The sequence below is a fragment of the Streptomyces poriticola genome (assembly GCF_036689765.1).
Taxonomy (GTDB): Bacteria; Actinomycetota; Actinomycetes; order Streptomycetales; family Streptomycetaceae; genus Streptomyces; species Streptomyces poriticola.
In genome coordinates this window covers 1-57,671 of the sequence record NZ_JBAGKH010000024.1, presented here as the reverse complement: position 1 = coordinate 57,671, position 57,671 = coordinate 1, and the positions used below count along the sequence as shown (strand labels likewise).

Below are 57,671 nucleotides of genomic sequence, written 5' to 3'. Positions count from 1 at the left end.
GGGGCGGGCTGCTGGTCGCGCTGTACGTGCTCAGCGACTTCGGAGCCGTGTCGCTGATGCGGTACGACACCTTCACCCGCGGCATCTACACCTCGTACCGGGCCAGCTTCGACCGCACTCCGGCCGCGGCGCTCAGCGCCGTACTGGTGCTGATGACGGTGGCCCTGGTGGCCGCGGAGACCCGCACCCGCGGCCGGGCAGGCCACGCCAGGACCGGCACGGGCACGGCCCGCCCCGCCGAGCCCGCGCCGCTGGGCCGGCTGCGGCTGCCGGCGCTGGGCTGGTGCGGCGCGGTCGTCGCCCTCGCCGTCGGCTTCCCCCTCGCGACGCTCGGCTACTGGCTGGCCGTCGGCAACTCCGCCACCTGGGACCCCGGCTCCCTCGCCGACACCTCCCTGACCACTCTGGGCACAGCCGCTGCGGGCGCGGCGCTCACCACGCTGCTCGCCCTGCCGGTGGGGGTGATCGCCGCCCGCCACCGCGGCCGGGGCGCACGGCTGCTGGAGCAGGCGGCCTACGCCGGACACGCCCTGCCGGGCATCACCGTCGCCCTCGCCCTGGTGTTCTTCGCGGTCCGCTACGCCCGGCCCGTCTACCAGGAACTGCCGCTGCTGGTGTGCGCGTACGCGGTGCTGTTCCTGCCGGTGGCGGCGGCCGCCACCCGGGCCGCGGTCCTCCAGGCACCGCCCGTGCTGGAGGACGTCGCCCGCTCGCTGGGGCGCTCGCCGCTCGCGGTGCTGCGCACGGTCACGGTGCCCCTGGCGGCACCCGGCGTCGCCGCCGGGGCGGCCCTGACGTTCGTGGTGTGCATGAAGGAGCTCCCCGCGACGCTGCTGCTGCGGCCCACCGGCATGGACACCCTCGCCACCCGGCTGTGGACGGAGACCGGAGCGGGTTCGTTCGCCGCCGCGGCCCCCTACGCCGCCGCGCTGATCCTGCTGGCAGCCGTCCCGTCGTACCTCCTCGGAAGGCACAGAACATGACCGACCTTCAGATCAAAGGACTGGTCAAGGCGTACGGCCTCGGGGCCACGGTCCTCGACGGGCTCGACCTGACGGTGCCCGGCGGCGCGCTGGCAGCGGTCCTCGGCCCCTCGGGCTGCGGCAAGACGACCATGCTGCGCATCGTCGCCGGGTTTCTGCGGCCCGACGCGGGCAGCGTCGCCGTCCACGGGCGCATGCTGAGCGGGCCCGGTGCGCATGTCGCCCCGGAGCACCGCCGCGTCGGCATCGTGCCGCAGGAGGGCGCGCTGTTCCCGCATCTGAGTGTGGCCCGCAACGTGGCGTACGGCCTCGGCGGCGTCGACCGGACCGCCCGCCGTGCCCGGGTGGAGAAGATGCTGGAGCTGGTCGGGCTCGCGGGCTACGGCGAGCGCATGCCGCACGAGCTGTCCGGCGGGCAGCAGCAGCGCGTCGCGCTCGCCCGGGCGCTCGCCCCCGAGCCGCAGCTGGTGCTGCTCGACGAGCCGTTCAACGCCCTGGACAGCGCGCTGCGGGCCGGAGTGCGCGACGACGTGCGCGCCGCCCTGCGCGCGACCGGGGCCACGGCCGTGCTGGTCACCCACGACCAGCAGGAGGCGCTGTCCACGGCGGACCTCGTCGCCGTCGTCCGCGACGGCAGGATCGCCCAGTGCGGCACGCCCGAGGACGTCTACCACCGCCCGGCCGACCCCTGGGTGGCGGGCTTCGTGGGCGACGCGGTCCTCGTCTCCGGCACGGCGGACGCCGGGGGCGCGGCCACGGCCGCCACCGCGCTGGGCCGGGTGCCGCTGGCTGCCGTACCCGCCGGTCCGCGCGAGGGTCTGGTGCTGCTGCGCCCGGAGCAGCTCCGGCTGACCGACGCCGCGCCGGGCGAGGCGCGCGGCACCGTGACGGATGTCCGCTTCTACGGCCATGACGCCATGGCCACCGTCACGGTCGAGGGACTCGACGCCCCGGTCGAGGTGCGGGTGCCCGGACGGGTCCCGGTGCGCCCGGGAGGCCGCACAGGCATCCAGGTCACGGGCGAGGCCACCTGGCACCGTGCGGTCGTGCCGCCTCGGGCCGGCGGCTAGGGCCTGCCCGGCGGCCCGTTCGCCGGCAGCGGATCATTGCCTACGGCAGGTGAACCCGGGGAGGGCAGGCAGGCGGCCCCGGACGACCGCGCACGGCTCGGGGCCCGCCGCTCACTCCTCGCGGTGGGTGAGGTTGGCGCCGTTCGCCGGGTCGAAGACGTGCATGCCGGAGGTGTCCACGTACAACTCGGCCTCGCGGCCCTCGCGCACCCTCGCCGCCGTACTGAGCCGGGTGACGATCTGGTGCCCGTCGCCCCCTGCCTCGGCGACACCCGAGTCCGCCGCGAGCTCGCTGAGCTCGGCCGAGACCGCCGGCTCCCAGCCCTCCTCGGTGAAGTGGGCGAAGACGTCCGAGCCGAGCGACTCGACCACGTCCACCGTCGCCGTGAACCGGGCCCCCTCTCGGGCCGGGTCCACCAGCGCGGCGTCCTCGAACGCCTCCGGGCGCAGCCCCACGATCAGGTCGCGGGGTGCGTCCTGCTCCTGGAGGCGCCGCAGCACCTCCGGCTCCAGGGGCAGGTCGCCCACTGCGGTGCGCAGGGTGCCCTCCTCCAGGGTGGCGTGCAGGAAGTTCATCGCGGGGGAGCCGATGAAGCCCGCGACGAACAGGTTGCGCGGTTCGTCGTACAGGTGCTGCGGGGTGCCGACCTGCTGGACCACCCCGCCGCGCATCACCACCACCCGGTCCCCGAGCGTCATGGCCTCCGTCTGGTCGTGCGTCACGTACACGGTGGTCGTGCCCAGCCGCTGCTGGAGACGGGAGATCTGGGTGCGCATCTGCACCCTCAGCTTGGCGTCCAGGTTGGACAGCGGCTCGTCCATCAGGAACGCCTTGGGGCTGCGCACGATCGCCCGGCCCATGGCGACCCGCTGGCGCTGGCCGCCGGAGAGGTTGGCGGGCTTGCGGTCGAGGTGCTCGGTCAGGTCGAGGATCCGCGCGGCCTCCTCGACCTTGCGCGTGACGGTCTCCTTGTCGGTCTTGGCCAGCCGCAGGGCGAATCCCATGTTCTCGCGCACGCTCATGTGCGGGTACAGGGCGTAGCTCTGGAAGACCATGGCGATGTCGCGGTCCTTGGGCGTCCGGTCGTTGACGACCTCGCCGCCGATGCGGAGGGTCCCCTCGGTGATGTCCTCCAGACCGGCGATCATGTTCAGGGTGGTGGACTTCCCGCACCCGGAGGGCCCCACGAGGATGACGAACTCCCCGTCCGCCACGGTGAGGTTGACGTCCTTCACGGCCAGGGCACCGTCGGGGTACCTCTTCGTGATGCCCTCGAGAACGATCTCGGCCACAGTGGGTGCTCCTTGGAGAGAGGGTGCCGTGGGCGGCGGTGGGGCGGAGGCCGCGGCCGGACCGGATGCCGTGCCGGTCAGCCCTTGACGGCTCCGGAGGTCAGTCCGGCGACGATGCGGCGCTGGAACAGCAGGACGAAGAGGATGATCGGCACGGTGATGACGGTGGCGGCTGCGGCGATCGACCCGGTCGGCTGCTGGAACTGGCTGCTGCCGGTGAAGAACGCGATCGCCGCGGGCACCGTGCGCGCCGCCTCCGTGGAGGTCAGCGAGATCGCGAACAGGAAGTCGTTCCAGCAGAAGATGAAGACCAGGATGGCCGTGGTGAACACCCCGGGGGCGGCGAGCGGCGCGATCACCAGGCGGAACGCCTGCGCGGGCGTCGCCCCGTCGACCTTGGCGGCCTTCTCCAGGTCCCAGGGGATCTCCCGGAAGAAGGCCGACAGCGTGTAGATCGCCAGCGGCAGCGAGAACGTCATGTAGGGCAGGATCAGCCCCGGCCAGGTGTCGAAGATCCCCAGCAGCCGCTCGATGTTGAACAGCGGCGAGACCAGCGAGATGGGCGGGAACATCGCGATGAGCAGGGACAGCCCGATGAGCAGCCGCTTGCCGGGGAAGCGCAGCCTGGCCACCGCGTAGGCCGCCATGGTGCCGAGGACGACCGCGATGAACGTCGCGATCAGCGCGATGCCGATCGAGTTGATCAGCGCCCGGGTGAACTCCGAGGTCTGGAAGATCCCCCGGTAGTTCTCCCAGGTCCACTTGGCCGGGATGAAGTTCCCGTCGGTCAGGGTGGAGGGGTCCTTGAAGGACAGGGCCACGATCCACCACACGGGGAACAGCGCGTACGCCACGACGAGGACGTTGACAACGGTCCATCCGGTGAGGTGCCGCTTTCCCGCGCCGGCCATCAGCGGCCCCCCTGCTCTGATCCGGGGGCAGCCGCCCCGAAGAGTCTGACGAAGACGAAGGCGATCACCGCGACGCAGAGGAAGACGAGCACCGAGATCGCCGATCCGATCCCCAGGTTCAGCGCGGTGAACAGGTTGTCGTAGCCGAGGATCGACACCGATCCGGTGCCGTGGGCGCCCGCGGTCAGGATGAAGATGGAGTCGAAGACCCGGAAGGCGTCGAGGGTGCGGAAGAGCAGTGCCACCAGGATCGCCGGCTTCATCAGCGGCAGGGTGACCCGCAGGAACCGCTGCCAGGCGCCGGCCCCGTCGACCATCGCGGCACGCAGCGTCTCCTCCGGCACCAGGGCGAGTCCGGCGAGCAGCAGCAGCGCCATGAACGGGGTGGTCTTCCACACCTCGGCCAGGATGATCAGCCCGAGGGCGGGCCACTGCTCGGTCAGCGGAGCGTCCCCCTCCGGCAGCAGTGCGGCGAGGTAGCCGGTGTCGGGCGTCCAGGCGTACTGCCAGGAGAAGGCGGCGACGACCGTGACGATGCCGTACGGCACCAGGATGGCGGTGCGTACCGTCCCGCGGCCGACGACGGTGCGGTGCATCACCAGCGCCAGCGCCATGCCGAGCACCAGCTCGACGGTGACCGAGACGACGGTGATGAACAGGGTGACCCAGAACGCCTCCCACCAGAACGGCGAGGAGAGCACCGCGCCGTAGTTGCTCAGGCCCACGAACTCGGCCTGGCCGGGGAAGCGGAGGTCGTAGCGCTGCAGCGAGAGGTAGACCGCGTAGCCGATCGGATAGGCGGTGACCGCGACCATCACCAGGACCGCGGGTGCGCACAGCAGCCAGCCCAGGCGCCGCTCCTGCCGCGCCCCCTCGGACAGGCGCCCCGCCTCGGCGGGTCTCCCCGCGTCCGCCGGCCCGCCCTCGCCCCCGCCCCCGGCGCCCGGTGCCGTCGCCGTCCGTCTCACGGGACCAGCCCCTTCGACTCGAGGGCATCCTGGATCTGGGTGGACATGGTCTCGACGGAGCTCTCGGGGTCGATCGCCGAGGGCGGGGACAGCGTGTGCGAGATGACGATGGACACGTTCTGGTAGGCGGGCGTCTGCGGCCGGACACTGGCGTTCTCCAGGGACCGGAAGATGGCGTCCGCGAACGGGTAGCTCTCCACGAACTCCTCGTCGAAGTAGAGCTCGCGCAGAGTGGGCGGCAGCCCGCCCTTGACCGCGGCGTTGATCTGGTTCTCCTTGTTGCGCAGGCAGAGTGCCGCCTCGAACGCCAGGTCCGGATGCCGGGAGTAGGCGCCCACGGCCAGGTCGATGCCGCCGATGGTGGGCCTGGCGGGCCGGGAGGCGTCCACGCGCGGGTAGGGCGCCCAGCGGAAGACCTCGGACAGCTCCGGGTTGTTGGCCTGCATCGCCGGATACACGAAGGGGTAGTTCAGCTCGAAGGCAGCGGTGCCGGCCTCCATCGCCAGCCGGTTCTGGTCCTCCATCTGGTTCGGCAGGGAGGGGTCGGCGGCCGGGGAGCGTGCCAGATCGCGCATGACGGCGGCGGCCCGGACGGCCGGCGGCCCGAGTGCGGGAGCCGTGGCGTCGGCGTTGAGGATGGAACCCCCGGCGCTCGCCACCAGTGTGTTGAACCAGACGGTGAGCCCCTCGTACTGCGCACCCTGGATCTCGACGTAGTGGGGCTTGCCCTCGCCGGCGAGGCGGCGTGCCTCGTCGAGCATCTCGGACCAGGTCGCCGGCGCTTCCTCGACGAGGTCGGTGCGATACCACAGCAGCTGCGTGTTGGTGTTGTACGGGACCGCGTAGAGGCGGTCGTTCCAGGTGCCGGTCCGGAGCGGCACCTCCAGGGTGCCCTCCTCGGCCTCCGCGCGGTCGTCGCCGCTCCACGGAAGGATCCAGCCGGCCTCCGCGAACTCCGGCGTCCAGGTGACGTCCAGGCCCATGATGTCGATCGACCGGTCCTCGGCCGCCATCCGGCGCACCAGCTGCTGGCGCTGCCCGTCCGCCGTGCGCGGCAGCTTGTTGTACGCGATCCGGTAGCGGCCGCCGGAGTCGCGCGAGCAGTTCCGCGCCGCCTCGGCCAGGGCGCCGGAGTCGTCGGGGAAGTTGTACCAGTTCAGGGTCGGCGGACCGGCGGATTCCCCCGAGCCGCAGGCCGTCAGCAACGACGCCACGAGCGGCAGGACGATCAGACGGCGCAGCCGCTTCACAACCGCCCTCCACAGATCCGCACCTCGGCCCTCAACCGACATGCCACGACCGTAGGGCTCCGGCCGCGGCCCGGGGGCGGCGCCGGAGGTCCGGGGGCGGCAAGCTCACCCGGGTGGCGCAGAGCACGCTCCGGCGGGGGCTGCAAGAACCCGTCATCGGTCCGGGCGTACAGCCCCCAGCCCCTGGGCTGCTCGTCAAGGCGCGCCACGTACCATGCGGAGTCACTGAGCCCGCTTCCGCCTTTTCCCGTCCTGGAGTCACCATGCTGTTGCCCTGTCCGGAGGTACTGCCCGGGGAGGGCTTCACCCTGCGTCGGCACTGCCGGGCGGACCGGGAGGCGTTCGCGGCCTTCCTCACCGACCCGGAGGCCACTCGCTACATGGCCTTCACAGCCGAGCAGAGGACGACGCAGGGTGCGCAGGACATGCTCGACTACGTGATCTCCGCCTACGGCTCCGATCACGAGGTTCTGTCCCTGACCGTCGCGGACGCGGCGGACGACTCGTACCTGGGCTCGATCGGGGGCAGTGCCACGGAGACGGAAGGGGTGGTGGAGATCTACTACACGGTCGTCCCCGGCGCACAAGGGCGTGGTCTGGCCACCGGGGCCGTGCGGTTGCTGCTCGCGTACCTCTTCTCGCTTCCCGGTGTCACAGCGGTTCGCGCGGACGTCACCACGGAGAACCAGCCGTCGCTGCGCGTCCTGGAGAAGCTGGGCTTCCAGGACCGCGGTCCCGTGGAGCGGAACGCCGGTGGCGGCGAGCTCGCCCACGGCTCCCTCCGCGGGCGCCGGTACGTACTGGACGCTGACGCCTACGAGGCGTGAGCCCGGTCGCCGCTCCGGTTGGGACACGGGCGGTCCCGGGAGCCCGAGGAGGCCGATACCTGGTGAGCCAGGACACCTGGGAGCACGATCTCCCTCGTCTCGCGCGAGGGCACCGACGAGGTCCAGCCGGCACTCTTCCGTGACCACCGGAACAACCTCCCGCTCTACCCGGGCGACACCGAGGACGCGGAAGTGCACCTGCTCGACGAGTACCGGGCGACAGAGCGGACGACGCCACCGTTCCTCCCGGTCGTCGGCGAGAAGTGAGTCCGCTGCCCGTCGTGGACGGCCGGTCGCGCGGACGCTCGGTGGAAGACCGCGTGGTGCAGCGGCCGTTGCCCGAACCCGTCCGGCTCGCCGCGGATCTGCGCCACCGCCGACTTCTTCGGGAGATCGTCTGCCGCGGTGAACTTCGGTGTTCGCACGGACGAGCAGGTGGCGCGGGACGAAGGCGGCACGCCGGGGCGCTCGTGCGGACCTCGGTCAGGAAGGGCCAGGACCTCGGGGCGGCGGGGCCGTGCTCGACGGCGGCGCGTTCGCGGCGGCCCCGGCGACCCTTACGGAAGTCTGACGCGGCGCCCTTTTCCGCGTCGGTCGAGCCGTCGGAGTGGTCTTCTCGGTGGCGGCGCCTACGGCCGACGCCCGCCGCGTCACCTACCGATCCCCGCTCCCGGAGTCCGAGATGACCGAGCAGCTGTCCCTGAACACAGCGATACCGTCACAGGCGCACCGCACCGCCGATACTCCTCTCCGCGGTCGACGTCCCCCCGGCCCGCGAACACGGCGCCCCTCGTGGGATCCGGCCTCGCTCGCCCATCTGCCGAGGGATCAGTGGTGGCTTCTCCACCAATTCGGCCAGGGTCCGGCAGCGGCTCCGTCGCACCCCTGCATCCACCATCCGATCGAGGAGTTCGCCGCGGCCCGGCCCCGCGCGACGGCCGCCGAGCACGAGGGACGGACGCTGACCTACGGCGAGCTGGACGCGCAGGCGAACCGCCTCGCCGCGCTGCTCACCGAGCAGGGTGTCCGCCCCGGCGACCGGGTCGGGCTGTTCCTGCGGCGGTCGCTGCCGCTGCTGGTCGGTGTCGTCGCCATACTCAAGACGGGCGCCGCGTATGTGCCCCAGGACGCGGAGCAGGCCCCCGCGGCCCAGCTGGAGCACGTGATCCGCACCGCCGGGATCACCGTGGTGCTGACCACGTCGGCCTACCGGGACACACTGCCGGTGCCGCCCGGAACCCGGCTGGTGGCCGTGGACAGGATGCTGGAGGAGCCGGCTGCCCCGTACGCCCCCGAGTTCCGGCCGCTGCGTCCCGTCCAGCCCGAGGACGTCTGTTACGTCCTGTTCACGTCCGGGACGACCGGTCGCCCCAACGGGGTCGCCGTCACCCATCGCAACGTCTGCAACCTGCTGCTCACCGCACCGGGGGACCTCGGGATCCGGCCGGGCTGGCGGGTCGGTCAGATCCTCAACATCGCCTTCGACATGGCCGCGTGGGAGATCCTCGGGGCGCTCGCCCACGGCGCGACCCTGGTGGTGCGCGGCACCGAGACGACGGCGGCGGTGCGTGACGCAGACGTGATCATCGCGACGCCCAGCGTGCTGGCGGCGATCGACCCGGGTGACTGCTCACGGGTACGCGTGGTGGCCGTGGCGGGCGAGCCGTGTCCGCGTACGCTGGCGGACACGTGGTCGCGTCGCTGCGCCTTCTACAACGGCTGCGGTCCGACCGAGACGACCATCGTCAACACTCTCCAACGGCACTGCCCCACCGCGCCGTCGCTGACGATCGGCCGGCCCACCCCCAACAACACCGTCTACGTCCTCGACCCGCAGGGGCGGCTCTGTGCCCCGGGGGAGGTCGGCGAGATGTGGGCGGGCGGTGACGGTGTGTCCGCCGGGTACCTCGCCGCCCCGGACCTCAACACCGAGCGCTATGCTCCCGATCCGTTTCTCGGCGGCTCACGGCTGATGTTCCGCACCCGCGACCTGGGACGCTGGACCGCCGAGGGCGAGCTGGAGCACCTGGGACGCACGGACGACCAGGTCAAGGTCCGCGGCTTCCGGGTGGAACTGGACGCGGTGTCCAGCGTGCTGGAGACCGTGCCCGGTTGCCAACGGGCCGTGACCCTCAAGGCCGACGACCGCACCCTGATCTCCTTCGTCACGCCCGCCACGGTGGACGCCGAGGCGGCCCGCGCGGCCGTCGCCGACGCGCTGCCCTACTACTGCGTGCCCGCCGTCGTGCACCCTCTGCCGCACCTGCCGCAGACCGACCGCGGCAAGGTCGACAAGGCGGCGTTGCGCCGGCTCGCACGGGAGGGCGGCACCGCATGAGGTCCTCAGCCTCGCCCGCGCGGGCCCACGGCCGGAAGCACGATCCGGCTCCCGCGGAGTCCGCGGCCGGTCTTCCGAATCCGCTGCCGCCGCTGCGCCGCATGTTCAAGCATCCGCGCCTGATGCACTACAACCGACTGGTCGCGCTGGTCGTACTGGTCAACCTGATCGTCGCGGGAGCCGCCGTGCCCGGCGGCATCGACCCGCGGACCTCCGCCGACGCGGTGCTCGTGAACCTGGCCGTGGCGATCCTGATCCGGCAGCAGTACGTGATCAACGCACTGTTCCGGGTGGCCACCGCAGCGCCCGTCTCCTGGCCCCTGCGGCTGCGCTGGACGCTCGGCAAGGTCTACCACTTCGGTGGCCTGCACGTGGGCGGTGCGCTGTGCGGCACCGCGTGGTTCACGATCCTGCTGGTCCAGCTGGCCATGGCGGGCGCGGGTACGGCCCTGCTGGCCGTCTCCTACGCGCTGGTGGTCCTGCTGGGCCTCCTGGTGGTCACCGCGCTGCCGCCGGTGCGCGGCCGGTTCCACGACGCCTTCGAGCGGATCCACCGCTTCGGCGGGTGGGCGGCTCTCGCGCTGTTCTGGTGGCAGACGCTGCTGCTCGTGCACGGGGACGGCCGCTCCGCACTCGCCGCTCCGCAGACCTGGTTGCTCGCACTGGTGACGTTCAGCGTCGCCCTGCCGTGGCTGCGGCTGCGCAAAGTGCCGGTGTCGGTGGAACGGCCGTCCTCCCATGTGGCGCTGGCACATTTCGACCACGGGCATACCCCGTTCGCCGGCTCGTCGACGGCGATCAGCCGCAGTCCGCTGTGGGAGTGGCATTCGTTCGCGAACGTTCCCGCCCCCGGGCGCAGCGGTTTCCGGCTGACCGTGTCGCGAGCCGGCGACTGGACCGGTTCGTTCATCGACGACGCCCCGGACCACGTCTGGGTCAAGGGCATCACCACGGCCGGCGTCGCGAACATCGAGACGCTGTTCACGAAGGTGGTGTACGTGGCGACCGGCAGCGGGATCGGCCCCTGCCTGCCGCACCTGCTCGCCGGCGAGGTTCCCGCCCGCCTGGTATGGGTCACGCGATCCCCACGGGAGACCTACGGCGACGCCCTGGTCGAGGAGATCCTCACGGCGCAGCCGGACGCCACCGTCTGGGACACCTCCGCCCGCGGCAAGCCGGACATGGTGCGGCTCGCCTGCCAGGCGCGGCAGGAGTGCGGTGCCGAGGCCGTGATCTGCATCTCCAACAGGCACGTGACCTGGAAGGTGGTCCACGGCCTGGAACGCCTGGGCATCCCCGCCTACGGCGCGATCTGGGACTCCTGACCGGTATGGAGGGAAATCACACCGTGAACGAACAGAACCTGCGCCACATCGTCGTCCGGCGGGACCGGGGCGTGGTCACCGTCCGCCTGCACCGCCCGGCCGTCCGCAACGCGTTGAACAGCGCTCTGCTGGACGAACTCCTCGGCACGCTCGCCCCGCTGGACGGGGATCCGGAGGTGGGGTGCTTCGTCGTCACGGGATCCGACGGGGTGTTCGCCGCGGGCGCGGACATCGCGGAGATGGCCGGTCGATCGGCCCCCGAGATGGCGGAGGAGGACTACTTCGCCCGCTGGGAGGAGTTCGCCGCCCTGCGGACGCCGAAGGTCGCCGCGGTGGACGGGTACGCCTTGGGCGGCGGCTGCGAACTGGCGATGATGTGCGACATCGTCGTCGCATCCGACCGGGCCGTGTTCGGGCAGCCCGAGGTCCGGCTCGGGGTCATGCCCGGCATCGGCGGGACCCAGCGGCTGACACGTCTGGTGGGCCGGGCCAAGGCCATGGACCTCGTCCTCACGGGGCGTCGGATGAGTGCCGAGGAGGCCGAACGCGCCGGTCTCGTCTCCCGGGTGGTACCGGCGGCCGACCTCACGAGAGAGGCCGCCGGCATCGCCGCCACCGTCGCCGGTCTCGGCCGGGCCGCGGTGCGTGCGGCGCGCGAGGCCGTGGACCAGTCCCTCGAGGTGGGGCTCAGTCACGGGCTGCGGTTCGAGCGCCGCTCCTTCCACGCCCTGTTCGCGACCGAGGACCAGAAGGAGGGCATGCGGGCCTTCCTCGAGAAGCGCCCGCCCACGTTCACCGGGCGCTGACGGGCCTCCGCGGTGCCCGGTCCGGCCGGGCACCGCGACGGACGCGACGGCCGGGTGGGCTCGGCAAGGAGGTCGACACCCGGTTCCTGCAGGATGCGCCCGCCTCCGTCGCACGCAGACGCCGGTCCGCCGGAGAACCGGCGGGCGCCGGCTCCGTGGCGGACGCGGTGGAGCCGGCGGTCCGCGAGCCGGCGGCGTACCCGGCGACGTCCAGTGCGGCGATCGCCGGGCGGATGGGAGGTCGTTGTAGGCCCTGAAGCGACGGGTGCGGCGGCTGCTACCGGGCTGCCGTGCCGCTGAACCGGTCTGCCGGACGCCCTGTCGGCCCGGCGCGGGCGCGGCGGGCTCCGCGGTTCCGCCCTGGGACGTGCGCCGCCGGGCCTCGGGCACACCGGCCGTCCTCGGTGCCGGTGACCAGGACTCATATGCTCCCGGGTCGTCGCCGTGCGGATGCTGCCGTCGAGGCGGTCGCGTCGCTGAGCTACAGTCTCGGCACCCGTTCCGGGCCGGGCGTGCCGGCTCCGGGGGATTCACGCTGGAGGAAGAGGCACATGCGCCCCGGACACTTCGAGCTACCCGGCTACGACGTCCAGGAGGTCCTGGGGCAGGGCGGGTTCGCCACGGTGTACCGGGCGCGTCAGCTGGTGGTGGACAGGGAGGTCGCGCTCAAGGTGGACAGCAGGAGGCTGTCCACGCACCGCGACCGGCAGCGGTTCATGCGCGAGGTCACCTCGGCCGGGCGGCTGTCCGGGCATCCGCATGTGGTCGCCGTGTACGACGCCGGGGTGCTCGACGACAACCGCCCCTACATCGTGCTGGAGCTGTGTCCCGGCGGTTCGTTGGGCGAGCGGCTGTTCCGGGACGGACCGCTGCCGGTGAAGGAGGCCCGCGACATCGGGGTGGGCATCGCCGACGCGGTGGCAGCCGCCCACGCCGCCGGGGTGCTGCACCGCGACATCAAGCCGGGCAACATCATGGTCAACCAGTACGGCACAGCAGCCCTGACCGACTTCGGACTCGCCGCCGTGCCACGGCCGGATCAGGAACTGTCCGTGACCAGGGAGGCGCTGACTCCGGCGTACGCGCCGCCCGAGGCGTTCCGCATGGCGGAGCCGTCGCCGGCCGGGGACGTGTACTCGCTCGCCGCCACCGTGTACGCCCTGTTGCTGGGGCGCCCACCCCATTTCCCGGAGGACGGCGGCCAGCTCGGCCTCGCCGAACTCATCGTGCGGCACACCTGGCCCTATCCCGCCCTGCCCGCCGTACCGGCAGCCCTCAACGAGGTGCTCGGACAGGCCCTGTCGGCGGACCCGGCACACCGGCCGGCCCACGCCGGGGCGCTGCGGGACGGTCTCGCCGCCGTCGACCTCGACACGGTCGATCTCGGCCGCTTCGGACCGGCACCCCGCATGACCACCGCCGGCGGCCCCGCCCACCAGGGGGATCGGGACGACTCCGCGCCGCCCCGCACCCCGCCCCGGGACAGCGCCCCGTCGACCCGGTCGCCACGGGACCCCCTTCCGGCCGGGACGGCTCCGGGAGACCCGGGCGAGGCACCGGGGACCGGGGTGAGGACGGTCGAAGCGGACGGCCGAGAGCGCAGGAGGTGGCGGCTCCGGCCGATCGCCGTCGTGGCGGCGGTTGCCGTCGTGACCGTCTCCGTCACGGTGCCGATCACTGTGGTGATCTCCCGGAGCGGGCAGTCGAGCAGCGGCGCGGACTCCTCCCCCAACGCCTCGCCCTCGTCGGCGGGCACGACCGCAGCAAGCAGCTCGCCCTCCTCGTCCGGCTTCGGCGGGGCGGCGACCACCACCGAGAACTGCCCCGCCGCGGCCGTTGAGGGTGTGGGCGGCCGGTGTGTGACCACTGCCGAGTGCTGGAGCGGGATCCTCGATGTCTCGGGGATCGTCACCGTCAGCCGTGCGGACTGCCAGGTGAGACACGTGTGGGAGACCTTCGCCATCGCCCCGCTGCCCGCGGACGGCATGACGAACAACGCACGGGATCTCATCAAGCACCCCGATGTCAGGGCGCTGTGCGCCCAGCAGGTCATGGCCGGGACCAGGTCCCCGCAGGGCGCGGATGTCGCCGACGACTGGCAGATCACGGTGATTCCGCCGAGCGCTGCGCAGTGGGACGACGGGCTCCGTGTCTTCCGCTGTGTCGCCGCAGCCGGCACGGAGGACGGGGAGAAGACCGGCAGCCACTTCGGGACCGTTGGCTGAGCGAGCAGCTGCGCCGTCGCCCGCCGGGCCGCTCGTCGCGCCGATGCTGGAGGTGCTCGCCGATGAACCACACCACCGCCATCTCTTCCAGGTCCTCGGTCTGCTCTCGGCATGGGTCCCGCCGCCGCAGCGGCGCTGCCGACCCTGTACCGGCTCTCAGACCAGGACCACACCGTCGTCTCCTACCTCGCCGGGGACCATGCCGGACTCCTCGACGACCGGTTCCGCGCCCGCCATGCGCAACGCCATCGAGGCCATCGAAGGTCCGGCTCGTGTTCGTCTCGCAGGCGTCGACGGCGAAGGCGCTTCACCGGACGGAGGGCGACAGCCCTCCTCGGTACGGGTCCGGCCGCGTCGCCGCCTCGTCGCGGCGGCGGACGTCGACCGGCGTGCAGGGGCGGGCGGACCGCCGGGCCGCCCACGGACCAGCGCAGGGTCCGGACCGTGCACCAGGCCGCCCCTTCCGCCGGCGTTCAGGAGCAGGTGGAGCGCGTCCCCCGGCTCTCCGGCAGCTGGTCACCGAGGTTCCTGACGAGCGACCTCCCAGGTGGTCGAGGCCGACGGGCATCAAGTGGGCGGTGCCAGGGGGCTGTTGACCACGACGGAGCGTCGAACGGGCATCCCGGGCACCGCCATCGGAACCCTGACCGGCAGGTGTTGCAGGGCACATGGTGAGGGGTGCACGCAGGGATCGGCGGCAGCATCTGCCGCGGGGGTACGGGGCGTTCGGCGGGTCGGGCGTGACCCCGGTTTCCAGCCATTGAAGGATCGGGGCCCCACGTGGGCTTCCGGGCCACAGGGGTTCTTCGTATGCTCCTGCGCCGGACGGCATGGTTACCTGCGGTAAGAGGGGGACGGATGGCTGGTTCGGGCACCTCACGACGCACGTTCATGGCCGGGACCGCCGCTGCCGGCGGCGCCGCCGCGCTGGGCACGGCCCGTACCGCGACGGCCGCGGGGCGGACGGCCGCAACCCGCGCCCCGGGATCGGTCGCCGTGCTCGGCGGCGGGGTGGCCGGGCTGACCGCCGCCCACGAACTCGCCGAACGCGGCTTCCGTGTCACCGTCTACGAGCGGCGGGCGCTCGGCGGCAAGGCGCGCAGCATGGGCGTGCCGGGCAGCGCGCGCGGCGGGCGGCGGGAACTACCCGCCGAGCACGGCTTCCGGTTCATCCCCGGGATCTACCACAACCTGCCCGACACGATGCGGCGCATTCCGTTCCCGGGCAATCCCCACGGCGTCTGGGACAACCTCGTCGCCCCCTCCGAGATGTCCTTCGCCCGCACCGGCCGTGAGGACCTGCGGCTCCCCCTCCCCTGGCCCGGCCACCGACCGCCCGACCTCTCGCTCGACGACGTCCGCCGCGCGCTGACCGCCGTCATGGAGACCGCACGCGGGATACCCCCGCACCAGACGGCGTACTTCGTGAACCGCGTCCTGGTCTTCCTCACCAGCTGCGACGAGCGGCGCAACGAGGTCTGGGAGGCCACACCCTGGTGGGACTACATCAGGGCCGGGCGGATGAGCCACGACTACCAGCGCATCCTGGCCGTCGGGGTCACCCGCAACATCGTCGCCACCAAGGCGGAGGAGGCCAGCACGCGCACGGTCGCCAGCCTGCTGGAGGCGTTCCTCTTCAACGGGCTCGGGCGCGGCGCGGACGGCCCGCTCGACCGCATCCTCAACGCGCCCACGAACGAGGCGTGGATCGACCCGTGGATCACCCATCTGACGTCGCTCGGTGTCGAGTTCGAGGTCGGACGGACCGTACGGGAGGTGCTGTACGACGGAGGCAGGGTCACCGGCGCGCGGATCACGGACCGGACCGGCCGGGCGCGGACCGTGACCGCCGACCACTACGTGTGCGCGATGCCCGTCGAGCACGCCCGCCGCACCTGGGGCGCGGCCCTGCGGGCCGCCGATCCCCAGCTCGCGCGCTGCGACGAGCTGGAGACGGACTGGATGACGGGCATCCAGTTCTATCTCACCGAGTCCGCTCCCCTGCTCGACGGGCACCTCAACTGCGTGGACTCGCCCTGGGCGCTGACGGCCATCCAGCAGGCCGGGCACTGGCCGGGCCGGGACTTCTCCCGCGACTACGGCGACGGCGCCGCCGTCGACTGCATCTCCGTCGACATCTCCGAGTGGGACAGGCCCGGTGTGCTGTACGGCAGGACGGCCAAGCAGTGCACCCGGACCGAGGTCGCCAGGGACGTGTGGGCGCAGCTCAAGGCGGCGCTGAACGACACCGGCAAGGCTGTGCTGAGGGACAGCGCGCTGCACTCGTGGTTCCTCGATCCCGGCGTCGACGGCATCGGCACGCCGCATCCGGTCAACGAGGACGAGCTGCTGATCCATCCCGTGGGCACCTTCCACAACCGGCCGACGGCGGCGACGAGGATCCCGAACTTCTTCCTCGCGGGTGACTACGTGTCGGTCGACATCGATCTGGCGACCATGGAGGGCGCCAACGCGTCCGCGCGGGCGGCGGTCAACGCGCTACTGGACCGGGCGGGTTCCGATGAGTCGCACTGCACGATCACGCCGTTGTACCGGGCCCCGGAGCTGGAGCTACTCAAGCGCCACGACCGGACCCGCTACCGCTGGGGCCTGCCGAACGCGCTGGACCTGGGCTAGGCGGACGGACCGTACGGGCGTATCCGCTCCCCGGGCCTCGCGGGGCGGTCTCCGGCGCGGTCTTCGCCCTCTGCGCGGTCCGGGGCGGGCGGGCTCGACCGCCGGGCCGCAGACAGACGGGGGCAGCGGCGGCGGGGACGGAAGGACCGGTCCGGCACCGCTCTGGTTCGGGGTGGCGGAGGAGTACCTGCTGGTCTGCCCAGACTCCCGGCACCCGAGCACGCAGGCCGACCAGGTCGTGGTGCCGGCCCTCGCCGGAGTCGGCGGCCAGGACGCCACCGAACTCACCCGCAGCCGGGCCGAGATCCGCGCCCCCGGCGATCGGGCTGCCGCTGATCGGGGCACGGCCACCTGCCCGTGCCCACATCCCCGGTATCGGCGTCGCTGCCGCCCCGGACGGCAGGAGGACCCGGTCACCGGCTGCGCTGTGGACCGTAGGGCTGGAGGAGCTGGTCGACAGGTGCGTAGTCGTCGGTGAGCGGTCGGGCATCGCCGATCCAGGAGGTGAGGTCGTCGCCGGAGGCGATCTTCCAGCCGGTCCGCCGGGAGTCCAGCACCTCCTGGGTCGCGCTCAGGTCGACTGATCGGTCGGAGGCGAGCACCACCAGATTGCCGCCGTCGGGGGTGGCCGTCGGGTCGAGGCCGAGGTCGCCCGGTTCACCGATGAGGGCGACGTACCGGAAGGTCTCGCCGAGGGTGGCCAGTTCGGCCCGTGCGAAGGCCATGTCACCGTGATCGATGAGGTTGGCGACGTACAGGCCGTCCTCCGTGAGCACCCGCCGCACGTCGGTCATCGCCTCCACCGTGGTGAGGTGCCACGGCACGCTGACGCCCCCGAAGGCGTCGCCGACGACCAGGTCACGGCTGCCGGCGTCCAGCCGCCTCATGCCGAGCCTGCCGTCCTCGACGCGTACGTCGGTACCGGCCCCCGGTCGCAGACCGAGTCGGTCGCGGTCGACCCGCACGACCCCGCCGTCGATCTCGGACACCACGCTGCGCGTCCCGGGCCGCGTGGCCTCGAGGTAGCGGGGAAGGGTGAGACCGCCGCCGCCCAGGTGGTGGGCGGCGAGTGGCTCACCCTCGGGAAAGGCCGCATCGACGACCGAGGCGATGGCGCGCACGTAGGCGAACTTCAGGTAGGTCGGGTCGTCGATGTCGACGTAGGAGTGCCGAAGGCCGTCCAGGACGAGTGTACGGCCGCTCTCCCGGTCGGGGTCCGCGACGACCCGGGCACAGTGGTACTTGGTCTCCACGTCGCAGCCCCTGGGCGTGACCAGGGCGACGAGACCCCCACCGACGACCACGAGTGCCAGGGCAGGGGCGCCGCTCCACCCCCGCGTCCGCCACTCGACCAGGGCCGAGCCGACCACCAGCAGCGCTCCGAGGCCGATCAGGATGCCGCTGACCGGCAGTCGCGACACGAGGACGAAGCCGGTGAGGACGGTGCCGGCGATGGCGCCGACGGTGCCGACGCCGGACAGGCGGCCGACCACCGTTCCGGTCTCGGCGAGGCTGGTCAGACGCAGTTTGGTCACGATCGGCGTCACCGCGGACAACAGTGCGCCCGGCACGAGGATGGTCAGCGACGCGATGAACAGGAGCGCCGGCGGTGCCCACTCCGCCGTGGTGCGCAGCACGGCCGGGGTGAGCGCCACGACCGCTCCCGACGTACCGAGCGAGGGGCCCAGAAGCCGGCGTGGATCGACCTGGTCGGCGAGGCGACCGCCCAGCCAGGATCCGAGGGCGATCGCGGTCAGGGCGATGCCGATCACCATCGTGCTGGTCTCGAGAGTGAGGCCGAGGTAGGGAGCGAGCAGCCGCAAGGCGACGATCTCGACCACCAGGACTGCGGCCGAGGAGCCGAAGACGAGCACGGCCGCGACACGCGGGCCGAGACCCCGGCTGCGCAACGGGCCTTCGGCCGGGGGCGACGGAGACAATCTGGTCACGGCCGACATCCTTGCATGCAACTCGTCCACGGACAGGCGATGGGAGAAGCGCCGCGTACTCCTCCCCCGCAGCCCGGCGGGCGGCCCCGGCCTGGCCCCGGGGGCGCGGGTGTCGACGCCGTGTCCGCGCGCACGCGCTGGTCGCGCAGGGCATGGTCGTGGGTGGCCGGCGGCCCTCCCTTGCACCGGGGAGGCCGACCCGTCGCGCCGTGACCGGGGCTCGGGCGGAACGTGGGGGCGGGCGCCCTCGCGGACGGGATCGGCGCGGTCTACCGGGCGTAGTCCTCGGCGAGGACCCGCTCGATGTTGCGCTCGGCGAGCGCGGTGATCGTGAGGAAGGGATTGACCCCGACGGAGCCCGGCACCAGAGCGCCGTCGGTGACGTACACCCCGGGGGCACCGCGGACCCGGCCGTAGTCGTCGGTGGCCCGGCCCAGCACACAGCCGCCGAGGGGGTGGTACGTGAAGTCGTCGGCGAAGGTCTTGTTGCCGCCGAAGAGGTCGTACCGGTAGATCGTCGCGTTCCTGAGGTTGATGCGGTCGAACAGCTTCCTGGCGGCTTCGACGGACACCCTGCTCTGTGCCGCGGTCCACCGCAGCCGTACCGCGTCGGTTCCGGCGTCGTAGACGAGCGTGCCGCGCTCCGGGTTCCTGGTGATGGCCAGGTACAGGCTGATCCAGTGCTCGAAGCCCATGGGCAGCGGGGCGATCTCGGCGAAGACGGGGTTGGCGGTGTTGGACCAGTCGTCGATGGCCATCACCGGCATCGTCGCCTGGTCGGCGCCGACGGTGTCCCAGAGGTGGTTGGCCCGCGCGGTCATGACGTTGCCGTTGGTGCCCCAGCCCGTGCCGAGGTACTCGCTCAGGTCGGGCAGGGCACCGCAGTCGCGGGCGCGCAGCAGGAGTTCGGTGGAGCCCAGGCTGCCGGCTCCCAGGAAGAGCCGGGTGCAGCCGATCTCGCGGGTGGCGACGACCTTGCCGGCCGTGTCGATGCGGTCGGCGGTGACGACGTAGGTGCCGTCCGGCTGTCTGCTCAGTGCGCGGGCCCGGTGGAGCGTCTCGATCGTGACGTTGCCGGTGCCGAGTGCGGCTGCGAGATAGGTCTTGTCGAGGCTGCGCTTGCCGTGGTTGTTGCCGTAGATGACCTCTCCGGCGAGCGCGGAGCGTACGGCCTGGCCCGCGGCCTCGCGCTGCATGTACCCGAAGTCGTAGACGTTGGGTACGAAGACGGTCCGCAGGCCGGCGTTCGCGGCGTGCTTGCGGGAGATCCGCGAGAAGCGGTACCACGCGGTGGCCTCGAACCACGCCGGGTCCACGGTGTTGACGCCGAGCGCCCGCCGGGCCAGCGGGAAGTACCGGTCGTACATGGCCGCCGCGTCGACGTCCGGCAGCATCTCGGAGAAGTACGCGCGCTGCGGGACGACGGCCATCCCGCCGTTCACCAGCGATCCGCCGCCGACGCCGCGGCCCACGTACACCGACATGCTGTCGAAGTGCACGCGGTCGAGGACGCCGGGGTAGCAGCTGATGTCCTTGTTGACGACGTCGAGCCAGAGGAACTGTGCGAGCGGGGCCTCGGTGCGGGTGCGGAACCACATCGAGCGGTGGTCCGGGGCGCCGGTGCTGCAGAAGATCTTCCCGTCGGGGCCCGGGGAGTCCCAGACCCGGCCCATCTCCAGTACGAGGGTGGGGATTCCGGCCTCGCCGAGGCGCAGGGCTGTGACGGCGGCGCCGTAGCCGGAGCCGATGACGAGGGCGGGTGTGTGGTCGGCGGCTCCGGGTCCGGGAGTCGCCGCGCCGGCCGTGGTCACGGGGCCGATGCGAGTGAGGCCGAGCGCGGCTGCGGTCTGGAGGGCGCCGATTCCAAGAATATGACGGCGCGTCAGTTCTGGTGTCATGTTGCGCAGCATGTGCGGACTTTCCGGTTCCGCCTATCCGCTGCGCAGAACTTTTCGGCAGCGCGCAAGAGGGCGGTTCGCGCCGTGCGGGCGGGACCGTGGCCGGGATCGTGCGGATCCCGGCGCAAGACGCGGTGAACCGGACGCCACCGGGGTGCCGCGCACGGGTGCGGGCGGGCGGCCTCGGAGGAGCGTGACGACGGTGCGGTGCAGCGGCCGTCATCGCCGTCCGGACCGCACTCGCCGTCCTCTCCCAGGTCGTCGCCGACCGCGCCACGGTCGTCCACACCGGCCCGTACCCCGGGATGAGCATCGGTGACGGCCGGTAGCCGCCCCGTGGGGATCGCGGTCCCTGGGCCCGGACCGTGCGGGTGCCCGAACCGCCGACGTGCTGCGGTCTCGGCCGGGGCATCACAGGGGGTCCCCAGGCGGAGCCGCCGTCGGATCGCGGCGACGGTCCCACGAGCCGTGATCGATGTGTCTCGCCGGGTTACCGCCCCGGGCCGGTGGGGCGAAACCCGCGCACACTGGAACTGTGCGTGGAATGATCGTAGGCGGGACGGCGGAGCGCGAGGATCTGCTCACTGCTGCCGTCGTCGAAGCCGCCGAGAGAACCGGCGCGCACGCCGGCAGCGTCTTTCTCCGCTCCCGCGACCGTCGGTCGCTCGTGCTCGCCGCGACGTGCGGGGCGCCGCCCTCTCAGCTCGGCGGCTGGCGCCTCATTCCGGTGAGCAGTCCCATCCCGGTGGCCGCGGCCTACAGCTCCGGGCGCACGGTGCACCTGGCCGACGCCGACGAGACGATGCGCAGGTTTCCGCAGCTCGCAGTGGCTCTGCCGTACTCCTTCGGCTCCTGCTCCGTGCCGGTGGGCACAGGTGAGGAGACCTTCGGGGCGCTGGCGGTCGTCTGGGCGGCGTCACCCGGCGCAGAAGGGCTGTCCCAGGCCCGGCGCCGGCACCTGCGGAGCATCGCCAGACGGCTCGGGGCCTCCCTCGCCGGTCTCCGCGCCCGTACCGGCGATCCGGTCGAGTGCGACCCGCAGACGATTCCCGTGGAGACCCCGGCTCTCTCGGCACCGGCCGTGCGAGCCGGCCTGTTCGACTGGGACCTCGTCTCCGGCACCCTCACCGTGGACGACGAGTTCTGCGCGATCTTCGGTCTCGCTCCCCGTGCCTTCGACGGCCGAGTCGAGACGCTGGTCTCCTGCCTGCACCCCGGCGACCGCGCCGCGCTCCGAGCCGCCGCCCGCACGGCAGCCGCCGAGGGCCGGATCACCGCGCGGCCCCTGCGCATACGGGATCGCGGGAACGGCGGCGAGAGGTACCGCACGGTCGAGTTGTGGGCCCGCGCCATCCAGGCCGACAGCGCTCGGGCACCCGCCCGCATGGTCGGCACGGTCGTCGACGTGCAGACCGGCGGCGCGGCCGCCGCCGCGGTCGAACGGCTGCGGGACGGGGTGTTCTCCCTCGCCCCCGACGGGCGGGTCACCTACGCCAACCACAGCGCCCTGCGGTTGCTGGGCGTGCGCGGCGACGCGTTGCTGGGGCAGTTTCTCTCCGACGCGCTGCCGTGGCTGTCCGATCCCGAGGTCGAGTACCGGCACCGGTCCGCGATGATCTCGCAGGCGCCGGTCTCCTTCCTGGCCTGCCGACCACCCGACCGGTGGCTCGCCTTCTCCCTCCATCCGGAGGCGGACGGGGTGACCGGCCGGGTGGTGCCCTCCAGCCATCCGGCCCCGGGCCCGGCGCCATCGGCCTCCCCGGCCCGGACAGCGACCACTGACACCCCGGCGCGCCTGGGCGTCATGTACCACGTCCTGCAACTGGGCAGCGCGCTGACCGAGGCGGTCACCGCCCGCAGGGTCTGCGAAGTCGTCTCCGACCAGCTCCTGCCGGCCTTCGGAGGCCAGCAGATGGCGGTCTACCTGGTCCGCGACGCAACGATGCATCTGCTCCATCACACAGGCCACCACCAGGACTTCCTCGACTGGCTCGAGGGCGTACCGCTGAACGCCCGCCTGCCCGGGACGGAGACCCTGACCTCCGGCTCGCCGCTCTTCATCGAGTCGCAGCAGGACCTCTTCCGGGGCTACCCCGGCATCCCCACGGGCGAGGTGAGCTCCTGGGCGTATCTGCCGCTGATCGCCTCCAGCCGCCCGGTCGGCATCTGCGTCCTCGGCTTCGACGAGATCCACCGATTCACGGAGAAGGAGCGTGGCGTCCTCACCGCACTGGCCGGACTGATCGCCCAGGCCCTGGAACGCGCACGGCTCTACGACTCGGAGTTCGCCCTCGCGCGCGGCCTGCAGAAGGCGCTCCTGCCGCACCGGCTGCCGGTCGTCCCGGGTATCCGCACCGTCGCGCGCTATCTGCCCGGCACCCGCGGGATGGACATCGGCGGCGACTGGTACGACGTGATCCAGACCGGTAGCGGGGTCTCTCTCGTCATCGGAGACGTGGAGGGGCACAGCATCGCCGCCGCGGCCACCATGGCCCAGCTGCGCAGCGCCGTACGGGCGTTCGCCGCAGTAGGCCATACGCCCTCCGACGTGATGGCGGGCGCCAACCGGACCCTCATCGACCTCGACCCCGGTCTGCTGGCCAGCTGCTGCTACCTCCGCCTCGAGCCCCACGGCCACCACACCGACGCCGTCACCGCCGGCCACCCCCCACCCCTGCTTCGCCGTCCCGATGCGACGACCAACGCCCTTGACCTGGACGTCGGCCCCCTCCTCGGGGTGGATCGCGCGAGCGCCTATCCGGCAACCCGGATCGACCTCCTGCCGGGGTCCGTCCTCGCCCTCTACACCGACGGACTGGTCGAGGAACGCGGCACCGACATACGCGTGGGGATCGACGGCCTGCGAGCATCCCTGGCCCACACCCCGGCGGACTCTCTGGACGAACTCGCCGACCGGCTTCTGCACAACGCCCGGGGCTCCCCGAACCGGGCCGACGACATCGCCCTGCTGCTCGCGGAGTGCGGTTCCGGTCACGGTGCCGAGGGGGACACCTGATCACGGGGTGGTTCTCACGGATTCGGCACGGGCGCCAGGCCGACGCCGACGTCGCCTGCGGCCGTGCCCGGCTCCCGCACAGGGACTGCCGCGCCTCACGGCCTCCGGATGAACGGCTACGCGCTGCCGGAGGAGCTCCGCCACGCCGTGCGTGAGGCCCACGACCGAGGTGCCCGCCCCGCCCCTTCGTGCCGAGGTTCGCCGATCAGCCATTCGGGTCGCGGCAGATCGGGGGGTGCGGCACCGGCCACCGGACCGGGCCGGACGGGGCGAGGCGGGGCGAGGCGGGGCGGGGCGGGGCGGGAAAATCGTTGGCCGTCGTCGCGTCGGTGTCGTTACGGTGGTCGGCGACCACCCACCGCATACCTGGGCCAGTGGCCCGAGGGAGAGTGTCTTGATGCCCCGACCCGCGCCGAGCGCGCCTCGCCGCACCGCGTAGCCGTCCCTCCGCCGCACTTCCGCGCGGCGAGGCGGACGCCTGCTCCGGTGTCCCGTATCGCCAGCAGCGCCCTGCCCTCCCGAAGGGGGCACCGTGGTGCGTGGCCTCCCTGTCGAGGAACGCTCGGCCGGCTCTTGCTGTCATCTCAGTTCTTCTCAGCAAGGAGCATCCCGGGTGTCCAGCAACCCGCACAACACTCTGAAGATCGACACCTTCACCTGCACGTGGTGCGGCCTCACCGTCACCGCTTCCGCCGCCGACGGCACACGCCGTGAGCACTGCCCCTCGTGCCTGCACTCCCGGCACATCACCGACCACGTCGAGGGCGGCCCGAGTCACTGCCACGGGCGGATGACCCCGATCGCCATCGCCGTCCTGCGCACCGGTGACTGGATGGTCATACACCGCTGTGTGCGCTGCGACGAGCTCACCTCCAGCCCCGTCTGCTCGGACGACAACCAGCTCATCCTCATGCGCATGGCCGTCCGCCCGCTCGCACAGCCGCCGTTCCCTCTCGAAGCGCTCGGCAGCCTGTGACGGGGCCCGGGAGAGGAGAGCCGAGCATGCCACGGCGCAAGCGTTCACGCGGGCGGGCCCGGGGGGCCCGCCGCCCCCAGCGGCACAAGGACGTCCTGCACGGACACGGAGGCCACCGAGCCGGCGACTTCCGGTGCGTCCACTGCCGCCTGGAGGTGTCCCTCACCGCTCCGGGCACGGTCCACCGCAACCACTGCCCGAACTGTCTGACCAGTCTCCACGTCGACCGCCGCATTCCCGGCGACCGCTCGTCCGACTGCCGCGGACGCATGGAGGCACTGGCCATGTTCACGCGCCCCGACGGCGAATGGATGATCGTCCACCAGTGCCTGACCTGCGGCGAACTCAGCGCCAACCGCATCGCGGGCGACGACAACGCCCTCGCCCTCGTGCGGCTGGCGCTCAGACCGCTCCAGGACACCACCATGGCCGGCCGCACGATGCTGGTCCTGTAGAACCCCGGGGCGAGGAAAGGGCCCGGGCCGGAGGACCGCGCGCACCGCGCGGTCCTCCGGCGCTGAGGCACCCGCTCAGGCTCTGCCGTGCGCCTTCTGGGTCTGTCGCACCAGGGAGTCGATGACCACGGCGGCGAGCAGCACCCCTCCGGTGATCATGAACTGTACGGCGGCCTGGATGCCCAGCAGGGCCATGCCGGAGGCGATCGACTGGATGACCAGGATGCCCAGGAACGCGGACCAGGTCGTGCCGTGTCCGCCGAACAGGCTGGCACCGCCGATGACGGCCGCGGCGATGGCGTTCAGCAGCAGGAGGCCGGTGCCCGAGGTCTGGCTGGCCGACGTGATGCGCGAGGCCAGGAACAGCCCGCCGACCACGGCCATCGACGCGGAGACCATGAACACCGAGATGCGCACCCGCACGACGTTCACGCCGGCCCGGCGGGCCGCCTCGGCACCGCCGCCGACGGCGTAGACCCGTCGTCCGTACGATGTGCGGCGCAGCACGAAATCCAGCCCCGAGACGACGACCAGGAAGATCAGCAGGGCTAGCGGCAGGCCCCGGAACTCGTTGAGAACGTAGGCGGCCGCGAACGCGACCACCCCCACCACGCCCGTGCGCACCCCGATCTCGCCCAGGCGACGGTACGGCATCCCGGTGACCCTGCGGTGCCGTCTCTCCCGGTACGAGGCGAGGAAGAACACGGCCGTGACGAGCGCAGCCACCCCGTACGCAACGGCCACGTCGCTGAAGTAGTGGCTGGTCAGCATGGCGACCAGGCCCTCGTCGTCGAGGTTGACCGCGCCGCTGGTCCCCAGCACGTACAGCATCAGGCCGCTCCAGCCCAGCAGCCCCGCCAGGGTCACCACGAACGCGGGCACGCCGACCCTGGCGAAGAAGAACCCCTGCACCAGTCCGATCGCCGCGCCGCAGAGCACCGCCACGATCACGGCGAGCCACTCCGCCATGCCCTTCTGCACGTTCAGTACGGCGAACATGACCGCCCCGAAACCGCTGACGGAACCGACCGACAGGTCGATCTCGCCGATCAGCAGCACGAAGACGATGCCGACCGCGATCATCCCGGTGCCGACGATGTCCACACTCAGGTTGGACAGGTTGCGCGGCGAGAGGAAGTTGCTGTTGAGACTCTGGAAGATCACCCAGATCAGGACCAGCCCCAGGACGACCGGGACCGAGCCGAACTCGCCGTTGCCCAGCCGGTACCGAAGGATCTCGGCGTAGCCCTTGAGTCCGGCGCGGCGCTCGCTCACCACTCCCCCTGACCCGGGGGCTGGGTGCGGCGGGTCACGGCGTCCCCCGTGGCGCCGGTGATGGAGGCGATGATCTGCTCATGGGACGTGGTGGTCACATCGAAGAAGCCGTTGTTGCGGCCCAGGCGGAGCACGGCGGCCAGGTCGGCCACGGCCTTGACGTCGCCCATGTTGTGGCTGATGAGGAGCACGCCCAAGCCGTGATCGCGCAGCCGCTCGACCAGGTCGAGGACCTGGGCGGTCTGCTGGACACCGAGGGAGGCGGTCGGCTCGTCCAGAAGCACGACCTTGGGGTCGCCGAGGAGCGAGCGGGCGATGGCGACCGCCTGCCGCTGGCCGCCGGAGAGGGCGGCCACGGGAACGCGCACGTTGGGGATGCGGATGGCCAGGGTGCTCAGCAGTTCACGGGTGCGGCGCTCCATCTCCACCTCGTTGAGGACGCCGAGCCGCCGGATCTCGCGTCCGAGGAAGAGGTTGCCGACGACGTCGAGGTTGTCGCACAGGGCGAGGTCCTGGTAGACGGTGGCGATGCCCAGGTGCGTGGCGTCGCGCGGGCGCCTGACCTGCACGGGCTCGCCCTGCCACTCGATGACGCCCCGGTCGGCCAGGCCGACTCCCGCGATCACCTTGACGAGGGTCGACTTGCCAGCGCCGTTGTCGCCCAGCAGGGCGACCACCTCACCGGCGCGGATCGTCAGATCGACGTCCGCCAGGGCCTGGACGGCGCCGAAGTGCTTGGAGACGCCACGCAGGGCCAGGAGGGGAGGGACTGCCACGGATACCCACCTCCTTCCCGCCCGATTACGTCGTGAGTCCGGCCCTCTCGCAAGCCGAGGCGTACTTCGGGGTGCAGATCTGGTCGATCGTGTACATACCATCCTTGACCAGGGTGTCCACGATGTTGTCGACGGTCACGGCTATTGGGGTGAGCAGGACGGCCGGGATGTCCTCGTCGGTCGTGTTGTCGATCTCGTCCTCCGCGATGGCTTCGGCGGGCTCGCCGCGGCCCAGCGCCACGGCTATCGCGGCGGCGGCCTCGGCCTGCGGTTCGAAGGGCTTGTAGACGGTCATGGTCTGCTCGCCCTCGACGATGCGCTGCACGGCGGCGAGCTCGGCGTCCTGGCCGGTGACGGGGGGCAGCGGGCTGATGTGGTTGGCCTTGAGGGCGGATATGACACCGAACGCGAGGGCGTCGTTGGCCGCGTACACGCCGTCGATGCTGTCCGGCCCGAGGGCGGCGATGGCACCGGCCATGTTGACGTGGGCGACGTCCGACCGCCAGCCGACGGTGTCGTACGACTTGCCGATCTTCACCTTCCCCTCCAGGACGGACCGCGCGCCCTCCTCGAACCAGTCCGAGTTGGGGTCCGCCGGGTCCCCGTTCATCATGACGATCTGCCCGCCGTCCGCCTTGCCGCCCATCGCCTCGAGCAGCACCTCGCCCTGGAGCCTGCCGACCTCCGCGCCGTCGAAGGAGACGTAGGCCGCTATCGGGCCCTCGGCGAGCCGGTCGTACGCCACGACCGGCACATTCACCTCAGTGGCGTTCCGGACCGAGTTCTGCAGCGCCTTCGGGTCGACGGCATCGAGGATCAGCACGTCCACCCCCTGAGTGATCATGGTTTCCATCTGCCGCTGCTGGGTGGCCACGTTGCCCTGGGCGTTGGCGTACTCCACGGTGCAGTCGGGGCAGAGCTCGGCGATCCGGTTCTCGATCAGAGGCCGGTCGAAGTTCTCCCAGCGGGCGGTGATGGTGTCGGGCAGGAGCAGGCCGATCTTCACGGACTCCCCCGCCACGTCGCCCTGGTCCGGAGCGGCGCCCGAGTCCGCCGCCTGTCCGCAGGCGGTCAGTCCCACGGCCAGCGTGAGCGTGGCCACGAAGACGGCCGTCCTGCCCGGGCGGCTCTGCACGTCAGGGGTGCGCACGCGAACCATCTCCTCAATCGGTCCGGCTATCCCGCCGCGGCTCCGCCTTCCGGGTGGCTCGACTCCTCCGGCGGTAGGACGATCTCGCTCCACACCTGCTTGCCTCCGCTGACCGGCACCGAGCCCCAGGCCGCCGACATCGCCTCGACGAGGAGGATGCCGCGCCCCCCGGTCGCCTCCCAGTCCACGATCACCGGCTTGGCGGGCGCCCGCGGCGACGAGTCGGCCACCGCGACCCGCAGCCGGCCCCCGGCACGGGTGAGCTCCAGGCGCACCGCACCGTGGGTGTGCACCAGGGCGTTGGTGACCAGTTCCGACACGACCAGCAGGACGGCATCGGCGTCCTGCGTCACGTTCCACGAGCGCAGCGTGCGCGCGGTGAAGCGGCGGGCGTGCATGACGGCGTCCGGCAGCCGCCATACCGTCCAGCCGGCCCGGATCGGGCGGACCTTCATCCCGTCGTAGCGCAGAATCAGCAGCGCCACGTCGTCGTCGCGCCGGCCGGGGCCGCCGAGCAGCGCGTCGGCCACCCGGCCGGCGTCGGACGGGTCGGTGGCGGCGAGCGCATTGCACACCCGGCGGGTGCCCTCGTCCAGATCGAGGCTCGCGGACTCGACCAGCCCGTCGGTCATCATGGCCACGACCGTGCCGGGGGCGAGTCCGACCGAGGTGATCGGGAAGTCGGCCTCGCCGAGCACCCCCAGCGGCGGCCCGCCCTCGGCCGCCACCTCCTCGGTGGTGCCGTCCGGATGGCGCAGCAGCGGCTGCAGATGCCCGGCCCGCACGATCCAGGCCTCGCCCTCCTCCATGTCCAGCTCGACATAGCAGCAGGTGGCGAACAGGTCGGTCTCCATGCCGACGAGCAGCCGGTTGGCGTGGGAGACGACCACGTCGGGCGGGTGGCCCTCCACCGCGTAGGCGCGGATCGCCGTGCGCATCTGGCCCATGATCGTCGCAGCTCCGGCGCTGTGCCCCTGTACGTCGCCGATGACCAGGGCCACCCGGCCGTCGGTCAGCGGAATGACGTCGTACCAGTCTCCGCCCACTTCGAGCCCCGTCATCGCGGGCAGATAGCGGGCCACGGCCACCCCGCCCGGGAGCGTCGGGAGCCTGCGCGGAAGCAGGCTGCGCTGCAGCATGGTGGCCAGCTCGTGCTCGGCGTCGTAGGCGTGCGCGCGCATCAGGGCCTGGCCCACCAGACCCGCGGTCGCGGTCAGCAGCGACCGCTCCTCAGGGCTGAACGCGTGATCCCGGTCCCAGCCGACCAGGCACACGCCGACCACCCGGCCCCGGGCGGGCAGCGGCAGGACGGCGAGGCCGCCGGGCCCGACACCCGCGAGCCCGGGCTCCAGGGCGGTACCCGCGGCCCACAGGCTCGGACGGCCCTCGCGCAGCACGGTCTCCAGCGTGGGCAGGGCGCGGGTGGGGGCGTCCGGCCACTCGCCGCGCCATTCGGACCGCCAGGATTCCGGCCAGGCTCTGGGGTCCGCCGGGTCGAGGATGGTGACCACCATCCGGTCGGCCTCGATCTCCGCGAGCGCCATCCGGTCGGCGCCGAGCGGCTCGCGCAGCGCGGCGACCACGGCCCGGCTGACGTCCCGGATGGTCATCGCGTTGGCGAGCGTGGCGGACAGCCACTGCACGCGGGAGACCTCGTCGGCCCGGGGCCGCAGGTGCGAGGCGTCGGCGACCACGCCGAGCACCCGTTCCGGCGTGCCGGTGGCGTCGGCCAGCACCCGGCAGCGCAGCCGCAGCCAGCGCAGCTCACCGGTCGGACGGCGGACGCGGAACTCCAGCTCGCGGCTGCCGGAGGCCATCTGGCCGGGCTCGACGACGGACATCAGGGCGGGCAGGTCGTCCGGGACGGTGTGGGCGAGCAGGGTCGCCACCTGGCCGTCGAACTCGTCCGGGGCGATGTCGACCAGCTCGAGCATCCGTTCGTCTGCATCGATCCGGCCGACGCTCAGGGTCAGGGTGAACGAGCCGACGCTGAGGTGGTTCAGGGCCGACTGCGGTCCGGACGGCGGTGCGGGCCCGAGGACCCCGGTCTCTTCCGGCAGGCCGCCCGGCCGGTCTCCCGGGTGGTCACCCGTTCGCCCGCCCGGCCCGCCGCCCGCCTGGATCCGCGCGGCGACCTGGTCGGCGTACAGCTCCAGGAAGCCGCGGCGGTCGTCGCCGAAGCCGTCGGGTGCGTCGTCCAGGACGACCAGACAGCCCAGCCGCCTGCCGTCCGCGCCCAGCGGCAGCACACCCAGTGAGACGCCGGGCGACAGGGCCTCGGGACCGGTGTCGCCGTAGGCGGCGAGCTCCGTGGAGGCGAGCCACAGCGGCCGGCCCCGCTGGAAGGCCTCGGCGACGGGAGAGCGCCCCGACAGGGCGAACCCCGGCGGCAGCCCGTACCGGGCGACGGGGCCGCCGACGGTCCCCGCCAGCCGCAGCTCGTCTCCCTCGCCCGGCACGTAGACAGCCGCCAGGGCTGCCCCGGCGAAGGCCGGAACCTGCTCGGTCACGGCCTGCTCCGCCGCCCGCGGCCGAGCGGCCCCGGCATCGCGCGGCCCGACCACCAGGCCCGACCGGGGCCTGGGGACGTCGACCCCGGCACCGTCATCACTGGACATCTCGCCATCCCACCTCCAGCCCGTGCCGCGCGTCCTGGCAGGCAAGGGCGTGGAAGGCGCTCACACCTCTCAGAATGGCACAGCCACGGTGACCCGCCAGCGAGCCGGGCAACAGCCGACCCGCCGGTAGCCTTCGGCCCGGGGACGGCCTGCCGGGAGATGCCTCCGGGGGGTCTTCACGGATCGCTCGTCCCGGCGACGGCGCACCGCGGGTGAGCGGACGTTCCCTGTCCTCTCGTGGCGGGGATGTCGCCGTCTCCTTCGGCCGGGGTGGTTGCTCGGCACCGATGCCCAGCAAGCACGGGGCGCTCTTCGGCAGCAGCCCGGGCCGGGCCGTGAGGACGAGGAGAACGCGCTCGTCGTGCGCCGGGTCACCGGCCGGTCGTCACCGGCCGGCGCCTGTCCTGTCCTGTCCTTCGGGGGAACCCGGTGCCCTGCACGCGGTTTCCGGCGGGTCGGCGCGGTCGGCGCGCGATACTGCCGTCATGCGCGTGGTGATCATGACGGCAGGATCTCGTGGCGATGTTGCTCCCTACACCGGGCTGGGCGCCGGGCTGGTGCGTGGCGGGCACGCGGTGACGCTCGTGACCCATGGCTCGTTCGAACCGCTGGTGACCGGTTCCGGGGTGGCGTTCCGGCGGCTGCCGGTCGACCCGTACGCGGTGTCGCATTCGCGACGAGGGCGCGCTCTGCACCGCAGTCCGACCGGGGCGGGGAGGCTGCTGCGGGCGGTGGCGCTGGCGCGTGGTGTCGCGGTGGAGATGACGGACGTGCTGGTCGAGGCCGCCCGCGACGCGGACGTCGTGCTCGCCAGCGGCTCCACCGCGCCGTTGGCGCATGCGATCGCACAGGGGCTGGACGTGCCGAGTCTGGGGCTGTTCCTGCAACCTCAGCATCCGACACGTGAGTTCGGTGCGCCGATGATCGGCGGGCGCTCGCTGGGCTCGGCCGGGAATCTTCTGGGCGGTGCGGCCGTCGCCGCGGCGATCGAGCACGTGTTCACTCCGGCGCTGCGCCGGCTGAGCGTCAGGCACGGGATGACGGTGCGCAGGCCGGTCGCCGGGCGGGCGGCGCGTGAGCGTGAGCGGTGGCGGGTGCTGCACGGATACAGCGAACTGGTCGTGCCCCGCCCACGAGACTGGCGGCCCGGCCTGGACATCGCCGGATACTGGTGGCCCCACGAGACCGGCGGCCTGCCGCAGGCCCTGGAGGACTTCCTGACCGCGGGCCCTCCTCCGGTCTTCGTCGGTCTGGGCAGCGCCACCGTCCCCGACGCCGAGCGCCTCACCGGCCGGATCGTCGGCGCCCTGCGCAAGGCAGGGCTGCGCGGTGTCGTCCAGCAGGGCTGGGCCGGGCTGGCCGCCCGTACGGACGATGTCATCACCGTCGGGGACGTGCCGCACTCCCTGCTGTTCCCCCGTACGGCCGCGGTCGTCCATCATGCCGGGGCGGGAACCACCGGCGCCGTTCTGCGCGCCGGCGTGCCCACCGTCCCGGTGCCGATCCAGTTCGACGCGGCCTTCTGGGCCGCCCGGCTGACCGCGCTCGGCACCGCCCCCTGTGCCGTCCCGTTGCCGAAGCTGACGGCCGACACCCTCGCCACGGCTCTCGTCCGCGCAACAGCCGACCCCGCCTGCCGCCACCGCGCCCGGCACGTCGCGGACCGCCTCGCCCGAGAGGATGCCGTCGCGCCGGTTCTGGCCGCCATCGACCAGGCGGCGGCGTGAAGGACGGCTGCCCGTCCGACGTGCGGGGCCGGCTCAGCCCGCAGGCGCCTCCGTCCGAGGTGGGTGGTGCGCGCAGGACGGCCGGGGTCCATCGGCTCGGGGTCCCGCGGACCTCGACCGGTGGCAGGATCCCCGGCCGGGAGGACGTCCCCCCTGCGCGGGTTGCCGGGCCGGATGCGGCTCGTACAGCGGGGCCGTGTGCGATGTCTGCCGGCGGATTCCGGTGCGGTGCGCGGGCGTGAGCGACTGTGCGCCCCTGCAGACACTCTCCCCGGGACCGCCGGCGCGACGCACGGTCGAACGATGGGGGACACCACATGGGAAATGGAGTGTGCAGGCCGCGGGGACGGCGCAGGATGCCCGTACGGGGCAGTCCTCACGATCGGTGCGGGGATCCCGGAGTACCGGTGCGACGACTGCCGGCACTACTGGGAACTGGACGAGACCGAGCCGGGCAGGCGGACGGGGGCGGACGACGCTCCGACCCGGCCGCTGGGCGACCCGCCGGAGGCCGGGCCGGGCACCGCGGGCCGGCTCACCAGCCCGACGGCACAGCGGTCCCCAGGGCGCGGGTGACGGTGATCTCGATGACGACCCGGTCGGGATTGACCCGCGGGGGCTTGTAGCGCTCGGTGTACCGGCGCTCGGCGTCGGCGACGGACTCGGGATCGTCCTTGATGACGGCGGTGCCTTCGAGGGTGCACCAGCGTCGGCCCTCCACCTGGCTCACCGCGACATGGGCTGCGGTACCGGCGGCCAGTGCGGCCCGGATGTTGCGGACCTTCTTGTTGCCGCCGTCGGTGATGACGCGGGCCGTCCGCGTCTCCGCGTCGTAGGTGACGCCGACCGGCGTGAGGTGGGGGGTGCCATCGGGCCGGAGAGTGGTCAGGAAGCATGTGCGGCGCTCCGCCCAGAAGCCGTCGTCCCCGTCGGCGGGCATGGTCCGGGTCTCCAACGGTCGGTCTCCTCGGTGCTGGTGGTCCGGCAGGGCGCGGTGGCGTGAACGGGGGCGGCGGGCAGTCCGGGCACCGACCCTAGCGTCCGTGGCGCAGGGCCCGAGCATCAGGGGCGCAGGACCCGGCGCCGTGGCGGCGGATGGTGCATGCGGCGCGGCCGCGGCGAGGAACGCGTCGAACGGAGACTCCGTCGGCCTGGACGCCCTTGTCGTCCCCGGCCCCTCCGGCGGCCGGAGGCTGCCGCAGCCCGTGGTGATCAACAGGGTCGCGGAGCACGTAGGCTACTGGCCGGTAATCGGGGGTGCCGTGCAAGGCAGGGCCCCCCGGGGGAGATTCAGGGCCGGGACGCGACGGAGTGACCATCCGGGTGCGCCCTGCCCTCTGACACGGGGCACAGATGTACAACCGCAGCAAACTGAAAACGGTCACCCTGCTGACCGTCCTCAGCATCTTCCTGACGTTCGGGATGGGCGAGGACAGCGCGGTCGCCGCGCAGAGCGTCAGGCTGGCCCAGGTCGAGGCGCGGCTCAAGGCCGCCGAAGCGAGGCTGGAGACCGATCGGCTGGCCGCCGTCGTCCGGGGCACCGCCCGCGTCTCCGGGTGCGACGAGGTGCCGCTGCTGAAGAAGCCCGCCTGTTATCGCGAGTTCGCGCGCAAGGCGCTCAAGGTCGGCGTGGGCGTGGGGATGTTCGCGTACGGCATCCACTACCTGCACAAGGACACCGTCGATCACTTCGGCACCGTGAAGAAGGAGGTCGCGGGGCTCCAGACGCTCAAGGACGCCTTCAAGGAGGATCCGAGCAAGATCGCGGACCCCGAGTACCGCCAGAAGGTCGAGAAGCAGATCCGCGCGGCCGCCGCGGGTGCACAGAAGGACATCGACAAACTGCAGAAGGACGTCCTCGAGACCATCGAGACCATCCTGGTGATGGTCGAGATGACCCTGCTGCTGATCCGGCTCACCCTCGGGCTCGCGCAGCTGGTCGGCGACCCGAAGTTCCAGGCTGCGGTCAACGGGGTCAGGGAGAACCTCGACGGCATCGGCGAGGCGCTCGACGACATCAACGCCGGGTTCGCGCAGATGAACCGCGCGCTCGGGGACATGAACGACGCGGTCGACGACATCAACCGGTCGCTGGGCGGCCTGAACAAGGCCGTCGACAAGGCCAACCGCGGCATGGACCAGCTCGACGAGGGAATCGGCGAGGCCAACAGGGCCGTCGACGACATGAACAAGGTCGTCCCCGGTATCAAGAAGGCCGCCGAGAAGCTCCGTGAGGTCCCGGCGTTCGAGTTCGACTTCTCGCATGTCGGCAAGGACTGGAGCGACGGCGGATCCGGCCTCGACAGCGAGGAGCAGCAGCGCCGGATGTCGGTGCTGCTCGGTCTGCTGCCGGGCATCGGCGACGGCAAGGGCATCGTCGAGGCGGTCACCGGCAAGGACATGGTGACCGGCGAGCACGTCGGCGGGTTCGACCGGGCACTGGGCTCCCTGGCCGTGCTGCGCTGGCTGAAGCTGGGCGGCAAGCTGCTCCCGGACGACATCCGCGGCGTCCGCAAGGCCGATGCCGTCTTCGCGTGCAACAGCTTCCCGGCCGGTACCCGGGTGCGCATGGCGGACGGCACGCACAAGCCGATCGAGGAGGTGCGGGCGGGCGACGAGGTGCTGGCCACCGACCCCGGCGGCGGCTTCGCGGAGCTGACCCGGGCACGGCCGGTGGTGTCGGCCCCGTTCACCTCGGAGTACTCGGACAAGACGTTCGTGCGCCTGTCGGTGGCTCCCGGAACGGACGGTCCGGGCAGTGCGGCCGTCGCTGCGGACGTCACGTCGACCGAGCAGCACCGCTACTGGCTCCCGGAGCGTCGGGCATGGGTCGCCGCCGGCGAGATCCGCGCGGGCGAGCGGCTGCGGACGGCCGACGGTACGGAGGTCACCGTGACCGGGACCGCGCGGTTCGGTGCCGAGCGGCGGGCCACCTACGACCTCGACGTCAGCGGTATCGACAGCTACTACGTGCAGGCCGGCACCCAGGACGTCCTGGTCCACAACTGCACGGACCTGGCGCGCGCCGAGCGGATGTTCCCGGGTGTGGCGCACACCCTGGACGAGCACGTCGACGTGGACCGGCAGCAGATGCAGCGGCTGGCCGCCGCCAAGACCCGCAAGACGGGCAAGCCCACGCCCAACTCCCGCTGGGCAGGTCAGGACCTCGCTCAGAAGGCGGTCGACCAGCTGGTCGACCAGAACAAGGCCCGGATCGCCAAGTGGGTGGCGGATGCCGGCAAGGGCGGCAGCCAGCAGCTCACGCTCACCGGCGTCCACGGGACCGGATCGCTCGGCGACAGCGTGGACCACCTGGGCAACTACAGTGCGACGACGAGCAACCGCTTCAGGGTGACGCTCCAGGTCAAGCAGGGACACAAGCCGGGCGGCTTCTTCGTCCTGACCGCCTACCCGCTGTAAGGAGCCACGAGCAGCATGCACGATCCCGCGGCCCAGCACGACTGGGTGGTGTTCGACTTCGGTGTGACCGGTCTCGGTGCGTCGTTCCACGGCGACTGGGTCCTGTACTCCGGCACCGCGCTGGAGCACGCCCTGACGCATCTCGGCGGCAGCGACCCGGAGCCCGACCCCGAGCGCGTCCTCCTCCTCATCGAGGACGTGCTGCGGCTGCGGGACTCGGGGCTGTCCGGGGAGGACCTCAGCGCCCTGTGGCGGGCCACGGGCACGCCGATGGACGGCCAGCCGGAGATCGGGGGCCGGGAGCACGCCGCGCTGGACCGGCTGCTGGCGATGGCCGTGCCGCTCGCGCGGGCGCGGGGCGCCTCTCGGGAGAGGGTCACGACCTACCCGTCGTGTGTGCCGGACGGCGCCTCGCCGGCGGCGGTCGAGCACCGGCGCCGGACGGCGGACATCGTCTCCCTGGCCGGGCTGCTCGGCCGGGAGGGGCCAGAGGGCGCGGACCTGCGTCCGGCCGCCACCCGGCGCGCGGTCGTGCGGTGCGCCGAGACGGTCTGCGCGGAGCTGGCCTTCCGGTTCCTGCTCTGTGCCGTCGGCAGCTTCGCCGTGCCGCTCTCCCCGGCGTCGTACGCACGGCTGGAGGAGGTCGCCGCAGCCTTCGGGTACGGCCCGCACATCGTGGACGCGGTCGAGTACCTCGTCGCCTGAACCCCCGTCCGGGGCTGTCACCGCCGTGCGCTTTCCGGCCGCAGTGGCCGGCCGCGAAGCCTGTGTCGCACACGTGTTCCAACAAGGAAGCGCTGGTCAGCGGCAGTACGTCGGACGGCTTGACCATTTCGGCGACGGGTGGGGAACGTTGCCCTCCGGGGACCGCGGCTGTCAGCATTCCGGGGTGCGCACGACGCGGCGGCCGGAGCATGGGCCAGACTCCGGCCGAGCCCCCCACCCGTTGGTTCTGCCCGTGGGACGACCAACAAGGAGTGCTCACCTCATGATGCGATCGAAACTGCGGATGCTGCTGCCCGGCGCCGTGGGCGCCTTCGCTCTGCTCGGGGCCGTCGTCGCCCCCTCTTCGGCGGCACCGGCCGACGCCGCGGCCGGTGCCCCGTCCGGGAGCGCCGCTGCCGCCCCCTTCTGGTCCTGCACGGTTCCGTCCGGCTATGTGTACACCAACACCCGCTCCACGCTGAACTGTTCCACCAGCGGTTTCAGAACCCAGTACTACGTGCAGCCGCCCAAGGACGGCCTGTGGGCGTGCAGCACCGCCTCCGGCTTCACCTACACGAACACCCGGTCCACCCTGGACTGCTCCACCAGCAGCGGCTTCCGCACCAAGTACTACCTGAAGACCCCGAAGACGGGTCTGTGGGCCTGTACGGTGCCGTCGGGCTTCACCTACACGAACACCCGGTCCACTCTCGACTGCTCCACCAGCAGCGGCTTCCGCACCAAGTACTACCTGCGGGCGCTGTGACGCCGGTCTGCTGACCACGCACGGGGTGCGGTCCGGGCCGGACACCGGCCGGGGACCGCACCCCGTGTGCGTGGCGCCGGGACGTTCGAGGCACCCCTGAGCCGGCGCTTCACCGGGACCGGGAGGCCGGGTGCACGCGTCAGAACGCCGCCTGCCGCCTCTACAGTTGCCGTCATGGACACGCTTCCAGACATGCTGAGCCGGCTTCTGACGGATCCGAGTGGCCGGGCTCCGGGGCACGCACTGCCCGCAGGGAGGCTGATCGACCAGACGTACCAGGGCACCTGGCCCAGGCCGCTGTTCTGGCTCGCGGACGCGCCCGCCGCCCCGGGGGAATGGACCGCTCACCACGCCGAACGGCGATCCGCCGGCCTCCGTCCCGTGCTGATGGACACGGGCGGCCACCGGGGCGGTCCGGAAGGCTGGGATCTGATGTGCGGGGAGATCTCGTACCCGGAGGACCTGGACGCCGAGGAGTTCCTTGCCCACTTCTGGCGGTCGGTCGGGCCGGGATCGACCGACGCGGGAGATCCTGACGATCCGCCCGCCGGGGCGCGGACCGCCGGACTGCCGGACGAACCGGCGGACCCCGACGAGGTGTTCGCCCCCTTCGGCGCCGAGTGGCCGGGGCTCGCCGGGCCAGGGCGGCCCGTCTCGGACCCGGACGCCCGTGCCGCGGAGCTCGCCGAAGCCCTGACGGGCAGCGGCTCGCGGCTCGAGGAGCCGCACCTCGCGCTGGTCCCTGCTCACCGCAGTGCCGACATCCCCGTGGCCATCGGCTGGTCCGGCTCGCTGAACCACGAGGACGACGCCGGCGTCCTCAGCGCCGTACTCCGCTCCTGGGAGGACCGCTTCGCCGCACGCCTCGTGGCCCTCACCGCCGACCGGCTCGTCCTCTCCGTCGCCGCCCCGCCGGCGACCCGGGCGGCGGCGGAGGCCGTTGCCGCGGAGCACCTGGCCTTCTGCCCGCAGAACCTCACCCGTGGCCGCCACGCCACACTGCGCTCCTACGCCGCCCACGAGGTCCTCTCCCACCGGACCTGGGACTTCCGGTGGGACTGACCCTCGGGACCGGCCTCCGGTCCGACAACCCCCCACGCGTCGCCCGGGATCCGCGCCGAGCGATCACGTGAGGGCCCGGGGCCCCCGGGTCCCACGCACCCGGCCGGTCAGGAGGCGTCGGGAGACGGTGTGTGCCCCGCGCGCGGTCCGCCCCCGGGTTCCTCACCGACCCCGGTCGGCTCCGCTCCCCGCTCCGTCCCCGGCACCGTGGTCGGGTTCCGGGCGAGGCGGTTGCCCGGTCCGTGGGCGCGGCGGTGCGCCGCTCGCCACCGCCCGGATCCGGGCGAGGGTGTCCGGTGCCACGGCGACACCCGCGCCGAAGGGATCGCTGCGGTTGGCGTCGTCGACGAGGGTCACCGCCCAGCCGGCCAGTTCCCGCCCGCCGGCGTCGTCCGGACGGGCGGTCAGCCAGTGGGCGACGCGTTCGGCGATCTCCGCCTTCTGTACGGCGCTCAGCCGCGGGTGGTCCTTGACCAGGCGGACGGCGGTGGGCAGGGAGCCGCGCCCCTCGTTGGGCTTCCCCAGAGGCTCCGCGCCGAGCCAGTCGACCAGGTCGTCCACGATCCGGGTCCGCCAGTCACGGTCCCCGAGCCGCCGTCGCAGATGCTCGTCATGGGCGAACATCGCCTCGGCGAGGTAGGGGGCGGAGGCGAGCCGGTGGTGCTGGTGCCACCAGCCGCGGGCGTGCTCCATCGCGTCCCGCTCCTGCCGGGCGTCCAGATCGTCACGTTCGAGCAGACGCTGCAGGACGCGGCCCGCCTCCCAGTCGTACTGGTGGTCGGCGACGAGCAGCAGGGCCTGCTGGCGGACCCGGTCGCTCTCCCCCGCACCGAGTCCCCGGCAGCACAGCAGACCGCCCAGGATCTGCATGGCACGCCGCCAGGGAGGGTGTTCGGCCAGCAGGCGCAGCGCGAAGGCGACGGCCCGGCCGTCGTCGGGGGGTGCCAGCGGCAGGAGCCGGGCGAGAAGGGGCGCGGCCTTGTCGACGGCGGGCGCGGTGGACAGCAGCCAGGCCGTGCCGGCGTCCACGGCCGCCCGTCCGGTCGCCGGATCGACGTCGTTCCGGTCGAGCAGCAGTCCGGCCAGGCTGCCCGCCTCGGGGTGTCCGGGATGTGCGTCGAGCCAGACACGGGCGGCGGCGCACAGGCGCGCGTGCGCGTCGGACCCGGCGGCGGCCTCCCTGCGCCGGACCAGTCCCTTGAGGGCGAAGCCCGCCTGTTCGGTCCCCGCGGACGCGTCCAGCCAGCCGAGCGCCTCGTCGATCACCTCCGTGACGAAGTCCTCGGGAAGGTCCCGGGGTCCGAGCAGCGACTGGAAGAGCATGCCCCGCTGGCCGCCGAGGTCCTGGTGGTCGAGCAGCCACTTCGCGTGGGTGAGCAGCCGCCCGGTCCGCTCCGGGTCGGGCTGCTGCTCGAGCGCCGCCCGCAGCATCGGCAGGTGCACGTGCAGCGAGACCCTGGTGCTGCCTGCCGCCTTCAGGCGGTCCAACAGGGCGATGACGTGATCGACCGCGGCCGCGAGCTGCCCGGCGGCCGGTGGCTGCCGCTTGAACGCGAGCAGCAGCCACCGGGCGACATGGGTGTCGGTGGTGTGCCGGTCACGGTGACCGTCCAGCCAGGCCAGTGCGTAGGTGTAGGCCGTCCGTGCCTCGTCGCCCCGCAGGTCCTCCAGTTGCAGCAGCTTCTGCAGCACACCGCCGGCGGTCTCCCTCCGGTGGTGGGTGCGCAGCCACTTCAGCGCGGGTCCGACCGTCTCGGCACCCAGCGCGCGGCCGGGACCCGACACGTCGAGCACGGCGATCAGGACGGGGAACGCCTTGGGCTGCCCGGAGTGCTCCTTGGCACGCACCCAGGTGAGCAGGGCACGGGCCAGGGCGGTGCCGGCGGTGGTCCGGTGGGTCAGGCGCAGGACCCGGGCCGCCGTGCTGGGGGTGACGGCCTCCCATGCCCACTGCCTGAGCCAGGGGACCGTCACCGCGGCGAGGCGGGGGCGCAGGTCGTCGGGGAGCAGCGGCTGCCCGGTGCCGTGGATCCGCTCGAACCGTTCGTGGGCCTCCATGAGGTCGGTCAGTACCCAGATGGCCGGTCGCCGCCGCTCGTTGGTCTCCAGCCAGTCCACCGCGAGCGAGGCGGCCTCCCGGAGGCGGGACTCGGTGGAGCGGCGGTCCAGCAGGACACCGGAGAGCACATGGGCGGCGTGCGGGTGGGTGGCGTTCACCGCGAGCCAGGCGTCCGCCGCGGTCATGGCGGCGCGATGGTCGGCGGCCGGCAGCTCGGTGCGCAGCAGCAGCCACTTCAGCACCTCGTTCGAAGTGGGGGCGAGGGGGTTGTGCGCCATGTGGGCCCGGGCCAGTTCCAGGGCCCCCTCCAGGACCCGCTCGTCGATGTCGCGACGGGAGAGCAGGGCCCCCAGCAGCGGGCCGTTGGTCTCGGCCCCGGGTGCCTCGCGCAGTTCGGCCAGGGCCCGTTCGGCGAGGGGGCCGGTCCGCTCCGGGACCTCGGCGTGCTGCACGAGGGCCGCGGCGAGCACGTGGTTCGGCCGCACCTGCGGGTTGGCCTCCAGGAACGTGTCCGCCAGGCGCAGCGCCTGGTCCCGGCGGGCGTCGCGGGTCTCGTGCCGGCGCAGCAGCCAGCGCAGGACTTGGGCGGCAACCGGCTCGCGCGCGTGGCGCTCCAGCCATCCGAGGGCCAGATCGACGATTCTCTCCCGGACCTCGTTGCGGTCCTCGTAGAGCGCGCGGGCCAGCAGCAGGGGGTCGACGCGCGAGGCCTCGGGACGCTGGAACCACGGGCCGGCCAGGGAGCTCCAGTACGTGTACGTGAGCTTGTGCCAGGGGCGGGTGAAGAGGAGGAACTCCAGGACGCTCGCCCCGCCGGGGTCGGCGGTGGTCACTGCCCGGCCCAGCGTGGCGGCGTGCTCGTAGAGCCAGAGCGCGGCCTGCTCGTCGAACCGGTCGCGGGTCTCCCTGGACGCGAGCGGATACCAGCGGGTGACGGACGCGGCCGTGTTGGCGAAGGCACTCATGTCCCGGGCGGCGACGCCCAGGAGGAGTCCGGTTCCGGTGCCCTCGGCGCCGCACCCGGTGGCGTACTCGAGGAAGGCGTCGCAGGCGAGAGGGTGGGACACCACGAGCGTGCCGGGGGTTCCGGCGGGGGTGGGATCGAGGTGCAGCAGGCCGGTCTCGCGCAGACAGCGGATCACGTCCTCGCCGGCGCAGGGTGCGGGTCGCTTCAGGGCCCTGGCCGCTTCGGACAGCGCGGTGTCGGCGACGGTGAGCAGGCGGTCGTACGGCAGCGGGGCCGAGGCGAGAACGGCCGCCGCCGGCAGCAGGACGAGCCGTCCGGCCGTCTCCGGGTCGCCGGGCACGCCCTGGAGCGCCCGGTGAAGGGCCTCGGGCAGTGTCTCCTCCCGGAGTGCGGGGTGGCCGCCGGATCCGGCGGGCCGGGCGCCGGGCCGGGCCGGGCGCCCCGCGGGGGCCGGAGTCGTCGCGGTGGTCCGCGTGGCGCGTTCCAGGACTCCGGACCACATGGCGGCGACGCCCGGCGCCAGGGGCTTCTCCGGATCGTTGCGCAGGGCGGCCAGTACGGCGACGGCGCCCAGGGCCCCCACCGTCCGCGGCGCCGACCTGCGCAGCACCGAGCGCAGCAGCGGACGCCGGTACGCCGGGTCGGACGGGAGGTGCTGCTCGGCCGGCAGCAGTGCAGCGGCTCCCCGGGCCAGCTGCGAGTTCCAGTGTGTGCCGTGCCGGGAGGTCGCCAGGACGGCCACCGGTCGGCCCTGGTACGCGAGCTCGACGAGGGCGTCGTGCAGCCCGGGCAGATCGAGCCCGGGGAAGCGGTCGAGGCCGTCGATCACCAGCAGGGCCGTACGTGCTGCGGGTGTCCCTGCGAGTGCGTCCGCCAGTTCGGTGACGAGTTCCTCGGTCGACAGCGGCAGCGGCTCGGCGGAACCGCCGTCGATGCCGCCCAGGAAGCGCACCGGCGAGCCGGCCTCCTCGGCACGCGCCGCCGCCTCCAGACACCATCGCGACTTCCCCGCACCCGCGGCCCCCAGCAGGGCGACACCGGACGGGAGCCGGTCGCCCCGCACGGGCGGGACCAGCGCGTCCGGGGTACGGGCGGGTGCTTTGCTGAAGAACGGCAGCTCGTCCGGGACGAGCGACCTCCCCCGTACGGAGGCAACGACCTCGTCCCGGGTGCGCAGCGCCCGGCGCGGAGCCCGGCGGGCCGCCGCCGTCCGCGGCCCCACCAGGGGTATCGCCCCGGCCACCGGCTCGAGCGGCGGGTCCGTGCCGGCGGGGGCCCGCCGCCGCGCCTCGTCGAGGGCCGCGCGCGCGGCGTGGGCGGCGAGCCGGGAGCACCACCAGCGGACCCGCTCCCCGGTCGCCTCGTACGAGGTGTGCACCAGGGCCTCGGCCACGACGGACCACAGGTACTGGGCGCGCCACACCTCCCGGTCCCCGGGCAGGGCGGCTCGGCACGCATCGTCCACGGCCCGTATCGCATCGACCACGCCGGCTCCGATGCCGGGCCCGGCCGTGCCGGAGGGGTCGACGACGGCGTCGATGAGGGCACGCGCCTCGCCGGACGCGCCGGCCGGCAGGTCGGCGACGCGCCGGCGCACCAGCGCCAGCACCAGGGCGGCGATGTCACGGCTCAACGGGACGCCGTCCGCGTAGTGGGCCAGGTCGATCAGCCAGTGCCGGCCGGCCACGGGCCTGCCGTCGCGGTGCTCGACCAGGACGTTCTCGAGGTGCAGGTCGCCGTGGGCACTGCCGGCGAAGTGGTCGAGCGGGAGCTCGCCGATCGGGTGGCCCGGCTCGGTGATCCGGGCCGGGTTCGGCAGGATCACGCCCGGTTCGTCCTCGTCCCGGATCCACCGGCCGGTCTCCGCGTCGGTGGGGTCGGCCACGTCGGTCATGAGGATCTCCCGCGCCCAGGCGCGGGCCGAGCGCCCCGGTTCCAGGGCCGAGCGCAGTTCGGTGGCCAGGTACCTCCCCACGGTGGTGGGCAGCAGGCTGCGCCCGGGATTCCAGCCGTCGAGGAGGGACGCGGCCAACCGGGCGCATGGTGCGGCGAGTTCGCCGTTGAGCGCGGCGCCCAGTGGCATCACCTCCCCGGTGGCCGGCGGCAGCTTCTGGTACATGGCCCGCCGGCGGCCGGGCAGGTCGTGCGGCGGGTGGGCCTGTGCCACCACATGTGCGGCCGTGAAATCCGGTGCGGCGGCGACCGCCCGGTGGTGCCGGTCGGTCTCGCGGGTGTCCGGTCCTGCGGGCAGCACCTTGACGACGACACGCTCGTCCGGGCGGTCCGGGTGGCCGAGCACGACCAGGCCGAGCCGGGCCCCGCTGTGGCCCGAGCGTCGCCACGGCTCGGCCTGGGCCCGTACGGTGAGACCCCGCTCGGCCCAGTGGGCGCGCAGCGTGGCCGCGGCCTCGGCGTCGAACAGGGCGTCGAGCCCGTCGTCCGCGGTGTCTCGCCCGTCGTCCCGTGCGTCGGGCCCGTCGTCAGCGTGCGTACCGTCCGCGAGCCCAGCATGCTCTCCGGGACGGCGGGGGCCGCCGGGGTCGGCGTCGCGGGGGCTCATCGGTGGTCCTCCTGCCCCGCATGTCCGCCGCGGCGCGTCCGTCGTCGGGCGCGGTCCTCGTCGGCGGCCCGGCTGTCCCGCCATTCGGCCAGCACCCCGGCCACGGCCCGGGTGTCGGGGTGTTCTTCGCCCGAGGCGGCGCACCGGCGGGCGTGCAGTTCCGCCAGGTGTCCGACGGCGGCGGCGAACTCGCCCGCGTCGTGCTCGGCGTAGGCCAGCGTACGGAGCGCGGCGAGGGTCTCGGGGTGCTTCCGGCCCCACCGTCGCTCCCGGCGGTGCACGGTTTCCCGGAGGACCGCGAGAGAGCCCGCGACGTCCGCGTCGGCCTGCAGGGTGAAGGCCAGGCTGCGCCGGGCGGCCTCCGCCTCCGGGTTGTCGGGACCGTGTGCGGCGGTCCAGGCGTCGAGGCCCGCGCGCAGGGTCTCGGCCGCTTCCGCGGCCCGGCCGGCCGCCACGAGGACGGCGGCCAGCCGGCGGTCGAGGGCCATGACCGCGGCGGAGTTGGCGCCCTTCACGCGTCCGGTCGCCTCGATGAGGACGCGGTACTCCGCCGCCGCGGCGGCCGGGTCACCGGCGTGCATCCGGATGTCGGCCAGCCGCGCGCGCAGCGCCAGGACGAGGGGATGGGACGGGTCGGAGTGCGCCAGCTGCGTGTCGAGCGCGGCCGTGACGGTCGCGGCGGCGGCCCGGTAGTCGCCGTCGGCCTCCTGCCAGTGGGCCAGCTTCCGCCGGGACGCGTACAGCCGTGCGGGGTCGGCGGGAGCGGCGGTGAGGAGCACCTCGACGACCCCGGCCAGTTCGCCGGCCGCCGCCGACCGGTCACCGGCCTGGCCCAGGGCCTCCGCCAGGTGTGCACGGGCCGTGAGCACGGCGGGCGCTGCCGGGGTGAGGGCGGCCTGCCAGCGGTCGATCAGGGCGCGCATGGCGGCCGGCACGTCCTCGTCGCCCACCCGCTCCTGCGCCATCCGGCCCATGGCCTTCAGCGCGGCCGTCGAGCCGGGCTCCGCGGCGGCCAGAGCCTCGAGCGACAGCTCCGCCGCCGTGGCGGGCGGTGCAGGTGCCTGGCCGGGGAGCCCGGCCAGGCGGTCCCGCAGCTGCTCGGTCTGCCGACGGGCGGATGCCGCGCCGTCCGGGTCGGATGCGGCGCGGCCGTCGGCGAGCAGTTCCCACTGGCCGGCGGCACCGGCCAGGTCCCCCGCCGCCTCCAGGGCGTGCGCGAGTCGGCGGCGGGTGGCCGTGACGCGCCGGGTCGCGCCGCCGCCGGGCCCGGTCGCGGCGGCGCGGGAGCCCGACGGCCCGGGGGTCGTGTCCGCACCCGTGGCGGCGAGGACCGCGCGCAGTTCGGCGACGGCGCCCTGCGCGTCACCGCTCAGCAGCCGCAGGTCCGCGATCCTCGACCGGGTGTCGAGCACCGCGTCGGATTCGGGCCGCAGGGCGGCGAGCTGGAGTGCGAGCTGCTCTTCCATGGTGGCCATGGCGTGATCGGGCCGGCCCTCGGCGACCTGCCAGTGCGCCAGCTGGGCGCGGGCCTTGACGGCCCGGACACCGAGCGGGCCCCCGGCACGCGTCGCGATGCCGAGGACCTCGCGGATCTCCGCCACCGCTCGCCATGGTGCACCCGCCCGGCCCACCGCGTCCGCGCGGCGCACGCGCGCGGTGAGCGTTCTGGAGTGCTCGGGACCGTGTGTCCGCGTCGCCTCCTCCACCGCTCGGTCCTCTTCGGTCGGACCGCCCGCGCCCCCGCGCACACCCGACGCACTCGAATCGGCCATCCTGCGCCCCCTCCGCCACCGTGCGGCGCCCCCGCGCCGTGCCGTTGATACCCCCTGGGCTCAGGTCATACGCCGCCGACATGCGGCGGTGGGCGTTCCGGGAACGTCACGGCGGTGCGGAGCAGCGACGAGCGGGCGGTCAGAGGCTCGCCGCGTGGTCGGGGACGTAGGTCTGCTGATCGCGGGGCGGGCGGTGGTAGCCGGTCGACGGCGGTCTCTGCGGCAGCTCGAGGACGGGCGGCGGCACGTCGTGGTACGGCACCGAGTCCAGCAGGTGCGCGATCGTGTTCAGCCGCGCCCGTCGCTTGTCGTCGCTCTCCACGACGTACCAGGGTGCCTCGGCGATGTCCGTGTGTACCAGCATGTCGTCCTTGGCGCGGGAGTACGCCTCCCAGCGCGTGATGGACTCCAGATCCATCGGCGAGAGCTTCCAGCGCCGCAGGGGGTCCTCCAGGCGCCTGCGGAAGCGCTCCTGCTGCTCGACGTCGCTCACCGAGAACCAGTACTTGCGCAGCAGGATCCCGTCCTCGACCAGCATCCGCTCGAAGATCGGGCACTGGCGCAGGAACAGCTGGTGCTCCCGTTTCGTGCAGAAGCCCATCACATGCTCCACCCCGGCCCGGTTGTACCAGGACCGGTCGAACAGCACGATCTCCCCGGCGGCCGGCAGATGCTCGACGTAGCGCTGGAAGTACCACTGGGTGCGTTCACGCTCCGTCGGCTTCTGCAGGGCCGCTATCCGGGCGACGCGGGGGTTGAGGTGCTCGGCGACCCGTTTGACGGTGCCTCCCTTGCCGGCCGCGTCCCGCCCCTCGAAGACCACGACCAGCCGCGCGCCCTCGGACCGCACCCACTCCTGCAGTTTCACCAACTCCGTCTGCAGACGCAGCAGTTCACGCTCGTAGGTCTTGCGCGGAAGCCTCTCCGCGTCCCTGTCGGCCATGCCGTCTCCACCGCCCGGTGCCACCTGGGCGCCACCGTACTCTCCGGCTGCGGGCCGCGCTCGCCGGGCGTCGGCCGCCGGGCGCCGGCCACCGGCCCGCCCGGCGCGCGTCGGTGGCGCCGTTCCCGGGGCCGGTCTAGCTTCGGTCCATGGACTCGACGAGGAGTGCGCGGGCCGGCGGACCGGCCCTGCCGGCTCCCGGACGCGCGGCACCGGGGGCCCGTGCGGGGGCCGGGCCGTGACGGACGCGCCGTTCCCGGGCGGGGCGGCGGGCGACGGCGGCCGGTACGGCGAGGACCTGTTCGAGCCGGAGGACCCGGGAGAGGCCGGCCGGATCGACGCCGGGGCACTGGTCTACGACCCGGTCACCACCCGCCGCCTCGAGGCGCTCGGGGCGGGGCCGGGTCTGCGCTGCCTCGAGGTGGGGGCGGGGACCGGGACGGTCGCGCGCTGGCTGCTGGAGGAGGCGGGAGCCGACGAGGTGGTCGCCCTGGACAGGGACACCGGCGCACTGACCGCCCTGGACTCCCCGCGGTTGCGGGTGGTCACCGCGGATCTCACGGACGAGCGGCTGCGGCTGGACGGCTTCGACCTGATCCATGCCCGGTTCGTCCTGATGCACCTGCCGGAGCGGCGCCGGATCGTCTCCCGGCTGGCGAGCGGTCTCAACCCCGGCGGCTGGCTGGTGCTCGGCGACGCCGTGGAGCTGCCGGACGTCCTCGACACCTCGTCCGCCTACCGGCGCACCATGGACGCGATGTGGCAGGCGCTGAGAACGACCATCGGCACCGACATCTCCACGGTGCCCGCCTACCCGCACTTCCTCCGGGAGGAGGGCCTGCAGCAGGTGGGCGCGGAACTGTGGTGCCCACCGATGCGCCCGGACGGCGCCCTGGCCCGTTTCTGGACCGAGACCCTCCGCCGGATGCGGCCGGCTCTGGAGGCGACCGGCCGGGTCGACGCCGACGCTGTCGACGAGACCCTGGCCTACCTGGCCGCTCCGCATCTCGCCGAGCTGGGGCCGGGCATGGCGATGGCCTGGGGACAGCGGCGCTGACCAACGTCCCGGCGGACCGCCCGGTGGCCGCGCCGTCCCAGGGGGCTCCTCGTCCGTGGCCGGCCCGAGGCCCCCCGGGACCGGGCACCGTCAGCCCGATCGGTGCCCCGCCGTGTCCGCGCGCCCTCCTCCCGCCCGGGGCGCTGCCGTTCGCCGTCCCGTTCCGGGCAGGGCGAACGTCGTGACGACCGCCGCGTGGTCCGACGGCCAGTCGTTGCCGCTCACGTCGGGCCAGGCCCGGGGGGTGCCGGTCACCAGGGTCCGTGAGTCGAGGACCCGCAGGCCGCGGTGGAGGACGTAGTCGATCCGGTCCTGCGGTTCGGGCCGGCCGCTGCCGTCCTCGTGCAGGGGGTGGACCGGCGACCAGGTGTGGCCCGGCGCGGCGACGGGGTCGGGGTGTGCCTCGCGGTAGGAGTCGCGCAGACCCGCCTCCTCGGCCGCGCGGGTCACCGGCCAGTCGACGTCCGGCCGGTCGAGGTGCGAGGGGCTGTTGAAGTCGCCGGCCAGCACCACGGGCACGCCGTCGTCGTTCGTCGCGGCGATCCAGCGCAGCGTGTCGTGCATCTGGGCGAGCCGGACCTCCTCGTGGGCGATCAGCTCGTCGGCGCCCAGCCCGTCGAAGGCGGACTCGTAGGGCCCGTACGGGGTGTAGTGCAGATGCGCCGTCCATACGTCGATCTCCCGGCCGGGAGCGAGAAGGATCCGTACTCCGGCCGCCCCGTAGAAGCCGACGCCGGGGTCTCCGTGGCGGGCGGTGATCGGGTGGCGGCTGATGATGCCGAGGTTCTCGCCGGCCGCGTGGTGGTGCCGGCCGAGGGCCTCGGCCAGTTCGCGGGTCGCGGTGCCGGCGGTCTCCTGGAGGCAGACGACGTCCGCGCCGGTGTCCAGGACGGTCTTGATCTGCTTGGCACGGTGGTCGTCGACGGGTGCTCCGCCGAGCCACAGGTTCCAGCTCATCACGCGCAGCCGGGGCGGTGGTGCGGCATCCGCGTCCGGGTCGTCCGGGTGGGGCACGGACACGAGTACGGTGCCGGGGCCAGTGCCGACGCCGGAGCCACTGCCCGAGCCGGAGCCCGGGCCAGAGCCAATGCGGGAGCCGGAGCCTGTGCCCGGGCCAGAGCCTGTGCCCGGGCGGGGGGCCGCCCCCGGGCCGGGCACGGTCTCCGCGGCCGCGGCCCACTGGCGGGCCACCATCGCGTTCAGCTCCTCGGTCGTCACCCCCACGAGGCTGGCCCGCACGGTGCGTCCCGGTGCCGTCGCGATCGGCGCCAGCGACGGCACGGCCAACACCGCGCAGCCGGCCGCCTCCGCGGAGCTCACACCGGTCTGGGTGTCCTCGACGGCGACGCAGGCGGCCGGTTCCGCGCCGAGGGCGTGGCAGGCGGCGAGGTAGGGGTCGGGGGCGGGTTTGCTGACGGCGGTGTCGTCCGCGGTGACCGCCACCGCGAACCGGTCGGCGCCGAGCGCGGCCAGGACGGTGCCGGCGACGGCCCGCGGTGACGCGGTGACCAGGGCGGTGCGTACGCCGTCCCGGGCGAGCGCGTCCAGCAGGTCGAGCGCGCCGGGGCGGGGCACGATGCCGGTGCGGACGCGGTCGGCGAACTCCCGGTGCAGTGCGGCGGACAGGTCGGCGAGGGGCCGGCCGGAGGCGGCGGCCAGCCATGCGGCGGTGTGCTCGACCGGCCGGCCCAGCACCTCGGGCCGGTCCGCGTCGGTCAGCGGCCGTCCCGCGACGTGTTCCACAGCCTCCCACCACAGCCGCTCGGTGTCGACGAGCGTGCCGTCCATGTCGAACAGGACGGCCTGGAGCAGGAGTCGGGGGTGGGGGGTCACGTGGGGTTCTCTTTTCGTGTCTCGGCGGTGGTCGGCCTGCGGTGTGCGGGTGTCTCAGCCGGTTCTGCGCTCCGCGACCAGCACGGCCCGCTCGGGCAGCGACACGCGCACGGCGGATCCGGTGCCGAGCCCGGCCGCATCGTGGGCGGGCAGATCGGCCTTGACCTCGGTGCCGTCGGCGAGCCGTGCGGTCACCCGGACGACCGCGCCGAGGAAGGCGGTGGAGACGACCCGCGCGGTCCCGCTGTCGTCGGCTCCGACCCGCACGGCCTCGGGCCGCACCAGGACGTCCACCTCCGGCGCGCCGCCGTCCGGCACGGGACCGTCGACCGGCAGCCGCTGCCCGAGCACCTCGACGTCGCCGCCCTCGAGGGTTCCGGGGATCCGGCTCATGGTGCCGACGAACTCGGCGACGAAGGCGGTGGCGGGACGGCCGTACAGCTCGGCGGGCCCTGCGCACTGTTCCAGCCGCCCGGCCCGCATCACGGCGACCCGGTCGGCGACGGACAGCGCCTCCTCCTGGTCGTGCGTGACGAACAGCGTGGTGATGCCCAGCTCCTGCTGGAGCCGCCGGATCTCCTCGCGCAGGGACAGCCGGACCTTGGCGTCGAGCGCGGACAGCGGCTCGTCCAGGAGCAGGACGCGTGGGCGCAGCGCGAGGGCGCGGGCCAGGGCGATCCGCTGCTGCTGCCCGCCGGAGAGCTGGTGCGGGAACCGTTCGCCCTTGTCGGCGAGCCCCACCAGTTCCAGCAGCCCCTCGGCGCGGGAGCGGCGTTCGGCTCCGGGTACCTTGCGCATCCGCAGCCCGAAGGCCACGTTGTCGCGTGCGTTCAGGTGCGGGAAGAGGCTGTAGGACTGGAAGACCATCCCGGCGTCCCGGCGGTGGGCGGGGATCCGGGTGATGTCCTGCCCGTCGACCAGGACCGCGCCGGAGTCGGGGTGCTCGAAGCCCGCGAGCATCCGCAGTGCGGTGGTCTTGCCGCAGCCGGACGGGCCGAGCAGGGCGAGGAACTCGCCGGGCCGGACGGTCAGGTCGAGTCCGTCCAGGGCGACGGTGGCCCCGAACTCCCGGCGCAGTTGCCGGAACTCGACGGTGGCCGCGGCGGCCTGGCCGGCGGCGGAGGTCTTCTCAAGGGTGGTGGCGGTCATGGTTCATCCCCGGGATGCGGTACGGGTGCGTCCGCCGGCACCGGCGAGCGCGAGAAGCAGGATCCATGTCACGAGCAGACTGAGCACGGACACGGCGACGGAGAGCTGGGCCTGGGAGCCGCTGATGTTCACGATCCACACCGCGAAGGGCTGGAAGCCCAGCAGTTGCGCCACCGTGAACTCGCCGAGCACCAGGGCGAGGGTGAGGAACGACGCGTTGAGCAGGGCGCCGCGCAGATTGGGCAGGACGGTCCTCAGCAGCGCCTGCGGCCAGCCGGCCCCGCAGGAGCGGGCGGCCTCGACCAGGGTGGGCACGTCGACGGCGCGCAGTCCGGCGTCCAGCGCGCGGTACACGAACGGCAGCGCCATCACCACGTAGGCGAGGACCAGGACGAACGGGAAGTCCGGGTTCTGGACGGCGACGAACGTCTGGAACAGCGGCGTACGCGACAGATGCTCGGGCCCCCATTTCAGTACGGTCCCGATGCCCGCGACGAACGCGATCGGCGGCACCACCAGCGGCAGCGAGCACACCACCTCGACGACGGGCCGCAGCCGGGGCGCGCCGAGGCGCAGCGCGACCATGGCGGGGACCGTCAGCAGCAGGACGATCGCGATGGTGGCGGCGGCCAGCTCCAGGGAGAGCAGCAGGCCGGCGGCGAAGCCGTCGGTGGAGAGGATCCGCGTGTACGCGTCGAAGGTGACGCCCTGTCCGGGCACGTCGACGGTGAAGACCACGGACGCGGCGAGCGGGACCAGGAAGTACAGTCCGGCGAGGCCGAGCACGCCCCACCGCCACAGGTTCAGGCGAGCCATCGGGCACTCCGGCGTTGCAGGGGCAGGTACACGGCCATGACGAGACCGGCGACGAGGACCATGTCGAGGCTGAGGGCGAGGGCCACGTTCTCCTGGCCGACCAGCACGTTGCCGGAGATGGCGTCGGCGATCTGCAGAGTGACGAGCGGGACGGAGCTGCCCACCATGGCGGCGGCGGTGGCGTACGCGGCGAAGGAGCTGCCGAAGAGCAGCACCAGGCCGCCGAGCAGCGAGGGCAGCAGCACGGGCAGGGCCACGTGACGCCAGTACTGCACGGTGGTGGCGCCGTTGTTCTGCGCTGCCTCGCGCCACTGGGCGCGCAGTCCGTCCAGGGCCGGGGTGATGGTGAGCACCATCAACGGGATCAGGAAGTACAGGTAGACGAGGACGAGTCCCCAGAAGCTGTACAGGTCCCAGCCGGTGCCGCCCAGACCCAGATGCCGGGTCAGCACGCCGGCGTTGCCGAGGGTGGCGACGAACGCGAAGGCCAGCGGGACGCCGCCGAAGTTGGCGAGTACCCCGGACGCGGTGAACACGGCCTCGCGCAGCGCGGGGAACCGGGAGGTCACCACGGCCTGGGCGAGCGGCAGTCCGAGCACGGCCGCCAGGGCGGCGGAGACCGCCGACAGCTTGACGCTGCCGAGCAGTGCGGTCAGGTAGGCGCCCTGGAGGGAGGCCGTGAGGTTCCCGGTGGTGTAGGACGTCGCACCGGTCGCCGGGTCCTCGACGGTGAAGGCGCCGTTCAGCATGGCGCCGGCCGGCAGCCCGAAGGCGACGGCGGTGAAGACGAGCAGCGGGAGGACGGCGAGCCATCCGGGGGCGCGGCGCCGCCGCTTCGGGGAAGCGGCGGGTGCCACGTCCGCCCGCGTGAGCGTGGCGGTCATCCGGAGACGGCCTTCGCCCAGCCCTCGGCGAGCACGGTCTTGGCCTTGCTCTGCTGCCCCTCGCTGGGGAAGGACGGGGTGCCGGAGACCCGGGGCAGCTTGGCTGCGGCGGTCTCGTCGAGGGTGCCGGCCTTCTCCATGGCGGTCATCAGCGCGGGCCGGGCGTAACCCTCGAGCCACAGGTTCTGGCCCTCGGCGCTGTAGAGGTACTCCTGCCACAGCCGGGCGGCGGCCGGGTGCGGGGCGTCCTTGTTGACGGCCTGCGAGTAGTACTGGGAGAACTGTCCGTCGGCCGGGACCGCGACCTTCCAGTCGACGCCCTTGGACCGGAACTCCTCGGCGTAGCCGGCGTTGAGGTAGTCCCAGTCGATGCTGATCGGCGTCTCGCCGTTCTCGACCGTGGCCGGGGTGGACTCGACGGGGGTGTAGTTGCCGTTCTTCTTCAGTTCGGCGAAGAAGTCCAGGCCGGGCTGGATGTCGTCGAAGGAGCCGCCGCGGGCGAGGGCCGCCGCGTAGACGCCGGCGAAGGCCGAACCGGACTTGGTGGGGTTGCCGTTGAGCGCGACCTGACCCTTGTACCGTGGCTCGAGCAGGTCCTCGAAGGTGGTCGGGCACTCCTTGACGCGTTCGGCGTCGCAGCCGATGGAGACGTAACCGCCGTAGTCGTTGTACCAGCGGGCCTTCGCGTCCTTCTGGGTCTCGGGGATGTCGTCGAACGCCGCCACCCGGTACGGGGCGAGCAGGCCCTGCTGGGCGGCGCTGATGGCGAAGGAGGAGCCGAGGTCGAGGACGTCGGGTGCGCGGTCCTGGCCCTTGCGGGAGGTGACGGCGTTGATCTCGTCCTGGCTGGAGCCGTCGGGGTTCTCGACCTCGACCTCGATGCCGTACTTCTGCTGGAAGCCGTCGATGAGGGCGCCGTAGTTGGCCCAGTCGCGGGGCAGCGCGATGGCGTTGAGCCTGCCCTCCTTCTTGGCGGCGGCGATCAGCTCGTCCATGCCGCCGAAGTCGGCGGCGGAGGTGGCAGTGGCGGCGGACTTGCCGTCGGCGGTGGTGGACGCGTTGTCGGGAGCGGCTCCGCAGGCACTCAGGGCGAGTGCGGCGACGACGGCGAGGGAGCCGCCGAGAACGGCTGATCTCGGCTGGGACACAGGCACGGTCTCTCCAGGGGTGCACACGGGGGCGGGTGGTGCTCGGTGAGCGCCGCAGACACGGTCCGCGGCGAAGACTTGTCTGAACAAGTCGGCCTCAGTACGCCCGTCCCGAATGACGTGAGAGTGAACGCGAACCCAACCTCAGCACCCTGTTGCCTGCACAATCCCGGTTCGCACAGATCACACCGGGTATCGATTAGGCTGCTTGGGCTGTGCACATCCACCGAGGCAGAGGGACAGAATGACGGCGCGACACGAGGAGATCGCCGAGGCGCTGCGACGGGCGATCGACCGCGAGGAGTACGCGGTCGGCGGCCGGCTGCCTTCCGAGACGGAACTCGCCGCGCAGTACGCCGTCTCCCGCGGGACGGTCCGCCAGGCGGTCGCCAGCCTCACCGCCGAGGGCCTGATCGGCTCCCGCCAGGGGGCGCGCCGGGTGGTGCTCGCCAGCCGCCGCAGCCAGAGCTTCGCCGAGCTGCGCAGCTTTGCCCAGTGGGCGCGGGCGATGGGCCGTGCGGCGACGGGGCGGGTGGTCGAGCAGGGGTACCGGCCGGCCACGACCGAGGACGCGGTGCGGCTGCAGCTCCCGGCGGGCACCGGCGTGTTGCAGGTGCTGCGGGTGCGGGGGCTGGACGGCGAGCCGGTGCTGCTGGAGCGGACGGTGTACGCCGACTGGATCTCTGCGGCGGTGGAGTCGATCGAGCCGGACTGCCCGTCGGTCACGCAGCGGCTGCTCGAGGACACCGGGCTCGTCTTCGCCTACGGCGAGCACATCATCGACGCGGTGGCCGCCGGGGCGCAGGACGCCGGGCTGCTCGGCATCCGCCGCAGCAGCCCGCTGCTGCGGGTGCGACGGGTGACGACGACGCACGAGGGACGGCCGGTGGAGTGGTCGGACGACCGCTACCGGTCGGACGCGGTGAGCTTCAGCGTGCACAACTCGATAGGGAACAACGCCCTCGCCCGGAAGACCGCGGAGTAGCACGCTGCGCCGGTCGGAGGGCCGCGTACGGCGCCGGGGCCGGGGTCCGGGGCTGGGCCGGGGCTCCGGATCGGAGCCGGGGCCGGGGTCCGGGTCAGGGCCGGACAAGTTACCTGTGCGTTCCGCACGGCCGAGTGCTGACAGCGGTGACTGTTCCCGACGCCGAGGCGCGTGACAGCGTCTGGGACGGCACCGGCCGGCGGAGGGAGAACGCGTGAACAAGGGCTACGCCGTGTACTGCGACGCGGACCCGCACTTCTACGACGCGCCGCACCGCACCGCCCCCGGCACCGCGGCGGCGGCCTCCCGGTACGCGGCGGCCACCCTGCCCGTCCCGCCCGGATGGCACCGGTCCGAGAGCGGCGACTGGCTCGCCCTGCGCCCGTCGGCCGCCGAACTGCCGCCGCAGGGCTGGAAGATCCACGTCTCCGCCTGCCTGGACAACGCGGAGTCCGTCCTGGAGCGGGTCCGGCTGCTCTGCCTGGAGCGCGGCGTGGCGTTCAAGTTCGTCCCGAGCCGCTATCTGCTGCACCAGCGCAACGCCAAGTACGCCGACCGGGCCGGCAGCGGCAAGTTCATCACCGTGTACCCGGCGGACGAGGAACGGTTCGAGCTGCTCGCGGGCGAGCTGGCGGCGCTGCTGGACGGCGAGCCCGGACCGCACATCCTGAGCGATCTCCGGCTCGGCGACGGCCCGGTGCACGTGCGCTACGGCAGCTTCACCCGCCGCAACTGCTACGACGAGAGCGGCGAGCTGAGGCCTGCGATCGCCGATCCCGGCGGAAGGCTCGTCCCCGACCCTCGCGGCCCGGTGTTCCGGGTGCCCGACTGGGTGACGGTGCCGGACTTCCTGCGGCCCCATGTCGAGGCCCGGGCGACGGTGACCCTGGCCGGTGTCCCCTACGCCGTCGAGACGGCGCTCCACTTCTCCAACGGCGGCGGTGTCTACCGGGCCCGGGACACCCGCACGGATGAGCTCGTGGTGCTCAAGGAGGCCCGTCCGCACGCCGGTCTGGCGGCCGACGGCGCGGACGCGGTGACCCGGCTGCACCGCGAGCGCCGGGCCCTGGAGCGGCTGTCGGGTCTGGCCTGCACACCGGAGGTGCGGGACACCTTCACCGTCGGTGACCACCACTTCCTGGTGCTGGAACACCTCGACGGCAAGCCGCTCAACACGTTCTTCGCGCGCCGCCATCCGCTCATCGAGGCGGACCCCGGCCACGGGCGCCTGGCCGAGTACACCGAGTGGGCGCTGGACGTCCACTCCCGGGTCGAGCGGGCCATCGCCCGGATCCACGAGCGGGGTGTGGTCTTCAACGACCTCCATCTGTTCAACGTCATGGTCCGCGAGGACGGGCGGGTGGCCCTGCTGGACTTCGAGGCCGCCCATCACATCGGGGAACCGGGGCGGCAGACGGTCGCCCATCCCGGGTTCGTGGCCCCGGGCGACCGGCGGGGCCGCGCGGTGGACCGCTACGCACTGGCCTGTCTGCGGCTCGCCCTGTTTCTGCCGCTGACCAGCCTGCTCGCCCTGGACCGGGGCAAGGCCGAGCATCTCGCCGATGTCATCGCGCGTCAGTTCCCGGTGCCGCGTGCCTTCCTGGACGCCGCGGTCGACGAGATCGCCGGTGCCCCGGCCCGGCGGCGGTCCGGGCGGCGGAGCACGGAGCGCCTCGTGCCGGTCGAGCCGGGGGACTGGCCCCGCAGCCGGGAGTCGATGGCGGCTGCGATCCGCGCGGCGGCGACCCCTTCCAGGGACGACCGTCTCTTCCCCGGCGACATCGCCCAGTTCGCCACCCCGGGCGGGGGCCTGGCGTTCGGCCACGGAGCGGCCGGGGTGCTGTACGCCCTCGCCGGGAGCGGGGCGGAGCGGGACGAGAACGAGGAGCAGTGGCTGCTCGAGCGGACCAAGGAACCGCCCTCGGGGATGCCGCTCGGCTTCCACGACGGGATCGCGGGGGTCGCCTGGACCCTGGAGTACCTCGGCCACCGGGACCGCGCACGCGAAGTCACCCGGCTGCTCCTCGACCACCCCTTCGAGGGCCTCTCCGCCGACCTGCACAGCGGCACGGCCGGCGTGGGTCTGGTGCTGGACTCCCTGGCCGCCGCCACCGGCGACTCCGCCCTGCACGCGGCGGCCCTGCGGTGTGCCGAGCTGAGCGCCCGCGGCACGGCGGCCGACGCGCCGGGCGGGCATCCCGCCGGCCGGCGTCGCGCCGGGCTGCTGTACGGCGCGACGGGCAGCGCGCTGCTCTTCCTGCGGCTGTACGAACGCACCGGTGACACCGGTCTGCTGGACCTCGCCGCCGCCGCACTGCGCGAGGATCTGTCCCGCTGCGTCCGTGGTGCGGGCGGCGCCCTCCAGGTGGACGAGGGCTGGCGCACCATGCCGTACCTGGGGGCGGGCAGTGTGGGCATCGGCATGGTCCTGGACGACTATCTGGCGCACCGCGGCGACGAGCAGTTCGAGCGGGCCCGGACCGGGATCGTGCGGGCGGCGCAGGCCATGTTCTACGCACAGCCGGGCCTCTACCGCGGCGTCGCCGGAATGGTGCTCCACCTCGGCCGGACGACGGCCACCGGGCCGGGCACCGGACCCGAGGCCGTCCGGCGCCAGATCCACGCGCTGACCTGGCACGCCATGTCCTACCGCGGCCGACTGGCCTTTCCCGGCGAGCAGATGATGCGCCTGTCGATGGACCTCTCCACCGGCACGGCCGGATGCCTGCTGGCCGTCGCCTCCGTACACGGCGACCGGACCGCCGGTCTGCCGTTCCTCCCGCCGCCGCGGCAGCAGCAGCCGCGGCCCACGAGCCGGTCCCGCAAGGGGCCGTGACGAGAACACCCGTTGCCGTACGAAAGGAAGTGCTCATGAACCTGTTCGATCTGCAGTCGATGGAGACCCCCAGGGAAGAGGCCATGGGGGACGTCGAGACCGGCAGCCGCGCCAGCCTGCTGCTCTGCGGCGACAGCAGCCTGAGCCTCACCACGTGTAACTGACGGCTGTGGCGGCCCGCCGTGTTCGGCACGGCGGGCCGCGCCGCGGGGGCGGGGGCCCCACCCCCCCGGGGC

The 57,671-nt window shown here is 73.2% G+C and carries 39 protein-coding genes and 1 pseudogene (1 of these 40 running past the window's edge); 21 read left to right on the top strand and 19 right to left on the bottom strand.

What is annotated here, in order from left to right; genetic code table 11:
* Positions 1–983 carry the 3' portion of an ABC transporter permease gene (locus V5O46_RS24335; RefSeq protein WP_332886806.1) on the top strand. 607 nt of this gene lie to the left of the window's left edge, so the window shows 983 of its 1,590 coding nt (coding positions 608–1,590); its start codon lies off the left edge, out of view; it ends in the stop codon at positions 981–983.
* A complete protein-coding gene (locus V5O46_RS24330; RefSeq protein WP_332886805.1) occupies positions 980–2,053 on the top strand; it encodes an ABC transporter ATP-binding protein in 1,074 nt (357 codons plus the stop codon). The genes V5O46_RS24335 and V5O46_RS24330 overlap by 4 nt, the downstream gene beginning before the upstream one ends.
* Before the next feature lie 111 nt (positions 2,054–2,164).
* Here V5O46_RS24330 and V5O46_RS24325 read toward each other — a convergent pair whose 3' ends face one another.
* From V5O46_RS24325 to V5O46_RS24310, 4 genes are all read right to left on the bottom strand, one after another.
* Positions 2,165–3,346, bottom strand: coding sequence for an ABC transporter ATP-binding protein (locus V5O46_RS24325; protein ID WP_332886804.1), 1,182 nt, complete (start codon positions 3,344–3,346; stop codon positions 2,165–2,167).
* Between the two features lie 77 nt (positions 3,347–3,423).
* Complete coding sequence (locus tag V5O46_RS24320) at positions 3,424–4,257, bottom strand: carbohydrate ABC transporter permease (protein WP_332886803.1); 834 nt, start codon at positions 4,255–4,257, stop codon at positions 3,424–3,426.
* The gene (locus V5O46_RS24315; RefSeq protein WP_332886843.1) at positions 4,257–5,138 is read right to left on the bottom strand and encodes a carbohydrate ABC transporter permease; all 882 of its coding nucleotides are present in this window, start codon (positions 5,136–5,138) and stop codon (positions 4,257–4,259) included. Before V5O46_RS24315 ends, V5O46_RS24320 begins: the two co-directional genes overlap by 1 nt.
* Positions 5,139–5,221: 83 nt before the next feature.
* Positions 5,222–6,517: an ABC transporter substrate-binding protein gene (locus tag V5O46_RS24310; RefSeq protein ID WP_332886802.1), complete on the bottom strand. Its 1,296-nt coding sequence runs from the start codon at positions 6,515–6,517 to the stop codon at positions 5,222–5,224.
* Positions 6,518–6,738: 221 nt separating this feature from the next.
* On the opposite strand from V5O46_RS24310, the gene V5O46_RS24305 reads away from it, so the two are divergent.
* The 7 genes and pseudogenes from V5O46_RS24305 (at position 6,739) to V5O46_RS24275 (ending at position 16,633) form a co-directional block, all read left to right on the top strand.
* The gene (locus tag V5O46_RS24305; RefSeq protein WP_332886801.1) at positions 6,739–7,302 is read left to right on the top strand and encodes a GNAT family N-acetyltransferase; all 564 of its coding nucleotides are present in this window, start codon (positions 6,739–6,741) and stop codon (positions 7,300–7,302) included.
* 59 nt (positions 7,303–7,361) lie between these two features.
* A pseudogene (locus V5O46_RS24300) lies at positions 7,362–7,473 on the top strand (alpha/beta hydrolase); the annotation flags it as partial.
* A gap of 511 nt (positions 7,474–7,984) precedes the next feature.
* Positions 7,985–9,640, top strand: coding sequence for an amino acid adenylation domain-containing protein (locus V5O46_RS24295; RefSeq protein WP_332886800.1), 1,656 nt, complete (start codon positions 7,985–7,987; stop codon positions 9,638–9,640).
* Positions 9,637–10,965, top strand: a complete 1,329-nt coding sequence (locus tag V5O46_RS24290) for a ferredoxin reductase domain-containing protein (RefSeq protein WP_408649045.1) — start codon at positions 9,637–9,639, stop codon at positions 10,963–10,965. Before V5O46_RS24295 ends, V5O46_RS24290 begins: the two co-directional genes overlap by 4 nt.
* A 5-nt stretch (positions 10,966–10,970) precedes the next feature.
* On the top strand, positions 10,971–11,771 hold the full coding sequence (locus V5O46_RS24285; protein WP_408649044.1) for an enoyl-CoA hydratase-related protein: 801 nt from the start codon (positions 10,971–10,973) through the stop codon (positions 11,769–11,771).
* 551 nt (positions 11,772–12,322) lie between these two features.
* Positions 12,323–13,996 carry a serine/threonine-protein kinase gene (locus V5O46_RS24280; RefSeq protein ID WP_332886799.1) on the top strand — a complete coding sequence of 558 codons (1,674 nt, stop codon included), beginning with the start codon at positions 12,323–12,325 and terminating at the stop codon, positions 13,994–13,996.
* Between the two features lie 891 nt (positions 13,997–14,887).
* Positions 14,888–16,633, top strand: a complete 1,746-nt coding sequence (locus V5O46_RS24275; protein WP_408649043.1) for a hydroxysqualene dehydroxylase — start codon at positions 14,888–14,890, stop codon at positions 16,631–16,633.
* Between the two features lie 413 nt (positions 16,634–17,046).
* Here the strand turns inward: V5O46_RS24275 and V5O46_RS24270 are convergent, their stop codons facing one another.
* A complete protein-coding gene (locus tag V5O46_RS24270) occupies positions 17,047–18,591 on the bottom strand; it encodes a fused MFS/spermidine synthase (RefSeq protein WP_408649042.1) in 1,545 nt (514 codons plus the stop codon).
* A gap of 260 nt (positions 18,592–18,851) precedes the next feature.
* Positions 18,852–20,480, bottom strand: coding sequence for a GMC oxidoreductase (locus V5O46_RS24265; protein ID WP_332886797.1), 1,629 nt, complete (start codon positions 20,478–20,480; stop codon positions 18,852–18,854).
* A 544-nt stretch (positions 20,481–21,024) separates the two neighbouring features.
* Between V5O46_RS24265 and V5O46_RS24260 the strand changes: the two genes are divergently transcribed.
* The 3 genes from V5O46_RS24260 (at position 21,025) to V5O46_RS24250 (ending at position 24,927) form a co-directional block, all read left to right on the top strand.
* Entirely contained in the window at positions 21,025–23,496 is a 2,472-nt protein-coding gene (locus tag V5O46_RS24260) for a SpoIIE family protein phosphatase (RefSeq protein WP_332886839.1), read from the top strand.
* 613 nt (positions 23,497–24,109) lie between these two features.
* A complete protein-coding gene (locus V5O46_RS24255) occupies positions 24,110–24,472 on the top strand; it encodes an RNHCP domain-containing protein (RefSeq protein WP_332886796.1) in 363 nt (120 codons plus the stop codon).
* A gap of 26 nt (positions 24,473–24,498) precedes the next feature.
* A complete protein-coding gene (locus V5O46_RS24250) occupies positions 24,499–24,927 on the top strand; it encodes an RNHCP domain-containing protein (protein ID WP_332886795.1) in 429 nt (142 codons plus the stop codon).
* A gap of 75 nt (positions 24,928–25,002) precedes the next feature.
* On the opposite strand, the gene V5O46_RS24245 is transcribed toward V5O46_RS24250, so the two are convergent.
* From V5O46_RS24245 to V5O46_RS24230, 4 genes are read right to left on the bottom strand one after another with little or no spacing between them, the layout of a single operon-like run.
* On the bottom strand, positions 25,003–26,202 hold the full coding sequence (locus V5O46_RS24245) for a sugar ABC transporter permease (protein ID WP_332886794.1): 1,200 nt from the start codon (positions 26,200–26,202) through the stop codon (positions 25,003–25,005).
* Positions 26,199–26,978, bottom strand: a complete 780-nt coding sequence (locus tag V5O46_RS24240) for an ATP-binding cassette domain-containing protein (RefSeq protein WP_332886793.1) — start codon at positions 26,976–26,978, stop codon at positions 26,199–26,201. The genes V5O46_RS24245 and V5O46_RS24240 overlap by 4 nt, the downstream gene beginning before the upstream one ends.
* Positions 26,979–27,003: 25 nt before the next feature.
* Positions 27,004–28,137: a sugar ABC transporter substrate-binding protein gene (locus V5O46_RS24235; protein ID WP_408649041.1), complete on the bottom strand. Its 1,134-nt coding sequence runs from the start codon at positions 28,135–28,137 to the stop codon at positions 27,004–27,006.
* A gap of 17 nt (positions 28,138–28,154) precedes the next feature.
* Positions 28,155–30,746: a SpoIIE family protein phosphatase gene (locus tag V5O46_RS24230; RefSeq protein WP_332886791.1), complete on the bottom strand. Its 2,592-nt coding sequence runs from the start codon at positions 30,744–30,746 to the stop codon at positions 28,155–28,157.
* A 485-nt stretch (positions 30,747–31,231) separates the two neighbouring features.
* On the opposite strand from V5O46_RS24230, the gene V5O46_RS24225 reads away from it, so the two are divergent.
* Entirely contained in the window at positions 31,232–32,473 is a 1,242-nt protein-coding gene (locus tag V5O46_RS24225; RefSeq protein ID WP_332886790.1) for a glycosyltransferase, read from the top strand.
* A 535-nt stretch (positions 32,474–33,008) separates the two neighbouring features.
* On the opposite strand, the gene V5O46_RS24220 is transcribed toward V5O46_RS24225, so the two are convergent.
* Positions 33,009–33,413, bottom strand: coding sequence for a TIGR03618 family F420-dependent PPOX class oxidoreductase (locus V5O46_RS24220; protein WP_332886838.1), 405 nt, complete (start codon positions 33,411–33,413; stop codon positions 33,009–33,011).
* Positions 33,414–33,826: 413 nt separating this feature from the next.
* Between V5O46_RS24220 and V5O46_RS24215 the strand changes: the two genes are divergently transcribed.
* From V5O46_RS24215 to V5O46_RS24200, 4 genes are all read left to right on the top strand, one after another.
* A complete protein-coding gene (locus V5O46_RS24215) occupies positions 33,827–35,893 on the top strand; it encodes a pre-toxin TG domain-containing protein (protein ID WP_332886789.1) in 2,067 nt (688 codons plus the stop codon).
* Between the two features lie 15 nt (positions 35,894–35,908).
* Positions 35,909–36,598 (top strand): hypothetical protein, encoded by a 690-nt coding sequence (locus V5O46_RS24210; RefSeq protein ID WP_332886788.1) that lies wholly within the window; start codon positions 35,909–35,911, stop codon positions 36,596–36,598.
* Positions 36,599–36,881: 283 nt separating this feature from the next.
* A complete protein-coding gene (locus V5O46_RS24205; protein WP_332886787.1) occupies positions 36,882–37,364 on the top strand; it encodes a hypothetical protein in 483 nt (160 codons plus the stop codon).
* A 174-nt stretch (positions 37,365–37,538) separates the two neighbouring features.
* Entirely contained in the window at positions 37,539–38,426 is an 888-nt protein-coding gene (locus V5O46_RS24200) for a DUF4253 domain-containing protein (protein ID WP_332886786.1), read from the top strand.
* Between the two features lie 162 nt (positions 38,427–38,588).
* Here the strand turns inward: V5O46_RS24200 and V5O46_RS24195 are convergent, their stop codons facing one another.
* The 3 genes from V5O46_RS24195 to ppk2 form a co-directional block, all read right to left on the bottom strand.
* A complete protein-coding gene (locus tag V5O46_RS24195) occupies positions 38,589–44,012 on the bottom strand; it encodes a hypothetical protein (RefSeq protein WP_332886785.1) in 5,424 nt (1,807 codons plus the stop codon).
* Positions 44,009–45,613 carry a tetratricopeptide repeat protein gene (locus V5O46_RS24190; protein WP_332886784.1) on the bottom strand — a complete coding sequence of 535 codons (1,605 nt, stop codon included), beginning with the start codon at positions 45,611–45,613 and terminating at the stop codon, positions 44,009–44,011. The genes V5O46_RS24195 and V5O46_RS24190 overlap by 4 nt, the downstream gene beginning before the upstream one ends.
* 310 nt (positions 45,614–45,923) lie before the next feature.
* Positions 45,924–46,727 (bottom strand): polyphosphate kinase 2, encoded by an 804-nt coding sequence (gene ppk2 / locus V5O46_RS24185; RefSeq protein WP_332886783.1) that lies wholly within the window; start codon positions 46,725–46,727, stop codon positions 45,924–45,926.
* A 238-nt stretch (positions 46,728–46,965) separates the two neighbouring features.
* Between ppk2 and V5O46_RS24180 the strand changes: the two genes are divergently transcribed.
* Entirely contained in the window at positions 46,966–47,784 is an 819-nt protein-coding gene (locus V5O46_RS24180) for a class I SAM-dependent methyltransferase (protein ID WP_332886782.1), read from the top strand.
* A 90-nt stretch (positions 47,785–47,874) separates the two neighbouring features.
* On the opposite strand, the gene V5O46_RS24175 is transcribed toward V5O46_RS24180, so the two are convergent.
* The 5 genes from V5O46_RS24175 to V5O46_RS24155 are packed head-to-tail and all read right to left on the bottom strand — an operon-like array spanning position 47,875 to position 53,620.
* Positions 47,875–49,617, bottom strand: coding sequence for an HAD-IA family hydrolase (locus tag V5O46_RS24175; RefSeq protein ID WP_332886781.1), 1,743 nt, complete (start codon positions 49,615–49,617; stop codon positions 47,875–47,877).
* Between the two features lie 54 nt (positions 49,618–49,671).
* Complete coding sequence (locus tag V5O46_RS24170) at positions 49,672–50,766, bottom strand: ABC transporter ATP-binding protein (RefSeq protein ID WP_332886780.1); 1,095 nt, start codon at positions 50,764–50,766, stop codon at positions 49,672–49,674.
* Between the two features lie 3 nt (positions 50,767–50,769).
* Complete coding sequence (locus V5O46_RS24165; protein WP_332886779.1) at positions 50,770–51,582, bottom strand: ABC transporter permease; 813 nt, start codon at positions 51,580–51,582, stop codon at positions 50,770–50,772.
* Entirely contained in the window at positions 51,570–52,466 is an 897-nt protein-coding gene (locus V5O46_RS24160) for an ABC transporter permease (protein WP_332886778.1), read from the bottom strand. The genes V5O46_RS24165 and V5O46_RS24160 overlap by 13 nt, the downstream gene beginning before the upstream one ends.
* The gene (locus V5O46_RS24155) at positions 52,463–53,620 is read right to left on the bottom strand and encodes an ABC transporter substrate-binding protein (protein ID WP_332886777.1); all 1,158 of its coding nucleotides are present in this window, start codon (positions 53,618–53,620) and stop codon (positions 52,463–52,465) included. Before V5O46_RS24155 ends, V5O46_RS24160 begins: the two co-directional genes overlap by 4 nt.
* A 238-nt stretch (positions 53,621–53,858) precedes the next feature.
* On the opposite strand from V5O46_RS24155, the gene V5O46_RS24150 reads away from it, so the two are divergent.
* From V5O46_RS24150 to ramS, 3 genes are all read left to right on the top strand, one after another.
* Positions 53,859–54,599, top strand: a complete 741-nt coding sequence (locus tag V5O46_RS24150; protein WP_332886776.1) for a GntR family transcriptional regulator — start codon at positions 53,859–53,861, stop codon at positions 54,597–54,599.
* A gap of 214 nt (positions 54,600–54,813) precedes the next feature.
* Entirely contained in the window at positions 54,814–57,435 is a 2,622-nt protein-coding gene (gene lanKC, locus V5O46_RS24145) for a class III lanthionine synthetase LanKC (RefSeq protein ID WP_332886775.1), read from the top strand.
* 35 nt (positions 57,436–57,470) lie between these two features.
* Positions 57,471–57,599, top strand: coding sequence for a mycelium formation morphogenetic lantipeptide SapB (ramS, locus tag V5O46_RS24140; protein ID WP_332886774.1), 129 nt, complete (start codon positions 57,471–57,473; stop codon positions 57,597–57,599).
* Positions 57,600–57,671 lie beyond the last annotated feature (72 nt).

Bases quoted from the DNA above. Each gene is read 5' to 3' on its own strand.
- V5O46_RS24330 (WP_332886805.1), top strand. From the start codon at position 980: ATGACCGACCTTCAGATCAAAGGACTGGTCAAGGCGTACGGCCTCGGG.
- V5O46_RS24320 (WP_332886803.1), bottom strand. From the start codon at position 4,257: ATGGCCGGCGCGGGAAAGCGGCACCTCACCGGATGGACCGTTGTCAAC.
- V5O46_RS24310 (WP_332886802.1), bottom strand. From the start codon at position 6,517: ATGTCGGTTGAGGGCCGAGGTGCGGATCTGTGGAGGGCGGTTGTGAAG.
- V5O46_RS24305 (WP_332886801.1), top strand. From the start codon at position 6,739: ATGCTGTTGCCCTGTCCGGAGGTACTGCCCGGGGAGGGCTTCACCCTG.
- V5O46_RS24295 (WP_332886800.1), top strand. From the start codon at position 7,985: ATGACCGAGCAGCTGTCCCTGAACACAGCGATACCGTCACAGGCGCAC.
- V5O46_RS24290 (WP_408649045.1), top strand. From the start codon at position 9,637: ATGAGGTCCTCAGCCTCGCCCGCGCGGGCCCACGGCCGGAAGCACGAT.
- V5O46_RS24285 (WP_408649044.1), top strand. From the start codon at position 10,971: ATGGAGGGAAATCACACCGTGAACGAACAGAACCTGCGCCACATCGTC.
- V5O46_RS24280 (WP_332886799.1), top strand. From the start codon at position 12,323: ATGCGCCCCGGACACTTCGAGCTACCCGGCTACGACGTCCAGGAGGTC.
- V5O46_RS24275 (WP_408649043.1), top strand. From the start codon at position 14,888: ATGGCCGGGACCGCCGCTGCCGGCGGCGCCGCCGCGCTGGGCACGGCC.
- V5O46_RS24270 (WP_408649042.1), bottom strand. From the start codon at position 18,591: ATGTCGGCCGTGACCAGATTGTCTCCGTCGCCCCCGGCCGAAGGCCCG.
- V5O46_RS24265 (WP_332886797.1), bottom strand. From the start codon at position 20,480: ATGACACCAGAACTGACGCGCCGTCATATTCTTGGAATCGGCGCCCTC.
- V5O46_RS24260 (WP_332886839.1), top strand. From the start codon at position 21,025: ATGATCGTAGGCGGGACGGCGGAGCGCGAGGATCTGCTCACTGCTGCC.
- V5O46_RS24250 (WP_332886795.1), top strand. From the start codon at position 24,499: ATGCCACGGCGCAAGCGTTCACGCGGGCGGGCCCGGGGGGCCCGCCGC.
- V5O46_RS24235 (WP_408649041.1), bottom strand. From the start codon at position 28,137: ATGGTTCGCGTGCGCACCCCTGACGTGCAGAGCCGCCCGGGCAGGACG.
- V5O46_RS24230 (WP_332886791.1), bottom strand. From the start codon at position 30,746: ATGTCCAGTGATGACGGTGCCGGGGTCGACGTCCCCAGGCCCCGGTCG.
- V5O46_RS24225 (WP_332886790.1), top strand. From the start codon at position 31,232: ATGCGCGTGGTGATCATGACGGCAGGATCTCGTGGCGATGTTGCTCCC.
- V5O46_RS24220 (WP_332886838.1), bottom strand. From the start codon at position 33,413: ATGCCCGCCGACGGGGACGACGGCTTCTGGGCGGAGCGCCGCACATGC.
- V5O46_RS24215 (WP_332886789.1), top strand. From the start codon at position 33,827: ATGTACAACCGCAGCAAACTGAAAACGGTCACCCTGCTGACCGTCCTC.
- V5O46_RS24210 (WP_332886788.1), top strand. From the start codon at position 35,909: ATGCACGATCCCGCGGCCCAGCACGACTGGGTGGTGTTCGACTTCGGT.
- V5O46_RS24205 (WP_332886787.1), top strand. From the start codon at position 36,882: ATGATGCGATCGAAACTGCGGATGCTGCTGCCCGGCGCCGTGGGCGCC.
- V5O46_RS24200 (WP_332886786.1), top strand. From the start codon at position 37,539: ATGGACACGCTTCCAGACATGCTGAGCCGGCTTCTGACGGATCCGAGT.
- V5O46_RS24195 (WP_332886785.1), bottom strand. From the start codon at position 44,012: ATGAGCCCCCGCGACGCCGACCCCGGCGGCCCCCGCCGTCCCGGAGAG.
- ppk2 (WP_332886783.1), bottom strand. From the start codon at position 46,727: ATGGCCGACAGGGACGCGGAGAGGCTTCCGCGCAAGACCTACGAGCGT.
- V5O46_RS24170 (WP_332886780.1), bottom strand. From the start codon at position 50,766: ATGACCGCCACCACCCTTGAGAAGACCTCCGCCGCCGGCCAGGCCGCC.
- V5O46_RS24165 (WP_332886779.1), bottom strand. From the start codon at position 51,582: ATGGCTCGCCTGAACCTGTGGCGGTGGGGCGTGCTCGGCCTCGCCGGA.
- V5O46_RS24160 (WP_332886778.1), bottom strand. From the start codon at position 52,466: ATGACCGCCACGCTCACGCGGGCGGACGTGGCACCCGCCGCTTCCCCG.
- V5O46_RS24150 (WP_332886776.1), top strand. From the start codon at position 53,859: ATGACGGCGCGACACGAGGAGATCGCCGAGGCGCTGCGACGGGCGATC.
- ramS (WP_332886774.1), top strand. From the start codon at position 57,471: ATGAACCTGTTCGATCTGCAGTCGATGGAGACCCCCAGGGAAGAGGCC.